At 58.7% G+C, this 54,655-nt stretch carries 59 protein-coding genes, 1 tRNA gene and 1 pseudogene (1 of these 61 cut by a window edge); 39 read left to right on the forward strand and 22 right to left on the reverse strand.

What is annotated here, in order from left to right:
• The first annotated feature begins 254 nt into the window (after positions 1-254).
• From ACR0JF_RS21325 to ACR0JF_RS21335, 3 genes are all read left to right on the forward strand, one after another.
• Positions 255-1,409 (forward strand): phosphoserine transaminase, encoded by a 1,155-nt coding sequence (locus tag ACR0JF_RS21325; protein WP_170662948.1) that lies wholly within the window; start codon positions 255-257, stop codon positions 1,407-1,409.
• Between the two features lie 57 nt (positions 1,410-1,466).
• A complete protein-coding gene (gene serA / locus ACR0JF_RS21330) occupies positions 1,467-3,062 on the forward strand; it encodes a phosphoglycerate dehydrogenase (protein ID WP_170482243.1) in 1,596 nt (531 codons plus the stop codon).
• A gap of 121 nt (positions 3,063-3,183) precedes the next feature.
• Positions 3,184-3,909, forward strand: a complete 726-nt coding sequence (locus ACR0JF_RS21335) for a metallophosphoesterase family protein (protein WP_170662950.1) — start codon at positions 3,184-3,186, stop codon at positions 3,907-3,909.
• On the opposite strand, the gene ACR0JF_RS21340 is transcribed toward ACR0JF_RS21335, so the two are convergent.
• Positions 3,896-5,413: a malonate--CoA ligase gene (locus ACR0JF_RS21340; RefSeq protein WP_170662952.1), complete on the reverse strand. Its 1,518-nt coding sequence runs from the start codon at positions 5,411-5,413 to the stop codon at positions 3,896-3,898. The two genes, ACR0JF_RS21335 and ACR0JF_RS21340, sit on opposite strands and share 14 nt — an antisense overlap.
• 144 nt (positions 5,414-5,557) lie before the next feature.
• Between ACR0JF_RS21340 and serB the strand changes: the two genes are divergently transcribed.
• Positions 5,558-6,433, forward strand: coding sequence for a phosphoserine phosphatase SerB (gene serB / locus ACR0JF_RS21345; protein WP_170662954.1), 876 nt, complete (start codon positions 5,558-5,560; stop codon positions 6,431-6,433).
• On the opposite strand, the gene ACR0JF_RS21350 is transcribed toward serB, so the two are convergent.
• Entirely contained in the window at positions 6,430-8,733 is a 2,304-nt protein-coding gene (locus tag ACR0JF_RS21350) for a caspase family protein (RefSeq protein ID WP_170662956.1), read from the reverse strand. The genes serB and ACR0JF_RS21350 overlap by 4 nt on opposite strands.
• Before the next feature lie 17 nt (positions 8,734-8,750).
• Positions 8,751-9,080 (reverse strand): hypothetical protein, encoded by a 330-nt coding sequence (locus ACR0JF_RS21355; protein ID WP_170662958.1) that lies wholly within the window; start codon positions 9,078-9,080, stop codon positions 8,751-8,753.
• 183 nt (positions 9,081-9,263) lie between these two features.
• Here ACR0JF_RS21355 and ACR0JF_RS21360 point away from each other — a divergent pair, with 183 nt between their 5' ends.
• Genes ACR0JF_RS21360 through ACR0JF_RS21370 form a run of 3 tightly spaced genes read left to right on the forward strand, consistent with a single transcriptional unit; the run spans position 9,264 to position 10,352 of the window.
• Positions 9,264-9,593 carry a metalloregulator ArsR/SmtB family transcription factor gene (locus ACR0JF_RS21360; RefSeq protein ID WP_170469519.1) on the forward strand — a complete coding sequence of 110 codons (330 nt, stop codon included), beginning with the start codon at positions 9,264-9,266 and terminating at the stop codon, positions 9,591-9,593.
• On the forward strand, positions 9,581-10,009 hold the full coding sequence (locus tag ACR0JF_RS21365) for an SRPBCC family protein (RefSeq protein ID WP_170662959.1): 429 nt from the start codon (positions 9,581-9,583) through the stop codon (positions 10,007-10,009). Before ACR0JF_RS21360 ends, ACR0JF_RS21365 begins: the two co-directional genes overlap by 13 nt.
• 22 nt (positions 10,010-10,031) lie before the next feature.
• Complete coding sequence (locus tag ACR0JF_RS21370; protein WP_170459773.1) at positions 10,032-10,352, forward strand: YciI family protein; 321 nt, start codon at positions 10,032-10,034, stop codon at positions 10,350-10,352.
• Positions 10,353-10,357: 5 nt separating this feature from the next.
• Here the strand turns inward: ACR0JF_RS21370 and ACR0JF_RS21375 are convergent, their stop codons facing one another.
• Positions 10,358-11,356, reverse strand: a complete 999-nt coding sequence (locus tag ACR0JF_RS21375; RefSeq protein WP_170662961.1) for an asparaginase — start codon at positions 11,354-11,356, stop codon at positions 10,358-10,360.
• Between the two features lie 181 nt (positions 11,357-11,537).
• Between ACR0JF_RS21375 and ACR0JF_RS21380 the strand changes: the two genes are divergently transcribed.
• From ACR0JF_RS21380 to ACR0JF_RS21395, 4 genes are all read left to right on the forward strand, one after another.
• Positions 11,538-12,071 carry an invasion associated locus B family protein gene (locus ACR0JF_RS21380; protein WP_170376002.1) on the forward strand — a complete coding sequence of 178 codons (534 nt, stop codon included), beginning with the start codon at positions 11,538-11,540 and terminating at the stop codon, positions 12,069-12,071.
• A gap of 147 nt (positions 12,072-12,218) precedes the next feature.
• The gene (locus ACR0JF_RS21385) at positions 12,219-12,386 is read left to right on the forward strand and encodes a hypothetical protein (protein WP_170469507.1); all 168 of its coding nucleotides are present in this window, start codon (positions 12,219-12,221) and stop codon (positions 12,384-12,386) included.
• A gap of 117 nt (positions 12,387-12,503) precedes the next feature.
• Positions 12,504-13,694: a dual-specificity RNA methyltransferase RlmN gene (gene rlmN / locus ACR0JF_RS21390; RefSeq protein ID WP_170662963.1), complete on the forward strand. Its 1,191-nt coding sequence runs from the start codon at positions 12,504-12,506 to the stop codon at positions 13,692-13,694.
• Positions 13,695-13,895: 201 nt separating this feature from the next.
• Positions 13,896-14,519 carry a cytochrome P460 family protein gene (locus ACR0JF_RS21395; protein ID WP_170662965.1) on the forward strand — a complete coding sequence of 208 codons (624 nt, stop codon included), beginning with the start codon at positions 13,896-13,898 and terminating at the stop codon, positions 14,517-14,519.
• A 2-nt stretch (positions 14,520-14,521) separates the two neighbouring features.
• Here the strand turns inward: ACR0JF_RS21395 and ACR0JF_RS21400 are convergent, their stop codons facing one another.
• Complete coding sequence (locus ACR0JF_RS21400; RefSeq protein WP_170662967.1) at positions 14,522-14,860, reverse strand: hypothetical protein; 339 nt, start codon at positions 14,858-14,860, stop codon at positions 14,522-14,524.
• Positions 14,857-15,777 carry a J domain-containing protein gene (locus ACR0JF_RS21405; RefSeq protein ID WP_170662969.1) on the reverse strand — a complete coding sequence of 307 codons (921 nt, stop codon included), beginning with the start codon at positions 15,775-15,777 and terminating at the stop codon, positions 14,857-14,859. The genes ACR0JF_RS21400 and ACR0JF_RS21405 overlap by 4 nt, the downstream gene beginning before the upstream one ends.
• Before the next feature lie 159 nt (positions 15,778-15,936).
• Here ACR0JF_RS21405 and ACR0JF_RS21410 point away from each other — a divergent pair, with 159 nt between their 5' ends.
• Complete coding sequence (locus ACR0JF_RS21410; RefSeq protein WP_170469494.1) at positions 15,937-16,320, forward strand: hypothetical protein; 384 nt, start codon at positions 15,937-15,939, stop codon at positions 16,318-16,320.
• On the opposite strand, the gene ACR0JF_RS21415 is transcribed toward ACR0JF_RS21410, so the two are convergent.
• Positions 16,321-17,418 carry a cystathionine gamma-lyase gene (locus ACR0JF_RS21415; protein ID WP_170662971.1) on the reverse strand — a complete coding sequence of 366 codons (1,098 nt, stop codon included), beginning with the start codon at positions 17,416-17,418 and terminating at the stop codon, positions 16,321-16,323.
• 3 nt (positions 17,419-17,421) lie between these two features.
• A complete protein-coding gene (locus ACR0JF_RS21420) occupies positions 17,422-18,264 on the reverse strand; it encodes an LOG family protein (RefSeq protein WP_170459791.1) in 843 nt (280 codons plus the stop codon).
• Between the two features lie 79 nt (positions 18,265-18,343).
• Between ACR0JF_RS21420 and ACR0JF_RS21425 the strand changes: the two genes are divergently transcribed.
• The 3 genes from ACR0JF_RS21425 to dapD all read left to right on the forward strand — a co-directional run bounded on the left by ACR0JF_RS21425 (position 18,344) and on the right by dapD (position 20,836).
• Positions 18,344-19,255, forward strand: coding sequence for a threonine/serine dehydratase (locus tag ACR0JF_RS21425; protein ID WP_170662973.1), 912 nt, complete (start codon positions 18,344-18,346; stop codon positions 19,253-19,255).
• Between the two features lie 44 nt (positions 19,256-19,299).
• A complete protein-coding gene (locus ACR0JF_RS21430; RefSeq protein ID WP_170662975.1) occupies positions 19,300-19,899 on the forward strand; it encodes a GntR family transcriptional regulator in 600 nt (199 codons plus the stop codon).
• Between the two features lie 109 nt (positions 19,900-20,008).
• Positions 20,009-20,836, forward strand: coding sequence for a 2,3,4,5-tetrahydropyridine-2,6-dicarboxylate N-succinyltransferase (gene dapD, locus ACR0JF_RS21435; protein ID WP_170662977.1), 828 nt, complete (start codon positions 20,009-20,011; stop codon positions 20,834-20,836).
• Positions 20,837-20,887: 51 nt separating this feature from the next.
• Here the strand turns inward: dapD and ACR0JF_RS21440 are convergent, their stop codons facing one another.
• Positions 20,888-21,223, reverse strand: coding sequence for a cupin domain-containing protein (locus tag ACR0JF_RS21440; protein ID WP_170637834.1), 336 nt, complete (start codon positions 21,221-21,223; stop codon positions 20,888-20,890).
• Positions 21,224-21,321: 98 nt separating this feature from the next.
• On the opposite strand from ACR0JF_RS21440, the gene ACR0JF_RS21445 reads away from it, so the two are divergent.
• The 11 genes from ACR0JF_RS21445 (at position 21,322) to ACR0JF_RS21495 (ending at position 32,569) form a co-directional block, all read left to right on the forward strand.
• Complete coding sequence (locus tag ACR0JF_RS21445; RefSeq protein ID WP_170662979.1) at positions 21,322-21,666, forward strand: hypothetical protein; 345 nt, start codon at positions 21,322-21,324, stop codon at positions 21,664-21,666.
• Positions 21,667-21,736: 70 nt separating this feature from the next.
• Entirely contained in the window at positions 21,737-23,122 is a 1,386-nt protein-coding gene (locus ACR0JF_RS21450; protein WP_170662981.1) for a trypsin-like peptidase domain-containing protein, read from the forward strand.
• Positions 23,123-23,125: 3 nt separating this feature from the next.
• The gene (locus tag ACR0JF_RS21455; RefSeq protein ID WP_170662983.1) at positions 23,126-24,439 is read left to right on the forward strand and encodes a replication-associated recombination protein A; all 1,314 of its coding nucleotides are present in this window, start codon (positions 23,126-23,128) and stop codon (positions 24,437-24,439) included.
• 94 nt (positions 24,440-24,533) lie between these two features.
• Positions 24,534-25,340 (forward strand): crotonase/enoyl-CoA hydratase family protein, encoded by an 807-nt coding sequence (locus ACR0JF_RS21460; protein WP_170662985.1) that lies wholly within the window; start codon positions 24,534-24,536, stop codon positions 25,338-25,340.
• Between the two features lie 117 nt (positions 25,341-25,457).
• Complete coding sequence (locus ACR0JF_RS21465) at positions 25,458-26,501, forward strand: RluA family pseudouridine synthase (RefSeq protein WP_170662987.1); 1,044 nt, start codon at positions 25,458-25,460, stop codon at positions 26,499-26,501.
• Positions 26,498-27,169: an HAD-IA family hydrolase gene (locus ACR0JF_RS21470; RefSeq protein WP_170662989.1), complete on the forward strand. Its 672-nt coding sequence runs from the start codon at positions 26,498-26,500 to the stop codon at positions 27,167-27,169. Before ACR0JF_RS21465 ends, ACR0JF_RS21470 begins: the two co-directional genes overlap by 4 nt.
• A gap of 4 nt (positions 27,170-27,173) precedes the next feature.
• Entirely contained in the window at positions 27,174-27,881 is a 708-nt protein-coding gene (locus tag ACR0JF_RS21475) for an ATP12 family protein (protein ID WP_170662991.1), read from the forward strand.
• Between the two features lie 207 nt (positions 27,882-28,088).
• A complete protein-coding gene (locus ACR0JF_RS21480) occupies positions 28,089-29,105 on the forward strand; it encodes an amino acid ABC transporter substrate-binding protein (protein WP_170375963.1) in 1,017 nt (338 codons plus the stop codon).
• A 125-nt stretch (positions 29,106-29,230) separates the two neighbouring features.
• On the forward strand, positions 29,231-30,463 hold the full coding sequence (locus tag ACR0JF_RS21485; RefSeq protein WP_170662993.1) for an ABC transporter permease subunit: 1,233 nt from the start codon (positions 29,231-29,233) through the stop codon (positions 30,461-30,463).
• A 3-nt stretch (positions 30,464-30,466) separates the two neighbouring features.
• The gene (locus ACR0JF_RS21490; RefSeq protein WP_170662995.1) at positions 30,467-31,765 is read left to right on the forward strand and encodes an amino acid ABC transporter permease; all 1,299 of its coding nucleotides are present in this window, start codon (positions 30,467-30,469) and stop codon (positions 31,763-31,765) included.
• A gap of 12 nt (positions 31,766-31,777) precedes the next feature.
• Positions 31,778-32,569, forward strand: a complete 792-nt coding sequence (locus ACR0JF_RS21495; protein ID WP_170528808.1) for an amino acid ABC transporter ATP-binding protein — start codon at positions 31,778-31,780, stop codon at positions 32,567-32,569.
• A 44-nt stretch (positions 32,570-32,613) separates the two neighbouring features.
• Here the strand turns inward: ACR0JF_RS21495 and ACR0JF_RS21500 are convergent, their stop codons facing one another.
• The 10 genes from ACR0JF_RS21500 to ttcA all read right to left on the reverse strand — a co-directional run bounded on the left by ACR0JF_RS21500 (position 32,614) and on the right by ttcA (position 42,453).
• Positions 32,614-33,111 (reverse strand): histidine phosphatase family protein, encoded by a 498-nt coding sequence (locus ACR0JF_RS21500; RefSeq protein WP_170662997.1) that lies wholly within the window; start codon positions 33,109-33,111, stop codon positions 32,614-32,616.
• Positions 33,108-33,782, reverse strand: a complete 675-nt coding sequence (locus tag ACR0JF_RS21505; protein ID WP_170662999.1) for a ferredoxin — start codon at positions 33,780-33,782, stop codon at positions 33,108-33,110. The genes ACR0JF_RS21500 and ACR0JF_RS21505 overlap by 4 nt, the downstream gene beginning before the upstream one ends.
• Before the next feature lie 18 nt (positions 33,783-33,800).
• The gene (gene argB, locus ACR0JF_RS21510) at positions 33,801-34,664 is read right to left on the reverse strand and encodes an acetylglutamate kinase (RefSeq protein WP_170663001.1); all 864 of its coding nucleotides are present in this window, start codon (positions 34,662-34,664) and stop codon (positions 33,801-33,803) included.
• 115 nt (positions 34,665-34,779) lie between these two features.
• Positions 34,780-36,183, reverse strand: coding sequence for a PepSY-associated TM helix domain-containing protein (locus ACR0JF_RS21515; RefSeq protein ID WP_170663003.1), 1,404 nt, complete (start codon positions 36,181-36,183; stop codon positions 34,780-34,782).
• A gap of 69 nt (positions 36,184-36,252) precedes the next feature.
• Positions 36,253-36,621, reverse strand: coding sequence for a DUF2946 domain-containing protein (locus tag ACR0JF_RS21520; RefSeq protein ID WP_480669861.1), 369 nt, complete (start codon positions 36,619-36,621; stop codon positions 36,253-36,255).
• Positions 36,618-37,271, reverse strand: coding sequence for a ribosome biogenesis GTP-binding protein YihA/YsxC (gene yihA / locus ACR0JF_RS21525; RefSeq protein ID WP_170663005.1), 654 nt, complete (start codon positions 37,269-37,271; stop codon positions 36,618-36,620). The genes ACR0JF_RS21520 and yihA overlap by 4 nt, the downstream gene beginning before the upstream one ends.
• Positions 37,268-38,005 (reverse strand): MOSC domain-containing protein, encoded by a 738-nt coding sequence (locus ACR0JF_RS21530; RefSeq protein ID WP_170663007.1) that lies wholly within the window; start codon positions 38,003-38,005, stop codon positions 37,268-37,270. Before ACR0JF_RS21530 ends, yihA begins: the two co-directional genes overlap by 4 nt.
• Positions 38,002-39,831, reverse strand: coding sequence for a membrane protein insertase YidC (yidC, locus tag ACR0JF_RS21535; RefSeq protein WP_170747470.1), 1,830 nt, complete (start codon positions 39,829-39,831; stop codon positions 38,002-38,004). The genes ACR0JF_RS21530 and yidC overlap by 4 nt, the downstream gene beginning before the upstream one ends.
• 126 nt (positions 39,832-39,957) lie before the next feature.
• On the reverse strand, positions 39,958-41,337 hold the full coding sequence (locus ACR0JF_RS21540; RefSeq protein WP_480669864.1) for a putative bifunctional diguanylate cyclase/phosphodiesterase: 1,380 nt from the start codon (positions 41,335-41,337) through the stop codon (positions 39,958-39,960).
• A 222-nt stretch (positions 41,338-41,559) separates the two neighbouring features.
• Complete coding sequence (ttcA, locus tag ACR0JF_RS21545; RefSeq protein ID WP_170663013.1) at positions 41,560-42,453, reverse strand: tRNA 2-thiocytidine(32) synthetase TtcA; 894 nt, start codon at positions 42,451-42,453, stop codon at positions 41,560-41,562.
• Between the two features lie 341 nt (positions 42,454-42,794).
• Between ttcA and ACR0JF_RS21550 the strand changes: the two are divergent.
• Positions 42,795-42,971, forward strand: a pseudogene (locus tag ACR0JF_RS21550) (alpha/beta hydrolase); the annotation flags it as partial.
• Between the two features lie 62 nt (positions 42,972-43,033).
• A complete protein-coding gene (locus tag ACR0JF_RS21555) occupies positions 43,034-43,501 on the forward strand; it encodes a hypothetical protein (RefSeq protein WP_480669873.1) in 468 nt (155 codons plus the stop codon).
• Here ACR0JF_RS21555 and yidD read toward each other — a convergent pair.
• Genes yidD through rpmH form a run of 3 tightly spaced genes read right to left on the reverse strand, consistent with a single transcriptional unit; the run spans position 43,498 to position 44,317 of the window.
• Positions 43,498-43,734 (reverse strand): membrane protein insertion efficiency factor YidD, encoded by a 237-nt coding sequence (yidD, locus tag ACR0JF_RS21560; protein WP_170663019.1) that lies wholly within the window; start codon positions 43,732-43,734, stop codon positions 43,498-43,500. The genes ACR0JF_RS21555 and yidD overlap by 4 nt on opposite strands.
• Positions 43,731-44,156, reverse strand: a complete 426-nt coding sequence (gene rnpA, locus ACR0JF_RS21565) for a ribonuclease P protein component (protein WP_170663021.1) — start codon at positions 44,154-44,156, stop codon at positions 43,731-43,733. Before rnpA ends, yidD begins: the two co-directional genes overlap by 4 nt.
• 26 nt (positions 44,157-44,182) lie before the next feature.
• Complete coding sequence (rpmH, locus tag ACR0JF_RS21570; protein ID WP_005980833.1) at positions 44,183-44,317, reverse strand: 50S ribosomal protein L34; 135 nt, start codon at positions 44,315-44,317, stop codon at positions 44,183-44,185.
• A gap of 269 nt (positions 44,318-44,586) precedes the next feature.
• Here rpmH and ACR0JF_RS21575 point away from each other — a divergent pair, with 269 nt between their 5' ends.
• From ACR0JF_RS21575 to ACR0JF_RS21625, 11 genes are all read left to right on the forward strand, one after another.
• The gene (locus tag ACR0JF_RS21575) at positions 44,587-45,345 is read left to right on the forward strand and encodes a TVP38/TMEM64 family protein (protein ID WP_480527889.1); all 759 of its coding nucleotides are present in this window, start codon (positions 44,587-44,589) and stop codon (positions 45,343-45,345) included.
• Positions 45,346-45,350: 5 nt separating this feature from the next.
• The gene (locus tag ACR0JF_RS21580) at positions 45,351-46,769 is read left to right on the forward strand and encodes an FAD-dependent oxidoreductase (protein ID WP_170663023.1); all 1,419 of its coding nucleotides are present in this window, start codon (positions 45,351-45,353) and stop codon (positions 46,767-46,769) included.
• Positions 46,770-46,787: 18 nt separating this feature from the next.
• A complete protein-coding gene (locus ACR0JF_RS21585) occupies positions 46,788-48,170 on the forward strand; it encodes an ATP-binding protein (protein WP_480669867.1) in 1,383 nt (460 codons plus the stop codon).
• Between the two features lie 64 nt (positions 48,171-48,234).
• Positions 48,235-48,311, forward strand: a tRNA-Arg gene (locus ACR0JF_RS21590).
• 148 nt (positions 48,312-48,459) lie between these two features.
• Positions 48,460-49,644 carry a site-specific integrase gene (locus tag ACR0JF_RS21595; protein ID WP_170663024.1) on the forward strand — a complete coding sequence of 395 codons (1,185 nt, stop codon included), beginning with the start codon at positions 48,460-48,462 and terminating at the stop codon, positions 49,642-49,644.
• Positions 49,641-50,672: a hypothetical protein gene (locus ACR0JF_RS21600; protein WP_170663026.1), complete on the forward strand. Its 1,032-nt coding sequence runs from the start codon at positions 49,641-49,643 to the stop codon at positions 50,670-50,672. The genes ACR0JF_RS21595 and ACR0JF_RS21600 overlap by 4 nt, the downstream gene beginning before the upstream one ends.
• 122 nt (positions 50,673-50,794) lie before the next feature.
• Positions 50,795-51,004, forward strand: coding sequence for a MerR family transcriptional regulator (locus ACR0JF_RS21605; protein WP_170663028.1), 210 nt, complete (start codon positions 50,795-50,797; stop codon positions 51,002-51,004).
• A 517-nt stretch (positions 51,005-51,521) separates the two neighbouring features.
• Positions 51,522-52,049 (forward strand): helix-turn-helix domain-containing protein, encoded by a 528-nt coding sequence (locus tag ACR0JF_RS21610; protein ID WP_170663030.1) that lies wholly within the window; start codon positions 51,522-51,524, stop codon positions 52,047-52,049.
• A 31-nt stretch (positions 52,050-52,080) separates the two neighbouring features.
• A complete protein-coding gene (locus tag ACR0JF_RS21615) occupies positions 52,081-52,272 on the forward strand; it encodes a hypothetical protein (protein ID WP_170663032.1) in 192 nt (63 codons plus the stop codon).
• An 18-nt stretch (positions 52,273-52,290) separates the two neighbouring features.
• Positions 52,291-52,716, forward strand: coding sequence for a hypothetical protein (locus ACR0JF_RS21620; protein ID WP_170663034.1), 426 nt, complete (start codon positions 52,291-52,293; stop codon positions 52,714-52,716).
• 659 nt (positions 52,717-53,375) lie between these two features.
• Positions 53,376-54,655: the 5' portion of a DUF1800 domain-containing protein gene (locus tag ACR0JF_RS21625; protein WP_170663036.1), read on the forward strand. 82 nt of this gene lie beyond the right edge of the window; only the first 1,280 of its 1,362 coding nucleotides appear in the window; the start codon lies at positions 53,376-53,378; its stop codon lies off the right edge, out of view.

A 54,655-nucleotide genomic window follows, 5' to 3' on the forward strand; every position in this document is an offset into this window, starting at 1 on the left:
GGAGACCGAAACCTTGTCTGCACATGCCCACCAATGGAAGCATACGAAGAAGCCGCAGAATAAAACTAAAAGACCCCGCCGAAAGGCGGGGTTTTCGCTTATCGGAAACCTCTGTTCTCATTTGCGCTCATCTTTGGCGTCGTTTTTTGCGATGAAAGCGTCTTTTTCGCTTGCTGCGTCTGCGAAGGCCTCATAGCTCTGTCCGTGGGACACCCCTCCCCAACGAGGGGCGTGTATCTGGAAGGGTAATACAGATGAGCATTGAACAACCGGCGACGCGGCCGGCGAATCCGCGTTTTTCCTCGGGCCCCTGCGCCAAACCCCCCACATTTGATCTGTCCAAACTGGCCGATGCCGCGCTGGGTCGTTCGCACCGTGCTACTGTCGGCAAGGACAAGCTGAAAGCGGCCATCGAAGGCACGCGTGAGATTCTGGGCATTCCAGCGGACTACAAGATCGGTATCGTTCCCGCCTCGGACACTGGCGCGGTTGAGATGGCGCTTTGGTCGCTGCTGGGAGAGCGCAAGGTTGAAATGCTGGCTTGGGAGAGCTTCGGCGCGGGCTGGGTGACTGACGTGGTCAAGCAGCTGGAGATCGACGCCGAGGTGAAGACCGCAGATTACGGTCAGATCGTTGATCTTGCTTCGGTCGATTTTTCCAATGACGTTGTGTTTACGTGGAACGGCACAACCTCGGGCGTTCGGGTGCCCAATGGCGACTGGATCGCCGATGATCGTCAGGGCCTGACGATTTGTGATGCGACCTCGGCCGCCTTTGCGATGGACTTGCCCTGGGACAAACTGGATGTGACCACTTTCAGCTGGCAGAAAGTGCTGGGTGGAGAAGCGGCCCACGGGATGCTGATCCTTTCGCCCAGTGCCGTTGAGCGGCTGGAAAGCTATAACCCCGCATGGCCAATGCCGAAGATTTTCCGCCTGACCAAAGGCGGCAAGCTGATCGAGGGTATCTTTACCGGGGCTACGATCAACACGCCCTCGATGCTGGCGGTCGAGGATTATCTGTTCGCTTTGGACTGGGCGCGCTCGGTTGGTGGGTTGCACGGGCTGATCGCTCGTGCCGATGCTAATGCCGGTGCGGTTCACGCCTTCTGCGACCAAAACGATTGGATCGCCAATCTGGCCGAAGATACGGCGACGCAGTCGAACACTTCGGTCTGCCTGAAATTCACAGATGGGCGCATTCAGGACGGTGCTGCATTCGCGAAAGCCGTGGCCAAACGGCTTGAGGCCGAGAATATCGCTTTGGACATCGGTGCCTATCGCGACGCGCCTGCGGGCCTGCGCATCTGGTGCGGTGGTACGGTCGAGACCTCGGACATCGAGGCGATGCTGCCATGGCTGGCATGGGCCTTTGAGGCCGAGATCGCGGCGCAGTCGGAGGCTGTCTGACTTTTCACCGGGCCGTCCAAGGCCCGGACCTTCCATACAATTCAAGGACCAGAGAATATGGCCCCCAAAGTACTCGTATCTGACAAGCTCAGCGAAACCGCCGTGCAGATTTTCCGTGATCGCGGCATCGATGTGGATTTCATGCCCGATCTAGGCAAGGACAAAGACAAACTGGCCGAGGTGATCGGACAGTATGATGGCCTTGCCATTCGTTCGGCCACCAAGGTCACACCGACCATTCTGGAGAAGGCCGACAAACTGAAAGTGATCGGTCGTGCCGGGATCGGGACCGACAATATCGACAAGGATGCGGCGTCGAAGAAGGGTGTGATCGTGATGAACACGCCCTTCGGCAACATGATCACCACCGCTGAGCACGCGATTGCGATGATGTTCGCAGTGGCGCGGCAGATCCCCGAGGCCAGCACCTCGACCCATGCGGGTAAGTGGGAAAAGTCCAAGTTCATGGGCATCGAGCTGACCAACAAAACCCTCGGCGTGATCGGGGCAGGCAATATCGGCGGTATCGTTTGCGAACGCGCGCTTGGCCTGAAGATGAAGGTTGTGGCCTATGACCCCTATCTGGGTGAAGAGAAAGCCGCGCAGATGGGCGTTGAAAAGGTCGAGCTGGACGAGCTGCTGGCCCGCGCTGACTTTATCACTCTGCATGTTCCGCTGACCGATCAGACCCGCAATATCCTGAGCCGAGAAAACCTTGCGAAGACCAAGAAGGGCGTACGGATCATCAACTGTGCCCGTGGTGGTCTGGTCGACGAAGACGCGCTGGCCGAGGCGCTGCAATCGGGTCATGTCGCAGGCGCAGCGTTTGACGTGTTCAGCGAAGAGCCGGCGAAAGAGAATGCCCTTTTCAACCTGCCCAACGTGGTCTGCACGCCTCACCTTGGCGCGGCAACGACCGAGGCGCAGGAGAACGTGGCGCTGCAAGTAGCCGAGCAGATCTCGAACTACTTGCTGACCGGTGCGGTGGAAAACGCGCTAAACATGCCCAGCGTGACGGCGGAAGAGGCGAAGGTCATGGGGCCGTGGATCAAGCTGGCCGGTCATCTGGGCAGTTTCATCGGCCAGATGACCGATGAGCCGGTGCAGGCGATCAACATTCTTTATGATGGTGTTGCTGCAGAGATGAACCTGGCCGCGCTGAACTGCGCTGTCGTTGCAGGGATCATGAAGAAGTTCAATCCCGAGGTGAACATGGTCTCGGCCCCGGTCGTCGCCAAAGAGCGCGGCATCAAAATCTCGACCACCAATCAGGACAAGTCCGGTGCGTTTGAGGGCTACATCAAGGTCACCGTCGTGACCACCAAGCGCGAACGCTCGATCGGTGGGACAGTGTTCAGCGATGGCAAGCCGCGCTTCATCCAGATCAAAGGCATCAATATCGACGCCGAGATCGGGGCGCATATGCTCTACACCACCAACGAGGATGTGCCGGGCATCATCGGTGCGCTGGGTCAGACCATGGGCGAGAACGACGTCAATATCGCGAACTTTACCCTCGGCAGGTCTGAGGCGGGGGGTGAGGCCATTGCGCTGCTTTACGTGGACGAACCTGTCCCGGCCGAGGCGCGCGCTAAGCTGGCGGAAACGGGCTTGTTCACGCAGATTAAACCGCTGGAGTTCGACGTCGCCTGATTGGCACCCTTTTTCATTTCAAACAATTTGACACCCGCGCCAAGGACCGGCGCGGGTGTTCCTGATTGCGCTATCAACGCATTCGCCTCTAAACTGCCGTGACAGCAGCCGAGACCTTTTCATGACTAAACCGATTTACGCCATTGGCGACCTGCACGGGCAGAGCGCCGAGTTCGACCGACTCCTTTCTCTGATTGACCGCGACGGCGGGCCTGAGGCTCAGGTGGTGTTTCTGGGCGACTATACCGACCGGGGACCAGATAGCCGGGGTGTTCTCGACCGCCTGATCGCGGGACGCGCCGAAGGGCGGGACTGGATCACTTTGCTGGGTAATCACGACCGTATGTTTGCATGGTTTCTAGAGGATTTCCCCCGCCATGATCCGCATCTTCTGGTCGGTTACCACTGGCTGCATGAGCGTCTGGGCGGGGTCGAAACACTTGCCAGCTATGGTATCGTGTTCGAGGGACAAACCCGGCTTGAGGATCTGCACGCCATGGCGTTGCAGGCCGTGCCCGAGGATCATCGTGCGTTCCTGCGTGGGCTGGCCTTGATGCACCAGACCTCCGATCTGGCTTTTGTTCATGCGGGCATCCGCCCCGGTATCGCGTTGGATCAGCAGGATGAAAACGATCTGGTCTGGATCCGGCAGGAGTTTTTGAAACATACCGCGCCGCATCCCAAGCTGATCGTCCATGGCCATACTCCGGTCGACCGGGTGACGTATTGCGGCAATCGCGTGAACCTGGATACCGGCGCGGGGTATGGACGCCCGGCCAGTGTCGTTGTCTTCGAAGGCCGCACCTGTTGGGAGTTGACTGAAAAGGGCCGGGTCAGCCTTGTATAAAGCTGTCTTTATAGGTCGCGCGCAGGGCGTTCTTTTGCACCTTGCCCATGGTGTTGCGGGGTAGCTCATCCAGCACGATCAGTTTGCGCGGATGTTTGAACCGGGCCAGTTGATCCTGAACGCGCGCTAGAATGGCATCCAGATCAAGGGCTTGTTCGGGCTGAGGCACCAGAATGCCTAGCACGGTTTCGCCAAAATCCGGGTGCGGTACGCCGATGACCGCGCTTTCCAGAACGCCGGGTTGGTCATCCAACAACAGCTCGATTTCCTTAGGGTAGATGTTGTAGCCGCCCGAGATGATCAGGTCTTTGCCACGGCCGACGATATGGAGATAGCCATCCTCGTCCACCCGACCCAGATCGCCAGTGATAAAGAACCCATCCTCGCGCAGCTCGGCCTCGGTTTTCTCGGGCATCTGCCAATAGCCCTTGAAGACGTTCGGACCGCGCACCTCAATCATGCCGATCTCGCCGTGTGGCAGCAGCGCGCCGGTTTCGGGGTCCGTGACTTTCAGCTCGACGTCCGGCAGAGGGAACCCGACGGTCCCGGCGCGGCGTTCGCCGTCATAGGGGTTTGAGGTGTTCATGTTGGTCTCGGTCATGCCGTAGCGTTCGAGGATACGATGCCCGGTGCGGGCCTCGAACTGCTCATGAGTTTCCGCCAGCATCGGGGCCGAGCCCGAAATGAACAGCCGCATATGGTGCGCCAGATCGCCGGTAAACCGGTCATCGCCCAGCAGGCGGGTGTAGAAGGTCGGCACACCCATCATCGAAGTGGCCTCCGGCATCAGACGCAGGATGTCGTCCAGATCGAACTTGGGCAGAAAGATCATCGACCCGCTAGAGGCCAGCACCACGTTGGTCGCTACGAACAGCCCATGTGTGTGAAAGATCGGCAGCGCATGCAGCAGCACATCGTCCTTGGTGAAGCGCCATTCCTGCACCAGCGTTTCGGCATTGGACAGCAGGTTGGCCTGCGTCAGCATCGCACCTTTCGACCGCCCCGTGGTGCCCGAGGTATAAAGGAACGCGGCCAGATCATCCTCGGACCGACTGACAGGTTCATACGCAGGCAGCATTCCCAGCGCCCGGCGCATCAGGCTGCCACTGCCATCGGCGTTCAGAGTTGCAATATGGGCGTTCTGCGCTTGGGCAATCGGGGTCAGGCCAGCCTCGTTCGCGATATCGCAGACCACTAGCTTCGCGCCGCTGTTTTCGATGAAATACTGCAGCTCGGTGGTCGTATAGGCGGTGTTGAGCGGCAAGAAAATCAGCCCGGTCTGCGCGCATGCTGCGTAGAGGGCAAGCGCCTCGGGCGATTTTTCGACCTGAACGGCGACGCGGTCACCGGGCTCAAGCTCCAGCCCTGTCAGCGCGTTGGCCAGCCGCGCGGCCATGTCGAGAAAGGCGGCATGAGTCAGAACCTGACCTTCGGGCAGATGCAGGAACGGCGTGGTTTTCCCGGCGTGAATGCCAAACAGACGATCAAAAAGCGGGTTGGCCATTCGGTGTTCCTTTCCGTGCGTCGCGGGCTGAATCTGGCGGGGAAAACCGGGACCGTAAAGCCCCGTTTGCCAGATATTTCCAACCAACTCTGGCGAAAATGCTGCACCTGCGATATGCGCTATGAAGATTGCCGGAGACCTGCCATGTACGTTGCCACCTTGCTCACAAATCCCACCACGCCCTCGCTTGAAGTCCCGATGGTGGATGCGCTGCGAAATGCGTGGGGCGGGGGCGAAGTCACGTGGCTAAACCCCGGTGAGGCGGCCGAGTTCACGCTGCCCGAGATGCCAGACAATCGTTGGGATGTCTGGGCCGATCTGCAAGAGATGGGCGTTGATCTGGTCGTTCAGCCATCCGAGGGGCGGCGCAAGAAAATGCTTCTGGCGGATATGGACAGCACCATGATCCAGCAGGAATGCATTGATGAGTTGGCGGATGAGGCGGGCGTGGGTGAGCGCGTCAAAGACATCACCGCCCGCGCGATGAATGGTGAGCTGGACTTCGAAGGCGCGCTGATCGAACGGGTCGGCCTGTTGAAAGGGCTGGACGAGGCGGTCATTGACCATGTTCTGAACACACGGATCACCCTCATGCCCGGCGGGCGCGAATTAGTGGCGACCATGCGCACCGCTGGCGGCTATGCGGCCTTAGTCTCGGGCGGGTTCACAGCGTTTACAGCTCGTGTGGCGGCGCAGTTAGGGTTCGATGAGAACCGGGCGAACACACTGTTGACCGAGAATGGGCAGCTGACGGGTGATGTGCAGCGCCCGATCCTCGGGCGGCAGGCCAAGGTTGAATCGCTGGAGCGGATCACCGCAACGCTTGGATTGTCCGAGGGCGACGTGATCGCGGTTGGTGACGGAGCTAACGACCTGGGCATGCTGGGGCGGGCCGGAACCGGCGTTGCACTGCACGCAAAGCCCTCGGTTGCGGCTGAATGCGACGTGCGGATCAATCACGGAGACCTGAAGGCCCTGCTTTACATTCAAGGCTACAGCAAGGCTGACTTCAGCGTCTAGAACAAGTCAAAGCGCACCGGATTCTGCGCCCAGTACACACGCGCGGCCAGCAACAACCGGGCCTTTGGATCGCTGGCGGCGGCATAAGGAACAGGAACACCGAACTTGGCGCTGATATTCTCGAGCGCTGACAAAGTCGCCGGGCCGACTTGGCCATCGACGGTGACATTTTCCCCAAGTTCATTCAGCGCCAGCTGTAAAGCCCGATCCAGATCCCCGCGCGAGAGGCTGTCGAGTTGCGACTGAGCTTGAGCGGCAGGTTTCTCATTCGGCAGTAGGGCTGCTTTGGCCGCCCTGAGCGCCGCGTCAGCGGGACCTTTTCCCGGCACTTGACCATCCAGAATGATATAGGCTCCGTTCGCACCGCCCCAGGCGTCACCGCGTTCCAGTGAGGTGTCGTACCAGGCCAAAGCCTCGGTACGGGGCCGGCCCTGTAGCTGGTCCCGCATGATCATGCGGGCGATACTGGCCGGAGCGGTAGGATGCCCGCCTTGGGCTGCCGCCAGAAAGTAGGCTTCGGCTTTGTCGAAATCGACCGGATTGCCGCCCAGCCCGTTCAGCGAGACATAGGCCAGATTGTCGTACCCATAGATATCCTGCCGCAGTTCGGACGCCCGCAGATAGCGCAACCCACGCTCGGGGATATAGCGTTCCGAGTTTTCACGCAGGAAATACATGCCAAGTTCATTCATCGAATAGGTATGTCCAAGCTCGACCGAGCGTTCCAACAGCTCAAAGCCGCGGTTTTTCTCTTCGGTCGTTTCACCTTTGCGCAGCAGTTGTTGGCCCAGCCGGTGCATGGCATAGGGGTCTTGCTGGGCGATGGCTTCTTCTAACAGCGCGCGCGCTTTATCCGGGTCATAAGGGGTCTTGGTGACCGCGCGGTCGATGCGCTGTGTATCCAACAAAGTTGCCAGAGCGTATTTGGCGCGAATATGCCCGCCGTCGACAGCGGTCGTGAAACTCTCAAAGGCGCCTGGCACATTTCCTGCGGCTTGTTGCAAACGGCCCAGTTGATACTGGAACCGCGCGTTTTCCGGATAGTCCTCGACCGCTTGCGAACAGGCGGCCAGACCTTTGGTGATATCCAGCTCATTCGGCAGGCGAAACACGCCAACGCCATTAAGATCCAGCGCATCCCCCGCTTCGAGATCGCAGGCGTTCATCCCTAATTCCAGAGAGACCTCAACCGTCTGTCGCGTCTGATCAGCGGTTACGACCTCGACCGCAAATGTATCGGCAAAATCGCTTTTGGGCAGGTCAACGGCACGTGTGTCCGTGATCTCGGGCGTATAGGTCAGAGATGTTTCGCTTGCGTTGACAGCACCCCGGTCAGGGGTTTCCGTCACCCGTACATCTACGATGTCCCTTCCCAGCGCTTGGCTCAGGCTTTGGGACAATGGGACGGATTTATCAAACTGATAGCTGAGCGATAGGGATTGGGGGGCGCCATCCTGCAGCGCCTTAGGTTCAATCTCGATCTTTTGCTGCGCCAGATAGAACGGGCGCACCAGTGTCGAGCTTTCCCAGGGGATCTGCCGCCCCGATGTTTTGGTGTGAACCCTCTCGCGAATGACCGGAAAGAGCTGTTGGATATTCTCAAACGGAGAGGATTGGGCGGTTTCCAGAACGGCCGCCGTATAGGGGCTGTTGTGGCCGATCTCGCCATCACTGGCCACCGCACCGGGGGAGGTGGAATAGGCTACCAAGGAATTCAGCGGAGTTTTGAAGACGTCGAACCCTTCGCGAGTTTCGAAAAGATTGGCGTCCAGATCGGCCGCCAGTCTGAGGTCTTGAAACGGATTGTCCCTGCACGAGTCCAGAATGGCCACATGGGCCGCGCTGCGGGCGGATAGGGTGTCAATCACACGATCCAGCGTCATCGTTGCCAGCGGCACATCATAGACGCTTTCAAACTTGGCATCCACGGGCAGCAAATAGTTTCGCCGCCCGATCTGAATGCCGTGACCCGCATAGTAGAACAGAACATCTGCGGAATCTGGGATGTTCAGAACCGCTGTGCGGATCAGCTCTTCAAACTCGCGTTTAGTCAGGTCATAGCCGTCGAAGACTTGGAAATCGAAGTCTCGCAGCATGTCCGCAATGTCTTCGGCGTCTTTTCTGGCATTGGTCAGGTCGCCAACGCTCGTGTAGTCCTGATTGCCGATGACGATCGCAACCCTGCTGTTCGCGCTGGTTGCCGACGAGGACTGCGCGCTGAGGCCGCTTGCGCAAATCGTCAGGATAGACGCAGCTGCTAGTAAATGGCGCCGACCAGTTTTAGACCCAAGCTTAAGCATGTGGTGTCGTCTCCGGCTTAACCGCCCCAGCCGCCACCGCCGCCGCCACCGTCTCCACCACCGCCGCCACCGCCGCCGCCGCCACCACCATCTCCGCCGTCGCGGTCATACGCATTTTGAGGCGCTGTCGATGAAACGGCCGTCGGGGTCACCGCGGGGGCTGCTGCAGGGGCTACTGCCGCCGTCGTTGTGGCGGCAGGCGCGGGAGTTGTCGCTACCGTCGCCGCAGGGGTTGGTTGAGGGGCGGTTGCAGTCGGCGTGACAGTCTCAGTCTGTGACCAAGGGGACGCACAGCCTGCAACAGCAAGGGTACAGGCGATAAACAATGAAGTGGACGCGAAGCGCATCTCAAGCCTCCTAAAATAAAACAACTTATTAAACTCACACATAACACCGTAACTTGTGTCTTTGGAGCAGGTCTATGAACCTTTTCACATATACACGAAAAGAAGAGGATCGGCCAATTATCCTGATTGGCGCTGACAAAAGGCAGGCTTTCCTTAATTTAACATTTGTGTTAAATAAGAATCATGACCGATCTTATTGCCGCCTTTTCCGCACTATCTGACCGCACTCGGTTCGCCATTGTTGAGCAGCTGATGGACGGCGGCGAACTGCCCGCCGGAGACCTGGTCGAAGGCAAAGGCATGTCAGGTGCCGCAATCTCGCGCCACCTGAAGGTGCTGCGCGAGGCAGGATTGGTGCAACAACGCGTGCTGGGCACCCAGAGGTTGTATTCCGTCCACTCCGAAGGCCTTCGTGCGATTGCCGAGTGGACGATCTCGAAACGGCAGTTCTGGGAAAGCAGTCTGGATCGTTTGGGTGACATTTTGGAAAGGGAAAATTCATGGCCGACCTGAAATTGGAGCGGGATTTTCCCGTCAGCCCAGAAGACCTTTTTGTTTGGGTGACAGATGGCTCAAAACTGCTGCAGTGGTGGGGGCCGGAAGGCATGCATGTGCCGGATCACAATCTGGATTTTTCAAGAACCGGCCCCTGGTTTTCAGTGATGGAAAACAGCGATGGGCAGCAATTCAAGGTTTCGGGGCATGTCACGCATGTTGATCCACCGAACTCGGTCGGCTTCACTTGGGGTTGGCATGGCGACCAAGATCAACGCGGGCCGGAAAGCCACGTGACTTTTACAATAACGGTAACCGAAACCGGCGCCCGACTTGTTATCGATCACCGTGAGCTCGCCGACGCCGAGGCAGCTGAGAACCACAACACAGGCTGGACATCCTCGCTGCGCAAGCTCGAAGCGCAGTGCCAATAGATTTCATTCAGGGAGGACCGAAATGCCCCAATATCTATTTGTTTATCACGGGGGCCACACCCCAACTGACCCCGCAGAAATCGAAGCAACCATGGCCGCATGGGGCGCGTGGTTTCAAAACATGGGCGAGGCTTTGGATATCCCGGGAAACCCGGTAGGCCAATCCTATACCGTCAGCAACGGCGGCGTTGTCGACAATGGCGGGGCAAACCCGGCCTCTGGCTTCACGGTGATCAAAGCCGACAGCATGGATGCCGCGACCGAGATGGCCAAAGGCTGCCCGATGGTCATCAACGGATCTGGCTCGGTCGAAGTGGCGGAAATCCACGAAATCGAAATGTAGCTGCCTTAGTTCGCAAAGCCCGGCGCGGGTCGGATGACACCGCATTCCAGTCCTCGGCGGCTGTATTGCGTGGCATTCATGAATTTGCGCGTCGCCGGGTGATCAGCCTCCAACACCCCGAGACTGACGAGAATGGCCGCGATGGCGCATTCGCTGGCGCGGGTGGTGCCATCGGTGATCTTCAGCGCAATACCCATGCGTTTTTCCGGCAGGATCGCGACGAAGACGGCCTCGGCCCCGGTCTTGATCGCAGCGCGACCGTTCATTGCGCGCATCAATTCGGTACAGGCACGGGTTTCGCCCGCGACAAGCTCTGGGTGCTTGATCATCGCGGCGGTCAACTGCTGCGCCGCATCGCTCGACCGGTCCGACCGATTAGCGGCCGAGGCAAACCAAGCCATCGAGCGCGCAAGCCCCACCAGCGAGGTCGCGAAATTCGGGGCCGAGCATCCGTCAATGCCGTAGCCGGGGCTAGTCTCGCCGGTTGTTTCCTCAATGGCAGACAAGCAGGCCTGTTGAACAGGGTGGTCGATCTCAAGGTATTCCGGTCCGGCCCCCATATGCTGAGACAGGGTCAGAAACCCGCAGTGTTTACCCGAGCAATTGTTGTGGATCTGGCACGGCGTATCGTCGGCCAGAATAAGCCGGTCGCGCGCGGCGATGTCGGCGGGCTCTTGCGGGCCGCAGCGCAGATCATGCTCGGTGAGACCGAGATGATCCAGCCAGGCCGAAACGCGATCCGTGTGAATGTCGGCCCCGTTATGGGAGGCGCAGGCCAGCGCAAGATGTTCTGAGTTCAGCCCGTATTTGGCCGCAGCGCCAGACGTAACCAAAGGCAAAGCCTGGATCATCTTGGCTGAGGATCGCGGGTAGATCACTGCGTTCGGATCGCCCCAGCTTTGCACGATCTGCCCGGTGTCGTCGCAGACCACCGCATGGCCCAGATGCAGGCTTTCCAACAGATCGCCGCGCCACAGTTCTGTCATTGGGATGGGCTGCGTCATCTGGACCTCCGGATTTATGCGCAAAATTCTGCCAATCGCCCTTTCGCCTGTGGCGAAACCTGCGTTAGTGTGTGTATGTCGACAATCATCGGAATGCGCAACGTTTCCAAGACGAACTGGCAGGGTTCGCATGGCTTTCCGATGGGTATGAGGTAGAAGGTCGAGCTAGGAGGCTGGACAAATGGGATCAATGCTTACCCGCGTGCTTGCGGGTCTGTGTGTGGCGGGTATGGCCACAACTGCAATCGCACAGCAGGGGACAAGTACGAACCGCGTCGCGGCAAAAACCGATTGGAGCGTTTTTGTCGAAGATGATCCTACCGAATGCTGGAGCGTTTCGGCCCCCAAGGAAACTGTTAATACCCGTGGTGGACGTGTCGTTTCCGTGCGCCGCAGCGATATCTTGTTGTTTGTCTTCTATCGCCCCAATGCCGAGGTCAAAGGGCAAGTGACATTTACCGGCGGTTACCCATTTGCGGCCGGTTCCACGGTGAACTTGGTTGTAGACGGGTCTGAATTCGAACTCTTTACCGAGGGCGAGTGGGCCTGGCCGGCGACTGCTCAGGACGATGCCAAGATCGTCACAGCGATGAAGCGCGGGACCGAGGCTGTGCTGACCGCACGCTCGGAACGCGGGACGCAGACCAAGGACACGTTCTCTCTGCTCGGGTTTACAGCCGCGATTGAAGACGCCGAGACCCGCTGCACCAACTGATCTGTCGGGTCGCGATCAAAAGCGGCCCGTCTATTTTGCGGCTTCTCGCATAATTCCACCAAATATTCAGAAAGCTTGATCCGTATCAAAGCGCATCCTTTTGGCATCTGAACTAATTTGTTCAGTAATAATAAAGGATGTCTGAATATGTTCGACAAAACTCTGATCGCTCTGATGTTGGCTTCTTCACTGGTTCTGGCGGCTTGTGAAAAAGAGCCTGAAACCTACCCAATTACAGGTGAGGAATGCGGGCCTGAAGATCCGGTGAAAACGCTGGATGCCGAGGATTGCTTTATCCCGCCTGCAGGAGTCTGATCCGGCGACAAAAGCGCGTAGAGGTCAATACGATTCCTTTTGATCTTTGCGCGCGATCCTATATAGAGGCGCATCCCAATCCGGAATCCACCTGAGATACGCCCAGTAGGTACCCAAATGTCGCCCAAAGTGCCGATCACTCAAGACGTCATGACCATCCCCCGCAAACTGCCTGAGGGGAAGGTGAACCTTGTCGGTCTGACTCGCGATCAGCTCCGCGCGACTCTGATCGAACATGGCACGCCGGAAAAGCAGGCCAAGATGCGGACCGGTCAGATCTGGCAGTGGATCTACCAGTGGGGCGTGCGTGATTTTGCGCTGATGACTAACCTGGCCAAAGCCTATCGCGCGCAACTGGCCGAGAGCTTTGTGATCGAAATTCCCGAAGTGGTCACCCGTCAGGTGTCCGAAGACGGCACGCGCAAATACCTGTGTCGTATTGCGGGCGGGCATGAGGTCGAGGTCGTTTATATCCCTGAAGAGGATCGCGGCACGCTGTGTATCTCGTCTCAAGTGGGTTGTACGCTGACCTGCTCTTTCTGCCATACCGGCACGCAGAAACTGGTGCGCAACCTGACCGCGGCCGAGATTGTGGGCCAGGTGATGATGGCCCGCGATGATCTTGAGGAATGGCCCACCCCTGGCGCGCCCAAGGATGAGACGCGCCTGCTGTCGAATATCGTTCTGATGGGCATGGGTGAGCCGCTCTACAATTTCGAAAATGTCCGCGACGCGATGAAGATCGCCATGGACCCCGAAGGGATTTCTCTGTCTCGTCGGCGGATCACTCTGTCGACGAGCGGCGTGGTGCCGGAAATCGCGCGCACGGCCGAAGAGATCGGCTGCCTGCTGGCGATCTCGTTCCACGCCACCACGGATGAGACCCGCGACGTGCTGGTGCCGATCAACAAGCGCTGGAATATCGAAGAACTGCTGCAAGCGCTGGCCAGCTATCCCAATGCGTCGAATTCCGAACGGATCACGTTCGAATATGTGATGCTGGATGGCGTCAATGACAGCGACGAGGATGCGCATCGTCTGATCGACCACATCAAGCGTCATAGAATCCCGGCCAAGATCAACCTGATTCCGTTCAACGAATGGCCCGGCGCGCCGTACAAGCGCAGCTCGAACAATCGTATCCGGGCCTTTGCGAATATCATCTATCAGGCCGGTTATGCCTCACCCATCCGCAAAACGCGCGGTGAAGATATTATGGCGGCTTGCGGTCAGTTGAAATCGGCAACCGAGCGCGCACGCAAATCGCGTAGACAGATCGAGGCCGAGGCCGGGTTGAGCGGTAACTAAGCCACTTCTGCCAAGGGTTGTAGCGGTAAACTTAATGTTTCCGGTGCTGATTTTGTCTTCAATATTTGCTATGTGTTAGGGCGTCCGTTCCTGTTTCGGACGCTCGGCTTTCCCTTGAAACGCCGGGACTTTTTTGGCCGCGAGCTTATTTCTTCGCTACGCGCGGCATATAGGCAAACTGATATTTCAGGTGAGCCCCAAATGATTGAACGACCTCGAAGTAAATTGAAAACCATTGCATTTGCAGTCCTATTTGTACCGCTTTCTGCGGCGGGCGCTTTTGCGGAAGACCCTGACGCTCATCTGGCCATCGAAAATCCGGCTGAGTTGGGCAAGGACGAAGCCAACGCGCATTATCGCGCGTTGTCGAAACGTATGGCCCGTGGCTATGCGACGTCGCAGTTGGATCTCATTTTGAACTACCAAAGCTGGCCGCTGTTCAATGATGCGCCGTATATCTCGGCAACACACGGGCAGCGGTTCGTGAACAGCTACGCTAACCGCATGGCGCTGAACTACGCGACCCTGCAACCGGGTGAGCTTTTGCCCATGGGCTCGGTTCTGGCCAAGGACAGCATGACGGTGACCGATGAGGGTAAAATCTACCCCGGTGCGATGTTCGTGATGGAGAAAATGGCCCAAGGTGCCAACCCCGAGACGGCAGACTGGCGGTACATTATGGTACTGCCCGATGGGTCTTTGTTTGGCGACACTCTGGGCGATCGGGCCGGGGCCGTGGCATATTGCCATGACTGCCACGTGCAGGTGGCCGACAGGGACTACACCTTCTACGTGCCCGAGGACTACCAGATCAAAGGTGAGTAGACCTATCCGCGACGAAAGCGGGCGGTTCCAATAACCTCAATCAGTTGCTGCCGCACGGGATCGGGTTGTGCCTCGACCGCATTCAGAACCTCACGCAGTTCAGCGCGTAGCCCGTGCATCTGGTCGATCAGAGAGATCATCATCGACAAAGCATCGGCCTCCATATCGTATTGCTCGTGCAATTCGCACGCCAATTCCAGCCGGGCGACGTCGATGCTGTGGTAGACCACGCCTTGATCTGACTGCTCGGGGATCACGATCTCTGCCGCGAGATACTCGGTCAGGCGGTCCGAGGTCAGGCGAGAGATGGCTTGGATCAGTTCCTCTTCGGTCAGGGTCATGACGGCATTCCTTTCCGAGGATCATAGTGATGGGCGTCGCGCCATGTCTCCATGAATTGCTTGAGGTCGTCGTCGATCTGGTCAGGCAGGGCGACGGTAAGTTCGATCAGTTGATCCCCCCGTTCGGACGAGCCGCGTTTTTTGACGCCCTTGCCCCGCAGGCGCAGGGTTTTGCCGCTGCTGGTGCCTGCCGGGACGGTGACATTGACGCCACCGTCGATTGTGGGGGCAGGGACTTTGCCACCCAAGACAGCCTCATCAATGGTGATCGGCAATGTGATGTGAATGTCATCCCCCTGCCGGTCGAACAACGGATGGTCCGCGACCGAGATCGTGACCAGCGCATCCCCAGGAGGCCCCTCACCATAGCCCGGAGCGCCTTTGCCTCGCAGCCGGATGGTTTGACCCGTGGTGATACCCGCCGGGATTTTAACCTCGATCCGGTTGCCATCGGGCAGGGTAAGCTTTTGGCTGGCCCCAAACACGGCATCCAGAAAGCTGATCTGTAGCGAGTAATTCAGATTGTGACCCGGCGCATGGAATTCCTGCGTGCGCTGGTCGCCAAACCCACCGCGGCCGCGCATGAATTCGGCGAAGATGTCTGACATGTCATCCGGGTCCGCCTGCCGTCCGCGATAGGGGTTTCCGGCGGCCTCGGCATAGTCGCGATAATATTGCTGTTGAGGGCGCTCCTGACCCGAAGCGTCAATCTCGCCATTGTCATAGCGGGCACGGGTTTCAGGGTCTTTCAGCAGATCGTAAGCAGCGGCGGCGGCTTTAAACTTGGCCTCGGCCTCGGCATCACCGGGTTTGAGGTCCGGGTGGCATTCCTTGGCGATGCGCCGATAGGCTTTCTTGATCTCGGCGGCACTGGCGTCTTTGGCGACGCCGAGGACGGAATAGGGATCGTCGCTCATCTCACCTCTCGCGGATGTGGGTCGGTCTGATCTTTATGAATGTGTTTTATCATGCGATTTCAACCGACCAAAAGGAAGAGGCAATTGAATTGGCTCGAAAAATCCTACAGGTCTGATAATATCTGCATGTCTGTACCTGTTCATACACGGAGAGCTTGAATGTCGCGCAGAATCAAATCCGCTCTGGCCCTGCTGGCCGGGAATGCCATCGGCCTGTTGCTGGCGTCGCTCATTTTGACCGGCTTTGCCATCAAGCCGATCTCATTCATCGTTGTGGTGCTTGTGTTCACCGTCGTTCAGGTGATTGCCGAGCCGCTGATCCTGAAGCTGGGGGAAAAGAAGGCTCCGGCGCTCAAGGGTGGGATCGCGTTGATCGTGACATTTGTGGGTCTGCTGGTCACCGACCTGATTGCCTCGGGGCTGACGGTTGGAGGTGTTTCCAACCTGCTGGCCGCAACGCTGTTGGTCTGGCTGGGGGCGCTGATCGCCAGCGTGGTGCTGCCGATCTACGTGTTCAAGGAACTGCGCGAAGCCAAGAAGTAGTCACAGCGCGTTCAGGCTGGCCTCGAACGCCTGCCAAAGCTCTTCAACCGGCTCACACCCGACCGACAGGCGGATAAAGGCGGGGTCGACAGCGTCCCCCCACCGCGCGCGGCGCTCGGCCGAGCTATGAACGCCGCCGAAGGACGTGGCGGGCCGCAGCAAAGGGCAGGTGTTGATGAAGGCCTCGGCCTTGTCCTCGCTTTCCAGCGTCAGCGAGAGCAGGAACCCGAACCGCGTGGTCTGAGCTTGCGCCAGCGCATGGGACGGATCGTTCGGCAGGCCGGGATAGCGGATGTGCTTGACAGCCGGATGCGCTGCCAGACGCTCGGCCAGCACCTGGGCCGAGGCGCACATGCGATCAAAACGCACGTCCATCGTTTCGAGCCCGCGATGCAAAAGCCATGCTTCGTGCGGTCCGGGGATCGCGCCTGAGACGCGGCGCCATTCTTCAACCCGCTCCATGATCTGCGCGTCGCGGCTGGCGACGTGGCCCATCAGCATGTCCGAGTGCCCACCCATCGCCTTGGTGTCCGAGGACACGATCACGTCGATGCCCAAATCCAGCGGGCGCTGGCCCAGCGGTGTCAGGGTTGTGTTGTCGGCAATGGTGATGCCTCCGGCGGCGCGAACCTGTTTGGCCACATCCGCAAGGTCAATCATGTCGAGGCCGGGGTTAGAAGGGCTTTCCACGAAGACCACGTCGAAGCCCTCAAACCCTCCGTCGGCGAAGCCTGTGGTTGGCCGTTCTTCGACCACAACGCCCAGTCGGGACAGGAACCTGTCCGCCAGCAGGCGCGTCACGTAATAGCCATCCGAGGGGATCAACAGGCGAGACCCGGCCTGAACGGTTGCAAACAAAGCCGCCGAGATGGCCGCCATGCCCGACGGGAAGCAAAGGCAGGGCGCGGCCTCAAGATGGGACAGCACATGTTCCAGATGCACCCAGGTCGGGTTGTCGACGCGGCCATAGGTGGCATGCCCATCCGGCAGGCCGGGCAGGTGATACATGCTGCTTTGGGTTAGTGGCAGGGCGACCGGGTCACCCTTGTCCAACGCGTTGCCGCGCAGATGAAGCATTTCGCCGGGTTTGTGGGCCATGGCTCAGCGTCCCGGAATGGCGTCGCGAGGCGGGGCGGGTTCCCAGTTTTCGATGATCTCAACCGCTTCTTGCGCGGTGTCGACAAAGCGGAACAGGTCGAGGTCTTCGTCCGAGATCGTGCCCGCATCGGCCAGTGCCGACCAATTGATGACCTTTTCCCAGAATTCACGGCCAAATAGCAGGAAGGGCACACGCTCCATCCGCCCCGTTTGGATCAGGGTGAGAGACTCGAAAAGCTCATCCATCGTGCCAAAGCCGCCGGGGAAGATGGTGATGGCACGGGCGCGCATCAGGAAGTGCATCTTGCGGATGGCGAAATAGTGGAAGTTGAAGCTGAGGTCCGGCGTCACATAAAGGTTCGGCGCTTGTTCATGTGGTAGAACAATGTTCAGACCGATGGAGCAACCACCCGCATCCTGCGCGCCGCGGTTTCCGGCCTCCATTACGCCGGGGCCACCACCCGTGACGATGACGTTTTCGCGGCAGCCCGTTTCGTTCGACTTCTCGGTCATCAGCCGCGCGAACTCACGCGCCTCGTCATAATACTGGGACAGACCGGCTAGCGTTTCGGTGCGCGCCGTGTGTTTCTGCGACGGTTCTGGAATGCGCGCGCCGCCAAACATGACAATGGTCGAGGTGATCTCTCGTTCACTCATGATCATCTCGGGCTTCAGCAGTTCCAACTGCAAACGCACCGGGCGCAGCTCATCGCGGCACAGGAATTCCTCATCTGCGAAGGCAAGACGGTAGGCCGGGGACCGCGTCTGTGGTGTGTCCGGCACCTCGCTCGCGGTCGAGCGGTCGGTCTGCGCGTCGCGGAAAGGGCTGTGGCGGTCTTCTCTCATTGGTGAACGATCCCTGCTTGCGTGTTTGACAAACAGCTATAGGGTTCGCGGGCAGAGTGCCAGTCACGGAAAGACAAGAATGGATTGGAAGACGGAAATTCAGGCGGCAGCAGAACGCATTGCCGGTCACGCGCAGATAACCCCGGTGATGGAGAGCCATATTCCCGGCTATCCGATCGAGCTGAAGCTTGAGCATATGCAGCACACCGGAAGCTTCAAGGCGCGCGGGGCGTTCAACACGTTGCTGAGCATGGAGGTGCCGCAGGCGGGCGTCGTGGCGGCCTCGGGCGGCAATCACGGGGCGGCGGCGGCCTATGCGGCGCGTGCGTTGGGACATCCGGCCAAGATTTTTGTGCCAGAGATTGCGGGCCCGTCCAAGATTGCCCTGATCGAACAGATCGGCGCGGATCTCAGCGTGGTGCCCGGTGAATATGCCAACGCGCTGGCGTTGGCGCAGGCGCATGAGGACAAGACCGACGCAATGCAGATCCACGCCTATGATGCAGCTGCTACGGTCGCCGGGCAGGGCACTTGCTTCGCCGAATGGGAGGCGCAGGGCTTGCAGGCCGATACCGTCCTGATCGCCGTCGGCGGCGGCGGTCTGATCGCGGGCGCTCTGGCCTGGTTTCAAGGCGCACGCAAGGTCGTGGCGGTCGAGCCTGAGACCTCTTGCGCTTTGAACGCCGCCCTGCAAGCCAATGAGCCGGTCGATGTTTCGGTTTCCGGCGTTGCGGCCAACGCGCTGGGCGCGCAGCGGATCGGGTCGATCTGTTTTGAACTGGCGCAAGGGATGGAGTCGGTGCTGGTATCCGATCAAGCCATATCTGAGGCGCAGCGCGTGTTGTGGCAAGCGCATCGCATCCTTGTCGAACCCGCCGGAGCCGCCGCCTTGGCGGCGTTGATGTCGGGGGCCTACACGCCAGAGCCGGGCGAACGCGTCGCCGTTCTGATCTGCGGTGGGAACATTGCTCCGGACCCTTTTGCAGGCTGAATTACCGCCTTGTGAAAACAGGTTGAGGATTTTATCTATAATTCATGAGCGCCACGATTGCCGATAAAATCTACGAAAATCTCAGGCAGCAGATCATCACCGGTGATCTGAACGCCGGTGAGAAGCTGCGCCAGGATCACATCGCCAAGGCCTTTGAGACCAGCCACGTCCCCGTGCGCGAGGCTCTGCTGCGGCTCGAGGGGCACGGCCTTGCCAAAAGCGAACCGCGGCGCGGTATGCGTGTCGCTGTTCTCGACCCGGCCGAGGTGCGCGAAGTTGTCGAAATGCGCATGGTGCTTGAGCCTTTGGCCTTGCAGCATTCCGTGCAGAACATGACACCCAGTGATGTGAAGCGCATGGATGAGGCGCGGATTGCCTGTGATGAGGCGCAGACCATGCCCAACTGGGAAACACGTAACCGGGTCTTTCACCGGGCGCTCCTGACGCCCTGCGGCATGCCGCGCCTGCTGCACACGATTGATGACCTTCATATCGCCAGCGCGCGTCATCTGTTTGCCCATTGGAGACCCAAGTGGAAACAGCGTGTAGACAAGGATCATCTGGCGATTGTCCAGGCTCTGAAACACAAGGATCTTGGCACCGCAACGACCATCTTGATCCGGCATATCCGTCGCGCCAGCTGAGGCTCCGACGATTCCGCCGCAAAAGAGCCCCTGTTCGTCGCATTGCGCAGTGGGCTTGGCTTTCGTATAGGCCACACCGACACGAACAGATTCTGTAGGGAGACGCCCAATGTCCAATGCGCAACTCGAAGCCGCCATCGAATCCGCCTGGGAAGCGCGCGATTCGATCACGCCCGCAACCACAGGCGAGCAGCGCGACGCCATTGAAGACACGCTGAACGCGCTGGACAGCGGCGCACTACGCGTTGCCGAAAAGCTGGACAGCGGTGACTGGCATGTAAACCAGTGGGCCAAGAAAGCAGTTCTGCTGGGCTTCCGTATCAAGGACATGGAAATTCAGACCGGCGGCCCTCAGGCCGGGGGCTGGTGGGACAAGGTGGACAGCAAGTTCGCCGGTTGGAGCGAAGACAACTGGAAGGCCGCCGGTTTCCGTGCCGTGCCCAACTGCGTTGTCCGTAAATCGGCCTATATCGCGCCGGGCGCAGTGCTGATGCCTTCCTTCGTGAACCTTGGCGCCTATGTCGACGAAGGCACCATGGTGGATACGTGGGCGACCGTCGGATCCTGCGCGCAGATCGGCAAGAACGTGCACCTGTCGGGCGGCGTCGGGATCGGCGGCGTGCTAGAGCCGATGCAGGCAGGCCCTACCATCATCGAAGACAATTGCTTTATCGGCGCGCGCTCTGAGGTGGTCGAAGGCTGCATCGTGCGCGAAGGCTCAGTTCTGGGCATGGGTGTGTTCATCGGCAAATCGACCAAGATCGTCGACCGTGAGACCGGCGAAGTCACCTATGGTGAGGTTCCGCCCTATTCGGTGGTCGTTGCAGGCTCAATGCCATCGAAGAACAACATCAGTCTCTATTGCGCGGTGATCGTGAAGCGCGTGGATGAAAAGACCCGCTCGAAAACCGGGATCAACGAATTGCTGCGAGACTAAGCGCGCTTCATCGAAACGATTGGCCGCAGCCCTGTGCTGCGGCCTTTTTTGTTAGGCTTTGACAGGATAGCGGTCCGGCTCTTCAAACACGTCGATCACGCGTGAGCCTGCCTTGATCTTACCGCCATGCTCGACCCCGTCCGGGATGGAGTAGCTGTCGCCAGGGCGATAGATTCGGGTCTCAGCCCCTATCGTCAGCTCTACTTCGCCTTCGATGACAGTACCCCATTGGGCCTTGTGGGCATGCGTCGGTAGTTCAAAATCCTTCAGGAAAGTGAAAAACGCCACCAGCCCGGCATCAGAGCGGATCACGGCTGTTTGCACGACGTCCTCGGGGAAGGGAACGTCAAGGCTGGGAAAGTCGGTAATGAAATCTGGAAAGGTCATCAAACATCCCTAGTGGTTTGCGAAAATACCACTATGCAGAGTTGTCAGCCCCATGCAAATGCTTGACCGTGCAAAGGTGCAGAGCTATGGCCCCCTGCATGGAAAAGCAAAAGAAACCCTCTCGTCAGCAAGTCTACACCCTGCTCGTGCAGATTGGCCGCAAGGAGGGCGATGGCCTGCCAGACGGCGCGACCGGAGCGGCCCTGATGTGCTTTGCCAGTGGTGTGGACGAGGCCGAGGCCGTGCGTGAGACGGTTGCGATTTTGAAACAGGCCGACACGGCCCCTCTGGACGTGACCGGCTATGGCACATTGGCCGAGCGAGAGGCGCAGGGGCATGACATCGACTCCGATGAACGCGCCCTTATGCAGCGGGCACTGGACGAGAACGCCGTCATTGTCGCGCAGATGACACCGTTTTTTGACGAAGGTGCAAAAGGCTGACGACTGGCCTTCTTGCATTGACGATCCGCTCGGCGCATATCCAGAGGGCTTTACTGGATTGAGGTTCCTCATGCGTCGCTGGATTTTCATCTCTGTTTCGGTTGCCATAGCATCGGTTGCCCATGCCGAGACGCGGGTCCCTCAATCCCAAGCCGAAATCTCGCTTGGTTTTGCCCCCGTGGTGAAAGAGGCCGCGCCTGCGGTTGTTAACATATATGCCAAGATCGTGCGGCAGGGGCGGTCGCGGCCGTTATTCTCGGACCCATTCTTTCAGGATTTCTTTGGGCGTGGATTTGGAGAACCACAGCAGCGGGTCCAAAACTCGCTCGGCTCGGGCGTGATCCTGTCCGAGGATGGCTATGTGGTGTCGAATTACCACGTGGTCGGCTCGGCCACTGAAATCCGTGTGGTCACGACCGACCGGCGCGAATTCACGGCTGAGGTGGTTTTGGGCCACGAAGAAAGCGATATCGCAATCCTGCGGCTGGAAGAGGCTCAGGACCTGCCCTTCCTGACCATGCGCGATTCGGATCACGTTGAGGTGGGCGAATTGGCTTTGGCGATCGGTAACCCGTTCGGGATCGGGCAGACGGTGTCCTCGGGCATTATATCGGGATTGGCGCGCACTGGCACGGCGACCGGGAACGCGCGCGGCTATTTTCTTCAGACTGATGCGGCGATCAACCCGGGCAATTCGGGCGGCGCCCTGATTGACGTGAATGGTGACCTGATCGGGATCAACACCTCGATCCTGACGCAGTCTGGTGGTTCAAACGGGATCGGTTTCGCCATCCCAGCCAATCTGGTGGCCGAATTCCTGCGGCAGGCGCAAGCTGGCAATGACACGTTTGTCAGCCCCTGGGCGGGTATGAGTGGCCAGCACATGAGCGCCGACATTGCCGAGTCTCTGGGTCTGGTGATCCCTATGGGCGTTGTGATCTCAGATTTGCACGACCTCAGCCCTCTGGCCGAAGCCGGGCTGCGGGTTGGCGATGTGGTCACTCATGTGGACGGAGATGAGGTGAACTCTCCGGCCGAGATGAAATTCCGCATGTCCGTGGCGGGCGTCGGAGGTACATCCGTTCTGACCCGGTTGCGTGGTGAGGAAAGCGACGACGTTGAAGTGGCGCTGATCCGTGCGCCTGATACGCCAGATGCCGAAAAGACGACCTTGGATGAAAGCACCGTACTGCCCGAACTGACCGTCTCGGGCGTCAACCCGGCTGTGATCATTGATCTGGGGCTTAAACTGTCCCAGTCCGGCGTCGTTGTTGTTGACCCCGGCCCATACGGCGCCCGCGCGGGTCTACGAGCCGGCGACGTTCTGGAGGCGATCAATGGTACGGACGTCGCGCGTCCGCAGGACGTCGTTCGAACGCTGACCGATCCGGGGCGCAGGATCAACATCGTAATTCAGCGAGGCGGCCGTAGTCTGTCCCTGCGATTCCGGCTGTAGCGCATGAGCGATCTGTTCGACACCGGCGCAGCCGAGCCTGCAGCGAATCCGCACCGCCCCTTGGCGGATCGCCTGCGTCCGCAAACGCTGGCCGAGGTGATCGGGCAAGAGCAGGTTCTGGGCCCCGACGCGCCATTGGGGGTCATGTTGGCCTCAGGCAGCTTGTCCAGCCTGATTTTCTGGGGGCCTCCGGGCGTTGGAAAAACGACCATCGCGCGGTTGCTGGCGCAGGAAACCGATCTGCATTTCGTTCAGATCAGCGCGATCTTTACTGGTGTGCCGGACCTGAAGAAGGTGTTTGAGGCCGCGAAAATCCGGCGCCAGAACGGGCAGGGGACGTTGCTGTTCGTGGATGAGATCCACCGCTTCAACAAAGCGCAGCAGGACGGGTTTTTGCCCCATATGGAGGACGGGACGATCCTGCTGGTCGGGGCCACGACCGAAAACCCGTCGTTCGAGTTGAACGCCGCGGTTTTGAGCCGATCGCAAGTTCTGGTACTGGAGCGGTTGAGCCTTGCCGATCTGGAACGTCTGACACAACGCGCTGAGAAAGAGCTAGGCAAAGCGCTCCCCCTGACGCCTGCCGCACGTGATGCACTGCACGAAATGGCAGATGGCGACGGGCGGGCCTTGTTGAACCTGATCGAACAGGTTGCGGCATGGAAGGTTGACGCACCGCTTGACCCGGATGCGTTGTCGACGCGTTTGATGCGGCGCGCGGCGAAATACGACAAATCCGGCGATGAGCATTACAACCTGATCTCGGCCTTGCACAAATCGGTGCGTGGTTCGGACCCAGACGCGGCGCTCTATTGGTTTGCGCGGATGCTGACCGGGGGCGAAGACCCGCGCTATCTGGCCCGTCGGATCACCCGCATGGCGGTTGAGGATATCGGTCTGGCCGACCCGCAGGCGCAGGCGATCTGTCTGCAATCGTGGGAGACCTACGAACGGCTCGGCTCCCCCGAGGGAGAGTTGGCGCTAGCGCAGGCGCTGGTCTATCTGGCGCTGGCCCCGAAATCGAACGGGGCCTATGTGGGCTACAAGGCCGCGATGCGCCTGGCGAAGCAATCGGGCAGTGAGCCGCCGCCGAAGCATATCCTGAACGCGCCTACCTCGTTGATGAAGGATCAGGGCTATGGCGACGGTTACGCCTATGACCACGATGCAGAAGATGGGTTCTCGGGTCAGAACTACTTCCCCGAGACGATAAAGCGGCCTGTGCTGTATCAACCGGTCGAACGTGGGTTCGAGCGTGAGTTGAAAAAACGGCTGGACTATTTCGCCAAACTGCGTACGCAGCGCAACAGCGGGTAACGCAGGGTCAATTTCGCGCTGCCGTAGCGTCACAGGCGACAGGTTGCAAACATCCGGTTTCCCTTCGGTCAATGACCATGAGGGAGGACATGTCATGCCCGTTTCCATTGACAAAACCGAAGACGTTTGGACCATCATCCATGACCGGCCCGAGGCGCGGAACGCTGTTGACCCGGATCATGCTAAGGCTCTGGTGGATGCGTTTCTTGAGTTCGAACACGGCCCCGCAAAGGTTGCCGTTTTCTGGGGGAAGGGGGGCAATTTCTGTGCCGGGTGGGACCTGAAGCTGGCCGCCAGTCTGGCTGACCCTGAATTGGGTGAGGCATATTACGAGAAACACAGCTTTCCTATTGGATCCGCTACCTCGACGCTTGGGCCAATGGGGCCGTCTCGGCTGGAATTGTCAAAGCCAGTTATCGGAGCCATTGACGGTGCAGCCGTCGCCGGCGGGATGGAGTTGGCCTTGTGGTGCGACATACGGGTGATGGCTGAGACGGCTTACCTTGGGGTATTTTGTCGCCGTTGGGGAATTGTTCTGATGGACGGCGGCACAGTTCGCTTGCCGCGCTTGGTTGGGCAGGGCAAAGCACTTGAGATCGCTCTGACCGGGCGCAAGGTCGCGGCTGAGGAGTGCTATCGGATCGGGTTGGCAGAGAAAGTCGTGCCCCACGGAGAAGCGCGGGCCGCTGCCGAGGCCATGGCCTACGACATCGCCCGTTTCCCACAGGAAGCTGTGCGGGCCGACCGACGATCGATCATCGAATCGCGTGGGATGTCAGTGCGTGATGGGCTAAAGGTTGAATGGGCCAACGGTCTGGAAGCGATCCGGCGGGAGGGTACCGCAGGCGCAGGGCGGTTTCGAGATGGGGCCGGGCGACATGGGGATTTCTTGAACATCTGAAACGCCTACGATTGCTTGACTCTCGACCCGTTGCAGGCCACAGACGCGCATGTTTTCTAAGGCAGTGGTAGCAGGATACTCCGGGCGGATCGGCCGCGCGGGACAAGGGGCGATGGCATGAGTGGCGTGCAGATGATTACGGTCGCAGAAGGTGACGGAGACCAGCGTGTGGATCGCTGGCTGCGCCGCCTGTTTCCGCATGTCAGCCAAGGACGGATCGAAAAGATGTGCCGCAAGGGAGAGCTGCGCGTAGATGGCAGTCGCGCCAAGGCCTCGACCCGGCTGGAGGTCGGGCAGGTCGTCCGCGTGCCCCCGCTGCCGGATGCCGATCACAAACCGGCCGAGATAAAGCGCAGCGTGTCTGAGGCGGATGCGAAGATGATCCAGTCCTGCGTGATCTATCGCGACGATCACGTTTTGGCACTGAACAAACCGCACGGCCTTGCGGTGCAAGGCGGCAGCGGCCAGACCCGCCACGTCGACAGCCTGTCTGAGGCTCTACGCTTTGGCTATGATGAGAACCCGCGGCTGGTCCATCGGCTGGATAAGGACACCTCGGGTGTTCTGCTGCTGGCCCGCACGCGAGAGGCCGCCAAGGGGCTGACTGCTGCCTTCCGCCACCGCGATACACGCAAGATCTATTGGGCGCTGGTCGCCGGTGTGCCGACGCCCTATCTCGGCGAGATCAAGACTGGTCTGGTCAAAGCCTCTGGCCATGGCAAACAGGGCGAGGGCGAAAAGATGATCCCCGTCCATATGGGTGACATCGACAGCACGCCCGGTGCGAAACGGGCACATACCCATTACGCGACGCTCTATCGTGTCGCGGGCCGCGCCGCCTGGGTCGCGATGGAGCCGATTACGGGCCGTACCCATCAGCTGCGCGCGCATATGGCCGCGATCGGCCATCCGATCATAGGCGACGGCAAATATGGTGGCTCGGGTCAGGAAAACCTCGGCGATGGCTGGGGCGCGCAATTGGGCGGGATCATCAGTAAAAAGCTGCACCTGCACGCACGGCGCTTGTCTTTCCAGCACCCGATGACCCGCAAACCGATCACGGTCGAGGCCCCTCTGCCCGAGCACATGAAGCACAGCTGGGATACGTTTGGCTGGACCGAAGACCTTGCCGCCGACGACCCCTTCGAGGAGCTGCAATGAGCGCACCCCTGCGTTTGGTCCTGTTCGATGTCGATGGCACGCTGGTCGACAGTCAGGGCAGTATCGTTCATTCGATGACGGCCAGTTTTCAGGCGGCCTCGGTCGAGGTGCCAAGCCGCGAGGCCATTCTGTCGATAGTCGGTCTGTCGTTGCCTTTGGCCATTGCACAGCTTGTGCCACAGCAGTCGACGACGGTTCAAGCGCAATTGGTTGAAGGGTACAAACAGGCCTATCACGCGCACCGGCTGGATCTTGGCGCGGCGAGTTCCCCCCTTTATCCCGGCGCGCGCGACGCGATTGAAGCCCTGCATGCGGTGCCCGAGATTCTTCTGGGCGTCGCCACAGGCAAATCGCAACGCGGTCTGGATGCGCTGATCGAAGCGCATGGGTTGGAGCGCTATTTCGTGACCCGGCAGGTGGCGGATCATCACCCCTCAAAACCTCATCCCTCGATGGTTCAGACCGCGCTGGCGGAAACCGGCGTTAATGCCGCGCATGCGGTCATGATCGGGGATACCAGCTATGACATGGACATGGCCGCCGCTGCAGGCGTGACCGGGATCGGGGTGTCGTGGGGGTACCATGACACTGCAGCGCTAAGTGCGGCCGCTTGTGTGATTGAAACATTCGACCAGCTGCCGGATGCGCTGGCCACTCTTTGGAAGTGAAGACATGAGCGACTGGAAACCGAAACGCTTTTGGACAAACTGCACCGCGGTCGAGGCCGAGGACGGCTATACTGTCGAGCTGGATGGCCGCCGGGTCAAAACGCCGGCCAAGGCCGCATTGATTCTGCCGACCAAAGCGATGGCCGAAGCCGTTGCCGCTGAATGGGATGCGCAAGACAAAGAGGTCGACCCGACCACCATGCCCTTCACCCGATCAGCCAATGCGGCGATCGACAAGGTGCGCATCCAGCACAGCGAAGTGGCGGATATGTTGGCGGACTACGGTGACTCCGATCTGCTGTGCTATCGCGCCACCCATCCTCAGGAACTGCAAGAGCGTCAGGCCGCAGACTGGGATCCTGCGTTGGACTGGGCGGCCGAGACCCTCCAGGCCCGACTGATTCCCGTGGCGGGGGTTCTGCACCAGCCCCAATCGGCTGAGGCTTTGACGCAGTTGCGTCAGCGGGTCCATACGTTGGATGCGTTTCAGTTGGCGGCCTTCCACGATCTGGTCAGCTTGTCTGGTTCGTTGATTCTGGGATTTGCGGCGGCGCAGAATTGGCGCGAACCGGACGAAATATGGCGCATTTCGCGACTTGATGAGAACTGGCAGATCGAACAATGGGGCCACGATGACGAAGCCCATGCCATTGCGGAAACAAAGAAAGCCGCGTTTTTGCACGCCAAGACCTTCTTCGATCTCTCTGTTTGATCCTTCCAACGTTGGTTTTTTTACGCATCTGCCTAATCCAGAGGCGGAGACCCATCGTTTTCCCTGATCCGACCCTTGACGTTTGTTTATGAATGCGACCAAACTCAAGCCCACTAAAGGGGAGACACCTTTGGGGTAACCTTTCCGGCATCCACTATGCCGGGCAGAGCCGCCCTTACCGGGGCGGAAAATCAGGAAGAGGTAAAAATGAAAAAATCCGTAATCTTGGGCGCGGCAACAGTGGCCGGTCTGGCCGCAGGTGCTGCCGCGGCGGGAACTGTAGACGACGTCAAGGCGCGCGGCACTCTGAACTGTGGTGTGACCACCGGTCTGGTTGGCTTCGCTGCACCTGACGCGAATGGCGAATGGAAAGGCTTCGACGTATCGCTGTGCCGTGCCGTTGCCGCCGCTGTTCTGGGTGACGCAAACGCAGTTGAATTCGTTCCGACCACCGGCAAGACGCGCTTCACCGCTCTGGCCTCGGGCGAGATCGACATGCTGGCCCGTAACACCACATGGACCTTCAGCCGCGACGTCGACCTGAAGTTCGAATTCACCGGCGTGAACTACTATGACGGTCAGGGCTTCATGGTTCCCAAGGCGCTGGGCGTAAGCTCGGCCAAAGAACTGGACGGCGCAACCGTCTGCATCCAGACCGGCACTACCACCGAGCTGAACCTGGCCGATTTCTTCCGTGCCAACAACATCAGCTACGAGCCGGTTCCAATCGAAACCAACGCCGAAGCGCAGCAGCAGTACCTGGCTGGCGCATGTGACGTTTACACCACCGACGCTTCGGGCCTGGCCGCAACCCGCGCCACGTTCGAAAACCCTGGTGACCACGTCCTGCTGCCCGAAATCATCTCGAAAGAGCCGCTGGGCCCACTGGTCCGTCACGGCGACCACGAGTGGGGCGATGTTGTCCGCTGGACCCTGAACGCGCTGGTTTCGGCTGAAGAGCTGGGCGTGACCTCGGCGAACATCGACGAGCTGGCAGCTGGCACCGACAACCCGGAAGTCAACCGTCTGCTGGGCACCGAAGGTACCTTGGGCGAGATGCTGGGTCTGGACGCACAGTGGGCTATGCGCGCCATCAAGGCGGACGGCAACTATGGTGAAGTGTTTGCCAAGAACATCGGTGAAGAAACTCCGATCGGTCTGGCACGCGGCCTGAACGCTCAGTGGACCGAAGGCGGCCTGCTGTACTCGCCGCCTTTCCGCTAAGACATCCACGGAAAAGGGCGCAGGACATCCTGCGCCCTTTTTCACTAATACTTACGCGAACGGACGCAGAGCGGGGACAACCTCGCCATAAAAACAAAGTCCGCTAGCTACGGGGATTCCAAAATATGTCGACTATGACTGACCCGCCGAAAGCTGATTTTCGGCTGTCGATGCTCATAAACGATACCCGCTACAGATCGCTGACTTTTCAGGTGATCGCGGCTATCGCTATTGCGCTATCCATTTGGTATCTGGGCAACAACCTGATCCAGAACCTTCGGGCCGCCGGCCTGAACATATCCTACACATTCCTCGGCGATTCCGCCGGGTACGACATCAACCAGCGTCTGATCGAATATGACAGCCAGTCCTCGCATGGGCGGGCTGCGGTTGTGGGGCTTTTGAACACGCTTCTCGTGGCGTTTCTGGCCTGTATCACCGCAACGATATTCGGAGTGATCGCCGGGGTTCTGCGGCTCTCAAACAACTGGCTCGTCTCAAAGCTGATGGCGGTCTATGTCGAGATCTTCCGCAACATTCCGGTTCTGATCTGGATCATCATCATCTTCACGATCATGACGGCCGTTCTGCCGGGGCCGCGGGCGTTCCGCGGTGACAACCCGACGTCGAGCATGCTGTTTGATGCCTTCGCCTTCACCAACCGTGGGGTCTATATCCCCCGTCCGGAATTCGCGCATGGCCTGTTCAGTGCAACCATTCTGAACTGGCTGCTGGTGATTGCCGGTCTGGTCGCATCATGGTTCGCCTCGCGCGAGATCGAAAAGCGGGCGACCAAGAAGCAGGAAGAGACCGGTGAACGCCCCAGAACGCTGCTGGTGAAGCTGGGCGTCTGGCTGGTGCCGTTTGCGTTGCTGATGGTTCTGATGGGCCTGACTTGGGACATTCCCGCGCTGAAGGGCTTTAACTTCAGCGGAGGTATCAAGGTTGGTGGTCCTCTGATCGCTTTGTGGTTCGCTTTGTCGATCTACACTGGGGCCTTCATCGCGGAAAACGTGCGGGCCGGTATTCAGGCGATCTCAAAAGGTCAGACCGAGGCTGCGGCCGCTCTGGGTCTGCGTCAGGGTCGGATCATGAATCTGGTCATCCTGCCGCAAGCGCTGCGGGTGATTATTCCGCCGCTGATTTCGCAGTATCTCAACATCACCAAAAACTCGTCTCTGGCGATTGCCGTGGGCTACGCGGATATCACCGCGACGCTGGGCGGTATCACCCTGAACCAGACCGGTCGTGCGATCGAATGTGTTCTGCTCTTGATGCTGTTCTACCTCACCGCCTCGCTGGTAATCTCGATGGTGATGAACGTCTACAACGCATCCGTCAAGTTGAAGGAGCGCTGAGCCATGGCCGATCAAACAACCAATCCGATCGCTTTCGTGGCCGAAGGTACCATCCCTCCCTCTCCGCCCCCGGCGAATGAGACGGGCGTGGTCAAATGGCTGCGTGAGAACCTGTTCTCTGGCGTTGCCAACACCATCCTGACGGTTCTGTCGCTGATCCTGATCTACATCCTTCTGAAGAACACGTTGCCGTGGATTCTGAACGGGGTGTGGAATGCGAACTCGCTGGCAGAGTGTCGTGAGATTCTGGGTGGCAAGACAGGCGCGTGTTTCGCGGTTCTGACCGAACGCTGGCCACAGCTGATCTACGGCTTCAAATACCCGGTTGACGCGTACTGGCGCCCCAACCTGGCCTTTGTGCTGATGCTGGTGGCCTTTGCGCCGGTGCTGTTCTTCGACTTGCCGCGCAAGATGCTGATCTTCACAGCGCTCTACCCGTTCATTGCGTTCTGGCTGATCTGGGGTGGCACCATTCTGGTCCCGCTTGTGGCTCTGCTGGGTTGCGTCGCGGGCGGCGCCGTTTTCCAGAAATTCGGCAAGAACAGCTTTGCGGCCGGCTTCTTCGGGGCCATCGTTGTGGCTCTTGTCGTTTGGAATGTTGGCGGAGCGCTGATACCGGAAGGTGCTTCTGAAGACGCGATGCTTACAGCTGTTCCCAGCCGTGATCTCGGAGGCTTCATGCTGAACATGATGCTGGGTGTCACTTGTGTGTCGCTGTCGGTTCCGTTGGGCATAGCCCTTGCACTGGGCCGTCAGTCCGACATGCCGCTGATCAAGTGGGTGAGCGTCATCTTCATCGAATTCATCCGTGGCGTGCCTCTGATCACGCTGCTGTTCGTGGCTTCGGTGATGCTGGCCTACTTCTTCCCGCCTGACAGCACGGTCGATCTGTTCCTGCGCGTTGTGATCATGATCACCATGTTCTCAGCCGCCTACATCGCCGAGGTGATCCGCGGCGGTCTGGCAGCGCTTCCACGTGGACAATATGAAGCAGCAGACAGCCTTGGTCTGGATTACCCTCAGGCGATGCGTCTGATCATCCTGCCGCAGGCTCTGAAGATCTCGATCCCTGGTATCGTGAACGTGGCCGTTGGCCTGTTCAAGGACACCACACTGGTTTCGGTCATTTCGATGTTCGATCTGGTGGGCATGATCCGAGGCCCCATCCTGGCGTCAACCGAATGGAACGGCGTCTATTGGGAGCTTCTGGGCTTTGCCGCGCTTCTGTTCTTCGTCGTCTGCTACGGCATCTCTCAATATTCTCAGTGGCTCGAGCGTCGCCTTGCCACCGATCATCACTAAGGAGTTCAACACATGTCTGAACTTGCAATTGACCGCGAAATCGACCGCTCGAAGATGCAGGTGAGCGACGAGGTCGCCATCGACATTAGCGGAATGAACAAGTGGTACGGCTCGTTCCACGTGCTGCGTGACATCAATCTGACCGTCAACCAAGGCGAGCGGATTGTTATCGCGGGCCCGTCGGGCTCGGGCAAATCTACCCTGATCCGTTGCCTGAACGCGCTGGAAGAGCACCAGCAGGGCAAGATCGTGGTGGACGGGATCGAACTGTCGAATGACCTAAAGAACATCGACAAGATCCGGTCCGAGGTTGGCATGGTGTTCCAGCACTTCAACCTGTTCCCGCATCTGACGATTCTCGAGAACTGCACGCTGGCCCCGATCTGGGTGCGCAAGACGCCCAAGAAAGAGGCCGAAGAGCGCGCGATGCACTTCCTTGAGAAGGTAAAAATCCCCGATCAGGCGTTGAAGTACCCGGGTCAGCTGTCCGGTGGTCAGCAGCAGCGTGTGGCGATTGCCCGCTCGCTCTGCATGATGCCGCGGATCATGCTGTTCGATGAACCGACATCTGCGCTGGACCCCGAGATGATCAAAGAGGTGCTCGACACCATGATTGAGCTGGCCGAAGAAGGCATGACCATGCTCTGTGTGACCCACGAGATGGGCTTTGCCCGTCAGGTCGCGAACCGCGTGATCTTCATGGATGCCGGCCAGATCGTGGAGCAGAACGAACCGGAAGAGTTCTTCAACAACCCGAAGAGCGAACGCACCAAGCTGTTCCTCAGCCAGATCCTCGGGCACTGATCGAGATTACATCAAAGGAAAGGCGGGGTTTTGCCCCGCCTTTTTCATTTCAGAAGCTCGCGCGGGATCGCGAAGCCCAAGACCTTGCCGCTGTGCTTCTGGATGTCGGACCACTTGTCGATCTCAAACTGTATCACCGTTGTGGCGCAGGTCGGGTAGTCGTGGAACCGAGCGTGCTCAGGCGCGGTTTCGACAAGCTGAGCCGCGAATTGGGCAATCCCGGGATTGTGGCCCAGCATCATCATGGTTCGGCCTGTTGCCGTTTTCAACTCAGCCAGCATCGCATCCGGCCCCGCCAGATAGAGGTCATAGGCGTAATAGGCGTTTTCTGCATGCAGACCCATGTGGTCCCAGGTCTCACGCGTTCGGACCGAGTTCGAGCTCAGAAGCTCATCCGGGACCCAGCCGTTTTTCTTGAGCCAAGACCCGATCGCCGGCGCTGACGCTCGCCCACGTTTGTTCAGTGGTCGCTCATGATCACTGAGGTTGGAATCATCCCAGCTGGACTTGGCATGGCGGGTCAGGATCAGGGTGTGTGTCATGACGGATGAAAAGCCCTCATATGATGTGCGGATTGGTCCGGGTCTCGGCCTGCGCGGGCGCTGACAGGGCAGGAGAGGCGCGCGAGGCACCCTCCGGTCATGCAGATCTGCCCCTCGGGCGTGGCAAGGTGAGCGTGGCAGGCGTCGACATTGTAAAAGCTCTGATCATTCAGCGCACCCACCGGGCAGGTCTGCGTGCAAGGCGCTGCGCATGAGGTACATGGCGAAGGAGTGGTTGCCAGGGAGATTGGGAATTCATCGGCGAAATGAAGCGCGCCGCGCAATGAGATCATCATGCCCATCTGGTCGTGTACCAGCGCGCCCACCGGGCTGCTGAAGGTCCGCCCTGATTTCAACGCCCAGTCGATGAATGGCGCGTAGGGAGGGCCGCCAAAGGGAAAATGTGCCTCGGCACCCAAGTCCTGTGCCAGTTGGCCGACCACACGTAGTGACCAGCGATCGACCGGGTCCTTGCCCTGCCATTCCGGCGCGGCTTTCAACTGGGGCCAGAACTCGGGCCCTGCGCCCAAAAGGATCAGCGTTCCGCCATCCAGTTGTTTCGCTTGCACCTGACGCGGGTGCAGCGCGCCCATGACAATCAGCCCAACCCGCTGAGCTGCGTGTTCGACACGATCATAACTGTGGTGAGAGGAGGCGGGCTGTTGGGTCATATCTCCTCCGGTTTGGTATTAGTCGGGGCGTATCAGCGACCCGGCGCCGTGTTCGGTGAACAGCTCCAGCAGGACCGCGTTTGGCGCGCGTCCGTCCAGAATAACCACCGCGCGCACTCCACTATGCAGCGCATCCAGCGCGGTTTCGGTCTTTGGGATCATACCACCGGCAATGGTGCCTTCCAGAGTCATTTCACGAATCTGGCCAGCCTTCAGCTCAGTCACCACGTCGCCAGCAGCATTCTTGACGCCCGAGACATCCGTCAGCAGCAGCAGGCGATCTGCTCTCAGCGCCGAGGCGATAGCCCCCGCAGCCGTATCGCCGTTGACGTTAAAGGTCTCTCCTTCGGTGCCCGCGCCTAGCGGCGCGATGACCGGGATGACGTCATGCGAGAACAGGTCGTGCAGGACCTTGGGGTCCATCTTCGATGGAGACCCCACAAAGCCCAGCGAAGGATCGGTCTGTTCGCAAGTCATCAGGTTGGCGTCCTTGCCCGACAGTCCCACAGCGGTGCCGCCCTGACGGTTGATCGCCTGTACGATCCGCTTGTTCACAAGGCCAGAGAGGACCATCTCGACCACTTCGACCGTCGCTTTGTCAGTGACGCGTTTGCCGCCCACAAACTCGGACTGGATGTCCAGCTGTTTGAGCATCGCGTTGATCATCGGTCCACCGCCATGCACGATCACCGGGTTCACCCCGACCTGCCGCATTAGCACCACGTCGCGGGCAAAGCTGTCCATCGCCTCATCGCTGCCCATGGCGTGGCCGCCCAGCTTGATGACAACAATCGCGCCATCATAGCGCTGCAAATAGGGCAACGCGCTGTTCAGGGTTGCGGCGGTGGCGATCCAATCCCGGTTCATGTCTCGTGTCTTCATGGCTGTCAGTCCTCTGATCCACCCTGTTAGGGCGTTTGGACCGGACTGCCAAGACCATACCTAGGCAAATACGGTCAACGATGGCCGCGCCGGGTTGGCGCGGCCCCTGTTCAGATCAGCTCATCGCACGTTTCATTGCCGGAATATTGCTGAGGATCAGCAAGTCGAAGGCCAGTACAATCAGCAAGGTCAGCCCTACCAGCGGGAAAGCCATAGCTATGAACAGCCCGATCAGGACCGCGCCTTTCCACAGTGGCAATTCCGCGGGCATCGGTGGCGCCGCCAGTCGACGCGCCTTTTGCGGACGGCGCATGACCCACATCACCACGCCCGAGATGCAGACGAAGATCACCGACAGGCAGAACACCACGTTGAGGATGAAGTTCCACGTGCCCATCAACCCCATATGGAATGGGATTCCAACGGCCATGGATTTGCCCATCAGAGAATAGTCCTCATACTGGACATCGGCCAAGATTTTGCCGGTGTACTGGTCGACATGGACAGTTCGGTCGTTCACCGGATCGGTCGAGTCGCTGCTCATGCTGTCGCGGTTGAGTGTCCAGACGCCATCCTCTCCGCCCGGATAGGCCACGCGGAATCGCCCGATCATCTCCAATGCGGTCCCCAATGCGACTATGGCGTCGATGTCGATTACAGTGCCCTCTGGCACGCCCTCTATGCCGGCGTCAGAGCCGGAGGCAGGCATGGGCGTTTGCTCCAGCGCCCACGGGACGTCGTTCTGATGACCGTGATTCATGCTGGCATGGGTTTCATCCGACAGAGGCACGCTGTCCCACTTCTCGGCTGGGAAGCTGCTCCAGGGTTGAACGATCATACCGCCCCAGACCCCGGCCCAAGACAGGCCCGAGATAAGGAAGACGACCAGCAATAGCGACATCCAGAAGCCGACCACCGCGTGCAGGGACTTCCACAACGCGCGCCCTCGCGCCTTGAGATCGGGCACAAAACCCGCCATCGCATTGCGGCGCGGCCACCATAGATAGAGGCCGGTGAACACCAGAACGAGGCTCAGGCCTGCCGCGATTTCAAGGATGCGGTCGCCAGTGGTGCCGATCAGAAGGGTCGAGTGAATACTGTCCGCCAGATCATACCATCCGGCGCGGCGATCCCAGATTTCCAGAACCTGACCGGCGTAGGGGTCAACCGCGACCATGCGTTGACCTGCATCAGTTTTGATACGGAAGACGGTGGCCAGACCTTCGGCCTTGGGACCGATCCATTCGACGACCTGCCCGGGAACCTCGGCCAAAGTGACCTCGGCCTGTTGCGAGACGGGTAGCGCTTTGCCTTCGACCGAGACAGCGATCTTCTCGCCATCGCGCCCGTCAAACTGAGTGATAAACATCATCATCAAACCGGTGACGGCGAGGATGATTAGAAACGGGATCACGAAAATCCCGGCGTAGAAATGCCACCGCCACGCGGCGAAGTAGAATTTTTGCGTAGCTGTATTCTGCATCGGGACCGTGCCCGAAGTTTGGCTATCCATTGCCATTGTTAATCTCCATATACAGACATCCCTCGCGCGCAGGTGCGCGCAGAGTAAAAACAAGGTTTCGCTGTTTCAGGAGGAGTGGGGTGGTCCCCGCGCATCATAGCGGGCGTAAAACCCCGCACTGCGATGGGTGAAATCGGAATGATCCCAGCGCGGCTGCAGTTGGAAATCCGCCGGAATGATCAACTCAAACCCGGGCAAATTGGCATCCGCAGTGAGCCCCGCAAAAGGGCACATGGAGCGCGTGTCATGCTCATCATGGATTGGATCGTCCGGGTTCAGATCGACCCATTGCTCGACCGTTCCCTCTCCGGTGCAAAGCACCAGTAGGATCTTGCCGTCATTGCCTTGCGCTGGCATCCATCCCTGCGGAATTGCACTGGTCGCGAGCAGTGCAAGCAGGGTCAGAACACCAAAGACGCGCAGGATCAGGGTCATTCTAGATGGGCGATGATCGAGCGAAGCGTCGACACCCCATCCCCTTTTTCCGAGGATGTCAGAACGATCTCAGGGTATGCGGCAGGGTGTTTGGACAGGGCTGTACGCACTTGGTTCAGCACTTTCTCGCGGTCGTTGGCCTTCACCTTGTCGGCCTTGGTCATGACGCATTGAAAGGTCACGGCGCTGGTGTCCAGCAGCTTCATGATCTCGTCATCCACAGGCTTCACCCCGTGGCGCGCATCAATCAGAACAAAGGCCCGACGCAGGGTTTGCCGGCCGCTGAGATACTGTTTCAGCAGTCGCTGCCATTTCTCAACCACCTTGACCGGAGCATTGGCGTAGCCATAGCCGGGCAGGTCCACCAGATACAGCTCAGGACCTTGGGTGAAAAAGTTGATCTCTTGCGTGCGGCCCGGTGTGTTTGAGGCGCGCGCGAGGCCCTTGGTGCCGGTCAGCGCGTTGATCAGGCTGGACTTTCCGACATTCGAGCGTCCAGCAAAACAGACCTCAAGCCGGTCGGGGGCGGGTAGGCCGTTCATCGCGACGACGCCTTTGACGAACTCGGATTCACCTGCAAACAGCTTGCGCCCACGCTCCAGCGCGAACTCGTCAGGATCTTCGGCCAGAGGGAAGGGCAGGGTAGTCATAGCAGTTGAACCTTATCGTCAATGCGGATTTCACCGCCTCGGATCACCTCGGCATAAACGCCGAAATCCTGATGGTCCCAACTGTTCAGGGCACCAAGCGTGTCCGCATCCCGCTCGCCCGTGTCGGGGTTGGCAGTGGTTGCCAGACAGCGCGTTATCCGTTCGCGGACATGGAACACGGCCTGCCCAATCTGAACTTCACGACCGAGCCAATCGAACTCCTCCCACGAGGGCAGGCCATTGAACCAGATATTGCCGCGCCAGCGGATAGGCGACAGGTCACGACCCAGCTTCTGTTCGACCGCGCGGTGGCTGGCCATGTTGCACAGGCTGATTGAGGGGAAATCACTGTCGGTCATTCCCCGACCGGGCACGCGCACGATTCGCGCCGATGCTGCGCGATCCAAAGGCATCAGCGGTTTGACCCACTCCAAAAACACGTCCTGCTGGGTATCGGGTGCAAAGCTCAGATCCGGACGATCAGGGTGGCGAAGGGTCACGCTGTCGCCGTGGGATTCGGCCGAGATTGCCATCAGCTTGGGCGCCTTCGCGCCGCGGCTGAAATTTACGCAGGGTGCCCATTCCGAGCCGTCGGTCTTGGCAGCCTCATGCGCGACGGCCCAAACACGATCCCCGGGCATGGTCTGCCCGGGGAGTACAGTGATCTCGGTCAGGGCTTCTCGCCCATGGCTCTTGATCGGGTGCCGCCAGAGGGCTGAGACCTGCCCGCTCATTTGCCGTCCGTCTTCGGCGTGCGCTTGAAGCCGGATTTGATGTTGCCGAACACGTCCGGCTTATACCCTTGGCTGCGCATGATCAGATACTGCTGGGTGAAGGTGATGGTGTTGTTGGCAATCCAGTAAACCACCAGTCCGCTGGCAAACCCGCCCAGCATGAACATGAAGACCCACGGCATCCAGGCAAAGATCATCGCCTGTGTCGGATCGGTTGGTGCCGGGTTCAGCTTTTGCTGCAGCCACATCGAGATACCTAGCAGCAGGGGCAGGATTCCGATAAAGATCAGCGCAAGGAAGCTTTCAGGCGCGGGTGCGGCCCAGGGCAACAAGCCAAACAAGTTGTAGATCGAGGTCGGGTCCGGCGCGCTGAGGTCCTGGAACGGACCAAACCACGGTGCCTGACGCAGTTCGATGGTGACGAAAATCACCTTATACAGAGAGAAGAAGATCGGGATCTGCATCAGGATCGGCAAACAGCCCGCGGCGGGGTTTACCTTTTCCTTCTTGTACAGCTCCATCATGCCCTGCTGCATCTTCTGACGGTCGTCGCCCGCAGCCTCTTTCAAGGCCTCCATCTGCGGTTGGAGCTCTTTCATCTTCGCCATCGAGACGTATGATTTGAACGCCAGCGGGAACAGGATTGCCTTGATGATCAGCGTCAGGCCGATGATGGACCACCCCATGTTGCCGATCAGCAGGTTGATGTTGTGCAGCAGCCAGAAAATCGGTTTCGTCAGGAAGAAGAACCAACCCCAGTCGATGCTGTCGATGAATTTCTGAACGCCCTCGGATTGGTATTCCCGAATGGCTTCCCATTCCTTCGCGCCCGCGAACAGGCGGGTGCTAACCTCTTCCGCCGCACCCGGAGCTACTGTCAGGGTCGGAAGCACGGTTTCGGTCTGATAGATTTTGCGGCGCGAGTCGTATTTTGCGGCGGCTTTGAAGGCCGATCCGGGCTCGGGGATCAGTGTTGTCATCCAGTAGTGATCGGTGAACCCAATCCAGCCGTCCTCTTTGACCTGATAAACCTCGGCCTGAGCGCGTTCGTTCGGATCGATGTCGAAGTCGCGGACATCGCCATAGTCGACCTCGGTCAAGGTTCCGTCGGCCATGCCGATCACGCCTTCATGTAGGATGAAGAAGTTTTTGAGGCCCGGCAGATCGCCGTCTTCGCCAATGCCATGGCGGGCCAGAATGCCGTAGGGGGCCATGCTGACCTCGGCGCCGGTGGCGTTTTCGACCGACTGGGTCACCGAGAACATGTAGTTTTCATCCACCGAGACCGTGCGGCGGAAGGTCAGGCCGTTTCCGTTGTCCCACGCCAGTGTGATGGGGGTGTCTACGCCCAATGTCTCGCCCTGCTCAAGGGTCCAAAGGGTGTTGGGGCCGGGAACGTCCGTGTCGCTTACGCCGGATCCGGGGGCCCAGCCATAGAGGGCGTAGTAGGCCGAGTCCGACCCGACAGGGGCCAAAAGTTCGACGATCGGTGCGTCTTCCTCAAGCGAGACTTTGTAGTCCTTCAGAAACAGCTCATCAATGCGGCCGCCCGACAGCGACAGGCTGCCTTTCAGACGGGGCGTATCAATCGCAACGCGCGGTGCTTGCTCTTCGGGCTGAGCCTCTTCCGCGGTCGCGGTTGCCTCGCCAACTGTTCCGGTGCCGGCTGCGCTGGGCGTTTGAATCTCGGACCCTTCGGTTGCTGCGATCTCGGTCTGTTCCGTTCCGGGCGTGGGTTCCGGCGGAGGGAACAACACGAACCAGACCAGGATCACGAGAAAGCTGAGCGCGGTTGCAAGGATGAGATTCTTGTTCTGATCGTCCATCTGGGACAGCCACCTTGAGCAGTGAAAGACACCCGCAGGGTTCAATAGAGTGCAGGCCCAAAGGTCAAGCGGAATCGGCTGTAAATTCGTCGCGGCGTGGCATTCCAGGCCACTCTTTCATGGAATTCAGCCGGTTTGACGTCCGATTTTCGGAACCCCGTTCATCTTGCCGTTATGCGCAGCCATCCAGTCCAGCGTCTTTTCGAACGGCATTGGCTTGCCAATACCAAAGCCCTGCGCGTGATCACATCCAAGCTGGGCCATCAGGGCATGTTCCCCTGGTGTCTCGACCCCTTCTGCCAGCGTCTCCAGATTCAAGCGTTCGGCCATGGTCAAGATGGCGTTGGCCATCTGTTGTTGACCGGGGTCCTGATCGGACTTGGCCACGAATGAGCGGTCGATCTTGATCCGCGTGACGTTGAACCGCTTGATCGACACGATTGATGCATGTCCGATGCCGAAATCATCCAGATTAATACAGCACCCTAAAGTTGCAAGGCCGGTGACATTGCGGGTGATCACGTCGTCGGGGAGGCGCGAAAAGACGGTCTCTAACACTTCGACGGTCAGCCTGTCGGGGGTCAGGTCGAATCGATCAAGCTCCCATTTCAGGCGGTCGATCAAACCCGGTGCGCGCAGCTCATCCGAGGAGAAATTGACACCCATGCGTGGCACAATAACGCCCGCCCTTTCCCAGGCCCGCATGGCGGTGAAGGCGTGGTGCCGGATGGCCTGACCCAAACGCTCCATCAAGTCGGCTTGTTCGGCGAAGGGCAGGAAGACTTGTGGGCTCAGCACGCCTTTCTGCGGATGTTCCCACCGAGCCAGCGCCTCAAAACCCGTAACGCGGCCGGTATCCGTGGACACCTGTGGTTGGAACCATGGGCGGATATCACCATGATCCAGCGCTGCCTCGAACTCCTTGCGCAGATTGCTGCGTACCAGTGACCTGCGCCGTGTCTCAGAAGAATAGGCCCGAATCGTCGAAGGCCCACTGCGCTGTGCCTCGGTCAGCGCATCGGTGCTGGCGGCTTTCCATTTGGAGACCGTATCGCCGGCAATTGTTTTGTTCATGCTGAACCCAATCGAACAGGTCAGGTAGAGACCGACTGCATTGAGCATGATCGGCTCTTCCACCGCAGACTGGATGCGCCCGGACATCTGGATACAGGCCTCGAGGTCCAGCTGCTGCGACGGATGCAGACCGATCATCAGGCCGTCGTCTCCTACCAACATCGCAATGTCATTGTCGCGGATCATCGAAAGAACGCGGCTGCAGAATTGCTGGTGGATGTGATCGGCGGCGGCCTGACCGTGAATATCCGCAACCTCGGGAAAACCGTCGATCGCAATGGCGATGCAAGCTGTCCCAGCCTCTTGCCTTTGCGCGATTTCGAGCTTTTTTGCCAAGGCCAGATTGAACTGGTCGTTCGGCAGCACACCACCGATTGCCTGCCCTGCGCGTGCTTTCGACTGATTGTTCACAATCCCAGCTACTGCGAACATCAAAGGTACCCCAAGCGTCACACTGACAAGCGCACGTTCGCCGCCCAACCAAAAAGCCCCAAGGCTGAGCGCTGGCAGAAAGGCCAGCGCAGATGGCCCGCTGAGGGCAGAGATTACAGGACGGAGAAAACGGTCAAAATCAGGAAATTTCCGCATAGCTATTCAGGGCCTTGGGCATCAAACGCTCAAGGTGAACGGTAGGAAACCAGTCTGAGTCAGACGTTAACGCAACTGCGGAATTTCAGCAGAATTTTCGTCTTTTTTGCTGGAATCCAAGGAAAGACCTGAAAAGTCGAACAATTTTGGGTCCAGCAAATGGGAGGGGCGGGCGTTGGTCAGGGCGCGGAACATGACCTGACGGCGGCCGGGGCTGTTCTTTTCCCACTGATCGAGAATGTGTTTGACCTGCTGGCGCTGCAACCCATCCTGACTGCCACACAGATCGCAGGGAATGATCGGGTAATTCATCGCCTTGGCGAATTTCTCGCAATCGGCCTCGGCTACGTGGGCCAGCGGGCGGAAGACGAACAGGTCGCCCTCTTCATTGACCAGTTTGGGCGGCATGGTTGCCAGACGCCCGCCGTGGAACAGGTTCATGAAGAAGGTTTCCAGAATGTCATCGCGGTGATGGCCCAGCACCACGGCCGAGCATCCCTCTTCCCGCGCGATGCGATACAGGTTGCCCCGGCGCAGGCGCGAACACAGGGCGCAATAGGTCCGGCCTTGGGGAACCTTGTCCATCACAACGGAATAGGTGTCCTGATACTCGATCCGGTGGGGAACGCCCATCCGCTCCAGAAACTCGGGCAGGACGGTGGCGGGAAAGCCCGGCTGTCCCTGATCCAGATTGCAGGCCAGCAAATCGACCGGCAGCAACCCACGCCATCTCAGCTCATAGAGAATGGCAAGCAGGGTGTAGCTGTCCTTGCCGCCCGACAGGCAGACCAGCCAGCGTGGCGGCTTGCCATCCTTGTCATGGGCGGACGGGTCGATCATCCCGTACTGCTCGATCGCCTCACGGGTCTGGCGCACGATGCGTTTGCGCAGTTTCTTGAACTCGGTTGTCGAGGGCGCGCCAGCAAACAGCGGATGGATATCGTCGGCTTCATCAAACATGGACCGTGATTACAGCGCAGGATGCGCGCGGGCAAGGTGTCGTGAACCCGGGCCAGTTTTTGGGGAAAGCGCTGCCTGTGTTGTGCTCTCCGGATTTATCGACGGAGTTTAAAATGGACTATTTCTTTACCGTCCGCGGACGCAACGGCAATCATTATTCAAACAAACTGGGCAAGGCGCGCTACCTAGCAATACCGTCCAACGTAAAGACACCGGCGCGCAAACATGAAATCCGAATCCCGGACTGGCTGGACAAGGTGCAGCAGGCCGCCGGGGCGACGGATCACGAAAAAGGCCATATCGTATTCTTCGTGCATGGTTTCAACACCGAGCAGTTCGAGATGTTGGAACGCCACCGCAAGATCCGCAAAGGGCTTGAGGCCCATGGGTTCAAAGGCGTGGTCGTCAGCTTTGACTGGCCAAGCGATGGATCCGTCTTGGGTTATAGCTCGGACAGGGCCGATGCGCGGCGCTCGGCGGATAAGCTGTTCAATGACGGGATCAGACGCCTGTCCAAAATGCAGACCCCAGATTGCCCCCATAATGTTCACGTTCTGGCGCATTCGATGGGACGTTTCTGGTGCGCGAGGCCATGGACTATGCCGATGACGACCATGAGATCGCACAGCACAGCTGGACCACCAGTCAGATCGCCTTTGTCGCGGCGGATGTCTCGGCCAAGTCTTTCCTGGAGGGCAGCGCCAAGACCTCATCCCTGATGCGGCGGTGTACGAGGCTGACCTGCTACTACAGCCCGTTTGATGAGGTTCTTTCGATCTCTGAGGTCAAGCGCGTGGGTGTTTCGCGCCGGTTGGGTCGTGTGGGTATGCCCTCGGACCATCCTGAAAAGGCGGTAAACCTGTATTGCGGAAAGTTCTTCAATGACAATCGCGCGGATTACCCGGATGGGCCATCCGCCAGCCACAGCTGGTATTTCGACTCGCCACGATTCTACGAGGATTTGCTCCACACTCTGCTGGGTAAATTGGATCGTGAAGTTATCCCGACCCGAAGGTCTACGGACCGAGGGAATCTGGCGCTGGTCTAATCGTCTTTGGATTTCTCCGGCACCGGGTCATACCCCGTACCGCCGAATGGGTGGCAGCGCCCGATTCTACGGGCGGCCAGCCACGCGCCCTTGATCGCGCCGTGTTTCTCAAGTGCTTCCAGTGCATAGGCCGAACACGTCGGTTGGTAGCGACAATTGAATCCGACCCAGGGGCTGAAAACCAACCGGTATGCGCGCACGGGCAGGGCGAATATGCGCGCCAGCAGGGTCATTTGCGAGGGGAGTGAATCTTGCGCAGCGCATAGCGCAGATCGTCGAGCATGGCGTCAAACGCTCGCCCGGCGGTGACCTCGGCGCGGCCAATCAGGACATAGTCCCAGCCCTCATGCCCCTGTGTGGGCAGTACGGCGCGGGCTGCTTCGCGCAGGCGGCGCTTGGCGCGGTTGCGGGCCACCGCATTGCCGACCTTTTTGGAACACGTAAACCCGACGCGAATGCCTGCGCCCTCATCCGGCGCGCGCCTGCGCGCCTGCACCATCATCGAGGATGTGCCTTGCCGACGCGCCCGTGCCGCTTTCAGGAAATCAGAACGATTCTTGAGAACGGTCAGAGGTTTGGGCGCGCAAACGGACGCCGCCGGGGGCTTGACCCTCGGTTGGCTGATGCCATCCTCAGGGGCCTCCGGCGGCGTCATGTTCATAACCTGATCGGTGAGGCGGTTTACGCGCTCAGCGATTTGCGGCCGCGTGCACGGCGTGCGTTCAGGATTTTGCGGCCGGCTTTGGTGGCCATGCGCGCGCGGAAACCGTGGCGGCGTTTGCGAACCAGGTTCGAAGGCTGATAGGTGCGTTTCATCGCTCCGTCTCCAATCTATAGCGGTGGGTGCGGCGCGGATTCGCCTGGCCCGAGTGTTCGAAGCCCGTCCTCTACTGCCAAGCGGGGGGTAAGTCAAACCCCAAGGCACGGGTTTTCGCGCCTTTTGCAACAATTCTGTAACCTGGCCGGTCAAAAGATTTCAGAATCCGGTTTTTTGCGCCCCGAACCCTCACATTCCCGGCCACAGAGTTCAAGGCCGCGTGAGGGGCCTGTTGCAGGACAACGAGGCAGCGCATGTTGAGGTCAGAATGAAACAATCAAAGCCGGACAGTCAGATGAGCGAAACGACCCAAGCACCGCGCAGCGGGTTTGCGCGCCATATTCCATTGCTTGTGATCCTGACCGTTGCCGCGGTGGGGTTCTTCACCCTTGGGGACTACCTGAGTTTTGAAACCCTGCGCGACAATCGCGAGGCTTTGTTGGCTTGGCGGGATGAATATTATTGGGCCATGGCCGCAGCTTTCGTTGGGATCTATATCGTGATCGTGGCGTTTTCCCTGCCGGGAGCCGCCGTCGCCTCGATGACCGGTGGTTTCCTGTTCGGCCTGTTCGCAGGCACCGCGTTCAATGTGTTCGCGGCCACGATCGGCGCATCCGCCATCTTTCTGGCCGCGCGCTGGGGCTTGGGTGAATCACTGACGGCGCGCCTCGAATCCTCGGAAGGGACCATCAAGAAACTCAAGGACGGCCTGCGCGAGAATGAGATCTCGGTCCTGTTCCTGCTGCGTCTTGTGCCCGTGGTTCCGTTCTTTGTGGCCAATCTGGTCCCCGCACTGGTGGGCGTGAAGTTCCGCAACTTCCTGTTCACGACGGCGCTGGGCATCATTCCGGGCGGGATTGTCTACACCTGGATCGGCGTCGGCCTAGGCGGTGTCTTTGATCGCGGCGAAACGCCTGATGTTTCGCTGCTTTGGGAACCCTTTGTTATCGGTCCGATCATAGGCTTGTGCGTATTGGCCGCTCTGCCCATTCTGATCAAAGCCCTGCGCGGTAAAAAGGACGCCTGAATTCCATGAAAGAGCTGAAAACAGATATCCTGGTCATCGGCGCCGGGTCGGGCGGTTTGTCGGTTGCGGCAGGGGCCGCGCAGATGGGGGCCGATGTGATCCTGCTGGAAGGCCACAAGATGGGCGGGGATTGCCTGAACTTTGGCTGTGTCCCTTCCAAGGCCCTGATCGCCAGTGGCAAGATGGCCTATGGGCAGGCCCATTCAGCGCGTTTTGGCGTGGCCGATGTTGTGCCGCAGGTGGACTATGCGGCAGCCAAGGATCACGTGCACAGCGTCATCGCGCAGATAGAGCCGATGGACAGTCAGGAACGGTTCGAAGGTTTCGGCGTCAAGGTGATCCGCGAATTTGGCACCTTCCTGTCTTCGACACAGGTGCAGGCCGGTGAGAACGTGATCACCGCGAGGCGGGTTGTCATCGCCACCGGGTCTTCGCCGCTTGTGCCGCCGATCCCGGGGCTGGACTCGGTGCCGTTCTACACGAATGAAACTATCTTTGATCTGAAGGAGAAGCCCGACCACCTGTTGATTATCGGCGGTGGCCCCATCGGGATGGAGATGGCGCAGGCCCATATTCGGCTGGGTTGCAAAGTTACCGTGATCGAAGGCGCAAAAGCGCTGGGCAAGGATGACCCCGAGGCTGCAGCCCTTGTTCTCGAAACCCTGCGAGCCGAAGGCGTCGACATTCAGGAACAAGCCATGGTCGCGCAAATCCGAGCCTCGGCTGGCGCGGTCGAAGTTGTCACCCAGAACGGAGACATCTTTGCCGGTACCCACCTTCTGATGGCGGCCGGACGCAAGGCAAATGTCGAACGTTTGAACCTTGAGGCGGCCGGGATCGATCGTACACGCACAGGGATCAGGGTGGATGACGCTTTGCGCACGACCAATCGCAAGGTCTATGCTATCGGCGATGTGGCGGGTGGTCTGCAATTCACCCATGTGGCGGGGTACCATGCGGGCATCATCATCCGCTCGGCCCTGTTTGGTCTGCCGTCAAAGGCCAAGACCGCTCATATCCCCTGGGCCACCTATACGGACCCAGAACTGGCTCAGGTCGGCCTGACCGAGGCGCAGGCCCGTGAACAGCATGGTGACGCGACGGAGGTCGCCCGGTTCGACTACCATCACAATGACCGCGCCATTTCCGAGCGTAAGACAAAAGGGTTCATCAAGGTCATGGTCGTGAAGGGGCGCCCCGTGGGCGTGACAATCGTCGGCCATCAGGCCGGAGAGCTGATCAACTTGTGGTCCCTTGCTCTGGCCAATAATCTCAAGATGGGGCAGATCGCCGCGATGGTTTCGCCCTATCCGACGATCGGAGAGCTTAACAAACGTGTGGCGGGGGCTTATTTCTCGCCAAGGCTGTTTGAGAATCAGACGGTTAAACGCGTGGTCAGGTTCGTGCAACGCTGGATCCCCTGACCGGAAGAGGAGCGCCAATTGAACTCGCTGTCCGGCCGATTTCTGATCCTGACGACGGTCTTCGTGATGTTGGCCGAGGTCCTGATCTTTGTGCCGTCCATCGCACGTTTCCGAGAAGACTTCCTGCTGAACCGGCTGGAACGCGCGCAGATTGCGTCTTTGGCGCTGCTGGCCGATGACATGCTCGCCGACGATCTCGAGGCCGAGCTGCTGGCAAATGCGGGTGTCTACAACGTTGTCCTGCGGCGCGATGAGGTGCGGCAGCTGATGCTGTCTTCGCCGATCCCTGAACAGATCACCAACACCTATGACCTGCGCGACGCGGGCCCGTGGATCCTGATCCGCGATGCGATGACCCGTATTTTTACCACTGAAAATGAGGTCATCCGTGTGATCGGTGAGCCGGTCAAAGGGGCAGGTCTGTTAATCGAGGTAACCATAGACAGCATGCCCTTGCGCATGGCGATGGTGGATTACGGGCTGCGCATTCTGGGTCTGTCCTTCGTTATTTCGATAATCACGGCTTTCTTCCTGTTCCTTGCCGTGCGCGTTGTGCTGGTACGCCCGATCAAAAGCGTTGTCGGCTATATGCAGCGCTATGCCAGCGCGCCCGAGGATGCTCGCGGCATCATCACTCCCAACTCCAAGGTTACCGAATTGCGTGAGGCGGAGGAGGCCTTGAAGATGTTGCAGACCGACCTGACGCAGGCGCTAAAACAGCGTGAGCGCCTGGCGCAACTGGGTGGTGCGGTGGCCAAGGTCAGCCATGACCTGCGCAATATCCTGACCTCGGCGCAGCTGTTTACGGATCGGATCGAAGCCAGCGATGACCCCCTTGTCCGCCGGATGGCCCCCAAGCTGGTCAACTCGATCACGCGTGCGGTTTCGCTTTGTGAAAGCACCCTTGCCTTCGGTCGCGCGGAAGAGCCTGCGCCGACCCTGACCATGGTGCGCGTCCGCGACATCGCCGAAGATGTTGCCGCCAGCGAGCAGTTGGCCGTTGCCGATGCCTGCGTCGAAATCGTGAACGAGGTGCCCAAGGATCTGGTCGTGCGCGCAGATCCAGAGCAGCTCTTCCGCGTGATCATGAACCTTGTGCGCAATGCCCGGCAGGCTCTGGTCTCCTCAGGCAATCCCGGGCGCGTCACTGTCACCGGCTGCGCCATGGAGGCCAGCTGGTGCATCGAAATCCGCGATACCGGCCCCGGCCTACCGCCCAAAGCCCGCGAGAATCTGTTCACGCCATTCCAAGGCGGCGTACGCAAGGGCGGCTCGGGCCTTGGGCTTGCGATTTCACAGGAACTGGTGCGCGGACATGGTGGAGATCTTGTGTTGAAAGAGACCGGACCCACCGGTACAACCTTTGAAATAAGCCTCCCACGCGGGGATCTAACTTTTTGAAGATTTTTTGCAGAATCGGCTTGCACGTCTCCCGCACCGGGTCTAAACACCGCTTCACCAACGCGGACCGATAGCTCAGCTGGATAGAGTACTTGACTACGAATCAAGGGGTCGGGGGTTCGAATCCTCCTCGGTCCGCCACTTGGTGATTTCCCCAAATCTCAATGAGATACACTAGGTTTCTCAAACCTCTGTGTTTTATGGCTGTAGCTGCGTTGGCTGGTTTCGTTGGATTTTATCCGATCATACCCGTTTACTTTCATTGAGTGGTATATTTTGTGGTATTTTCATGGCTGCGCCCATCGGGAAGCTGACAAAAAAGCTGGTAGAGAATCTAGGCCCGGGTCGGCATGGCGACGGTTCTGGTCTGTATCTTGTTGTTGATCCATCAGGCGCACGGCGCTGGATCGTGCGCGTAACGGTCAAAGGACAGAAGAACCGCAAGGGCGCTCCGCTGCGCACGGATTTTGGGTTGGGTGGCGCTGATGTTGTCACTCTGAATCAAGCCCGCGAAAGAGCTCTCGAGTATCGACGAATGGCAAAGTCAGGGCTGAACCCTCGGTTCAATTCCCAGCGCGAAATCCCAACCTTCGAGGAGCTCAGCCGACAGGTCCACATCGACCGCCTGCCAACATGGAGGAATGCCAAGCATGGGCAGCAGTGGCTCAACACCTTGCGCGACTATGCGTTCCCAAAGATCGGGCGCATGCCAGTCGACAGCATTGATCAGCCTGAAGTGTTAATGTGCCTGTCCCCGATCTGGACCGATAAACATGAAACCGCAAAGCGGCTGTCGCAGCGGATCAAGACGGTACTCGATGTGGCAAAGTCCAAAGGCTTCCGATCGGGCGAGAACCCGGTGACCGCTATCCGCGAAGGCAAAGTGCTGCCCACCGTCAAAGCCAAGGTCCAACACCACGACGCGATGCCGTGGCAGGAGGTCCCCGCGTTCTATGCCGAGTTGCAGACCCGCTCAGCTATGGCCGCCAAGGCGCTGCAATTCACCATTCTGACCGCCTGCCGGACCTCAGAGGTCTTGGAGATGAAATGGCCCGAGGTCGATGTTGATGCGCGCCTGTGGACCATACCTGCGGAGCGCATGAAAGGCGGGCAGGTCCATCGTGTACCTCTCACCGACGAAATGCTGGCTATTCTGGAGCCGCTGCGCGCGCTGGCCTCTGACTATGTGTTCGAGGGGCAAAAACGGCACCAGCCGTTGTCGAACATGTCCATGCTGATGCTGTTGCGCCGGATGCGGCAGGATGGCGTCACCGTGCATGGCTTCCGCAGTTCGTTTCGGGATTGGGCGGCCGAAGCTGCAAACGCGCCGCGCGAGCTGGCTGAGGCGGCTTTGGCACATCAGGTTGGATCGGATGTGGAGCGGGCCTATGCGCGGTCGGATTTGTTAGAACGGCGACGAAAGCTTGGCGAGAAATGGAGTAGATTTACATCAAGCCAAGGAGCGTCTCTGTGAGATTTTTTTGTGCAGTTGAACTGCCGGAGTGGTGTTATCTGTCGGAAGCCGTGCACTTCCTAGCTTTCGGGAAGGTTCCAGAGGTTATTTGGTATGACACGCCGATACCTGACGAGCGTGGTTCGCCCGTTGGTATAGACGCAAGATTTTATTGGAAGGAGATGCCTGACAATTTCGAGAATAACTTGATTAGTTTTGATTTCTACGAACCAGAAGACTTCGCTGCTGCGGGCCTGGATATGCCCAAGGGCTACGGAGAAGCGGCTAGTTCAATACTTTGGGGACAAATTTGGGATGCGTACCATACTCTGAAATTCCATGAGGAGTATTTCGATCGGATAGACTGGGAACCCTTAGAAAGAACTACTCAGCTGAATAAATATAAGGCGGCAAAGAAGGTAGTCAGTGAAGCTGGTCCAAAAGAAATTCTCTTTGAAGAGACCAACGCCCTATTTGAAATCCACTTAGAGAAGGTTTGGGGTCAGCTTTTCTCGGGAATTCATTCGGGGGATTTGGTTATTGAAGCTGTGCATCTTGAGCGGTGGGATGCACTGTCCGCAGCCGATGAATACGAGAAGGCAGGCGAGTTCGAAAAAGTGCCGGCGGAGGCATTTAGGCTTGCTCACGATTTCAAGCAAGATGAATTGACATTTGGGCAAAGAACTTTCGTAGCCACACGAGTGAATACGCAACAGCTAATCACGTTTTGGGGCAGTCGCTTCCAGATGGGCGAGTCTCTGACTGCTAGATCGTTTGGACACGCATTGGTTCTGGAGGATGGGACCTTAGACAGCGTAGGGAGTACTCCTAGCAAACGATCTAGAGGCGCACCATTCGCCTTGGACTGGAAAAAAATGGAAGCAAGATTGGAGGAAATGCACCAACTCGGCTCACTACCATCGAAGAAAGATGCTTGCATTCAAGAACTGATAGAACATGCACAAAAGGTACTTGGTAGGAGAGTTGGTAGAACGACCGTGCAAACACGTTTGAAGCATTCGCTAGACAGGCACTATGCCCGAAATTAAGTCCTTTGGGCGCCTGAATACAGGCTTTTGGGGCGGGCTTTTCGGGCCTGAACTGGTATCGTCACAGCCATTGGTCGAAAGTTAACAATAGCCATCGCAACTGATCCAAGAGGATTTCAACGATGGCAAACGTCTTCAATGACGACCGGGTCTATTTCCCAGAAGACCCTGAGATGAAATTGCTGGGAAACCGTGAAAAGCTGGCTCAATGGCGTCACCGCATGTGCGGTCCGGCCTTCATTCGCATCGGTCGGCGGATCGCCTATCACGGCGCTGATCTGAACTCCTGGCTGGAAGCGCGGCGCACCGATCCCAACAACGAGGCTGCATAATGAAAAACCCCAAGCCCAAGCGCGGAGATGGGGCTTTTCCTGTGACATCAACTGCCACCCTAGCAAGTCCAGTTGATGCCACAGGATGCCCTGTGCCGACAAGACAAAACGAGCGCCGGTACTACTGGTCACCTCAGAGCCATTCGGTCGAACGGGTGATCATTCGGAAAGGACGGATCGAACATGGCTGAGACGTCCTTTTCCAAATCAAACAGTACCAGTCAAGAAAAGGGGCCGGACACTGGCCCACTAACCCGAACCGATCATCGGGAAACCGCTGAGAACTACAGCGGTGAGCTCTTTCGCCACGGTATTTACCGCGTTTCTGTCTGCCGGGATGGTATCCAATTGCTGTTTCAGCGCCAGAGACCCCAATTTCCCGCCGGGGGAGCGGCGTGGGACACGATCGGATACTGTGTGTCCAAATCCGGCCTAGCCCGGCTCGTCCGGGCGCATATCGGCTGCGACGTTCCGGAGTTGGATGCCCTTCCCGAGCGTTTCCAGCGGAGGTGTCGCGATGAGTAGGCGGCGGTCTCCCAAGGGCAAACGGTCGGATGAGGGCCAATATGTCCTTATGCCCTATGCCATGATCAAATCTCCTGCGTGGAGGGCCTTATCCGGACCTGCGGTGAAGCTCTGGTTGGAGCTTCACACCCGCTACAACGGTGGCAACAATGGCAAGCTGTTTCTGTCGATGAACGAGGCGGCAGAAATCCTAGGATTGGGTAAGGCCACTGTTCAGCGGGCTTTCGAAGAACTTCAGGACAAAGGCTTCCTTGTTCTTGAGCGTGAAGGCAACTGGTACCACCGTCGGGCCCACGAATGGCGGTTGACGACCAAGACGACGCAGACCCGGTCCGGCAAGAAAGCAGCCACCAACGACTGGCGGTTCTGGCAGCCCGAAAAAACAAAACGCGGTTCTGAGACGGACCCGTCAGCATCCTCCGTGGTTCCGTTTGAGAACCCAAAGACCTTCCAAGGTTCCAATTCAGAACCCGTCAGACCGGTTTCTCGCCGGTCCGTCGGTTCTGAAACGGAACACTAATACTAACCACTCCCTGTTACGCGAGGCGAACATGAGCAAGGCACAGAAAGACAAAAGCAACGATCTTCAGACAACGAACTTCGAGCTTACCGAAGCGGAAACCAATGCAATTGCCGATCTGAGGGAACGGAAGAAATCACGCGTTCGGGCGCCGAACATCAAGTTGGACTTCGATGAAGACACACGCAGGCTCACGGTTGGGCACAAGGGAAAAGACCCATAGTCGGGCTGCGCGTTGGCGATGCATGAGCTAGGCACAGTCGATTATCGGTTTTTCGAAGGCGTGATGGATCAAGTCGCGACGCTTGGGCAACAGGACAGCTCTGTTTCTGAGACAGCATCAAACTTCGTGATGTCTGTTGTTGCCGGGGTTGGGCCGCAAGACGAGATCGAAGCCATGCTGGCGGTGCAGATAGGGGCGATCCACCAGGCGACGATGATGATGGCGCGGCGCCTGAACCATGTAAAAACTCTCACGCAGCAAGACTCGGCGGAACGGGCGCTCAATAAGCTGGCGCGGACCTTCACTAACCAGGTTGAAACCCTGAAACGGTATCGCTCCAAGGCAGATCAAACCGTTCGTGTTGAACGCGTTGAAGTCAAAGAAGGCGGGCAGGCTATCGTAGGCAATGTCCAAAACGGGGGGCGGTCGGATGACAAAAAGTGACGACAACCTCATGGACCCTACGAAAAGACTCAATGATGCGCCCAGGTGCACAGCAACGGCAAAGTCCACCGGCAAGCGGTGTGGAGCACCCGCCGTTCAAGGCTGGAGTGTTTGTCGCATGCATGGGGCTGGAGGTGGGCAAGCCGCTGGGCCAAGCCATCCGTCATAGAAGCACGGAGAACGATCCAGAGAATCCGAGGAAGCGCGCAAAGCGATCAGTGAACTTATCCGCGCCATAGGGAATTGCAGAAAATGGTCCACTGACTCGGCACTGCCTCGCAAGCAAGGCAAAACAGACGTTCAAGCGAAGTGTTTGGATGGCTGCTTCGAGCCCAAAGCCGCACTAGCTACGCTTCCTGACTATGCGCGCGCAGCGAGGCGCGAACGGTGCAGTCCGGACATTCAGTTCCGTTCAGTGAAGGGCGAAGACGCGGACAATTCTGCCTTTGATCAGGGCAGTCCAAGTCTGTTTCGGGGCGTGCGAAAAAATAAGTTCATTTGCAAATTTGCGAACAATTTTTTGCTTCTGTCGCAGCACGAGTCTGTTGCACACTAATAGGAGGCTCAACAGCGCCCCGCGCCAAAGGAACCTTCGGTGCGATGGAAACGGGATGAACAAATGTATATAATTCCATAGAACTGGAAAAGGTCAGCTAGCCTTGGCAGAAACCGATATTGCTCAAATTCGCTTCGGATATGGATTTGGACCACGTGTTGCACCTGCCAAACGCGCCATTCTACTCGAACAGTTCTTTGAGCCTGACTTGGGTGCCACTCGATATCCGGGTCTGCAACTTGCAGAAGCGCTGACGTTGGGGCGCGAGTTCAGAAAAGCAAGGAAAGCAAATCAGCGTAATGAACCGGGTTCCGGGGATCGTTTTAAGAATGCTCGTCAAGATCTACGCCAAGCCGCAATAGACGGGTTAGCAACATCAATTGCCCGTGTAGTCAGTGCAAGTTCGCCACTCCGCGAACGGCTAACTTGGTTTTGGGCGGACCACTTTACCGTTGCACCCCGAAACATTGTCGCGCGCGCAATGTCGCCAAGCTTTGTTGATGACGCTATTCGACCACATTTGTCGGGCACTTTTGCAGAGATGCTCAAGGCTGTGGTCCGCCATCCCGCAATGCTCTTCTATCTCGATCAGGCGCAGTCCATCGGTCCGGATTCGCCTGTCGGCTTACGCACCGGAAAAGGGCTGAATGAAAATTTGGCGCGCGAATTGCTGGAGCTTCACACAATGGGTGTTGGCAGCGGCTATACCCAAAGAGAGGTTCGGGCGGCGGCAGAGCTTTTAACCGGACTCTCTTTTGATCGAAGGCGGGGCTTTGTCTTTCGTCGCCGCGCGGCCCAACCGGGTGCTGAAACTGTGTTGGGTAATACATACGGGTCGACGCCGGCGGCAGATGTTGAGGACATTGATTCATTTCTCGAAGATCTGGCAGCGCGACCTGAAACGGCGCATCACCTTTCGCGAAAACTTGCTGTTCACTTTCTGGTAGAAAAACCTCCGGAAGCGTTGGTAAGTGATTTGAAGCTGATTTATCAGGAGACTGGTGGTGACTTAGGCACGGTTACAAAAGTGCTGATGGAACATCCGGAAACCGCTCGGCTGCCGCTTCAAAAGATAAAAACACCATTTGAATTCATTTCCTCATCGCTGATTGCATTTGGAGTGCGCGGCGATGAAATTATGCAGATCAAAGCAGGCCGACTTCGTACGCTGGTTGAGCGTCCTATGGCGGCCATGGGTCAACCTTTCATGCGCCCCTCGGGGCCGGATGGTTGGCCCGAAGACGCGGCGTATTGGATCAGCCCCCAAGGCCTCGCGGCCCGTATATCATGGGCCGTTTCCGTTGCGGATCATTTAGGCAGACGGGCAGGAGACCCGCGCAACTTTCTTGAGCAAACTCTCAGAGCGCATAGCGGTGATCATCT

This window comes from Ruegeria sp. BG11 (assembly GCF_056538565.1).

What these genes read in the sequence shown, in the direction of transcription:
- argB (WP_170663001.1), bottom strand. Translation starts at nt 34,664, where the DNA reads ATGAAGACACGAGACATGAACCGGGATTGGATCGCCACCGCCGCAACC.
- rlmN (WP_170662963.1), top strand. Translation starts at nt 12,504, where the DNA reads ATGTCGCCCAAAGTGCCGATCACTCAAGACGTCATGACCATCCCCCGC.
- ACR0JF_RS21475 (WP_170662991.1), top strand. Translation starts at nt 27,174, where the DNA reads ATGAGCGACTGGAAACCGAAACGCTTTTGGACAAACTGCACCGCGGTC.
- ACR0JF_RS21350 (WP_170662956.1), bottom strand. Translation starts at nt 8,733, where the DNA reads ATGCTTAAGCTTGGGTCTAAAACTGGTCGGCGCCATTTACTAGCAGCT.
- ACR0JF_RS21380 (WP_170376002.1), top strand. Translation starts at nt 11,538, where the DNA reads ATGGGATCAATGCTTACCCGCGTGCTTGCGGGTCTGTGTGTGGCGGGT.
- ACR0JF_RS21480 (WP_170375963.1), top strand. Translation starts at nt 28,089, where the DNA reads ATGAAAAAATCCGTAATCTTGGGCGCGGCAACAGTGGCCGGTCTGGCC.
- ACR0JF_RS21425 (WP_170662973.1), top strand. Translation starts at nt 18,344, where the DNA reads ATGGATTGGAAGACGGAAATTCAGGCGGCAGCAGAACGCATTGCCGGT.
- ACR0JF_RS21540 (WP_480669864.1), bottom strand. Translation starts at nt 41,337, where the DNA reads ATGTTCGCAGTAGCTGGGATTGTGAACAATCAGTCGAAAGCACGCGCA.
- ACR0JF_RS21465 (WP_170662987.1), top strand. Translation starts at nt 25,458, where the DNA reads ATGAGTGGCGTGCAGATGATTACGGTCGCAGAAGGTGACGGAGACCAG.
- ACR0JF_RS21385 (WP_170469507.1), top strand. Translation starts at nt 12,219, where the DNA reads ATGTTCGACAAAACTCTGATCGCTCTGATGTTGGCTTCTTCACTGGTT.
- ACR0JF_RS21495 (WP_170528808.1), top strand. Translation starts at nt 31,778, where the DNA reads ATGTCTGAACTTGCAATTGACCGCGAAATCGACCGCTCGAAGATGCAG.
- ACR0JF_RS21420 (WP_170459791.1), bottom strand. Translation starts at nt 18,264, where the DNA reads ATGAGAGAAGACCGCCACAGCCCTTTCCGCGACGCGCAGACCGACCGC.
- ACR0JF_RS21610 (WP_170663030.1), top strand. Translation starts at nt 51,522, where the DNA reads ATGAGTAGGCGGCGGTCTCCCAAGGGCAAACGGTCGGATGAGGGCCAA.
- ACR0JF_RS21530 (WP_170663007.1), bottom strand. Translation starts at nt 38,005, where the DNA reads ATGAGCGGGCAGGTCTCAGCCCTCTGGCGGCACCCGATCAAGAGCCAT.
- rnpA (WP_170663021.1), bottom strand. Translation starts at nt 44,156, where the DNA reads ATGACGCCGCCGGAGGCCCCTGAGGATGGCATCAGCCAACCGAGGGTC.
- ACR0JF_RS21415 (WP_170662971.1), bottom strand. Translation starts at nt 17,418, where the DNA reads ATGGCCCACAAACCCGGCGAAATGCTTCATCTGCGCGGCAACGCGTTG.
- ACR0JF_RS21575 (WP_480527889.1), top strand. Translation starts at nt 44,587, where the DNA reads ATGAAACAATCAAAGCCGGACAGTCAGATGAGCGAAACGACCCAAGCA.
- ACR0JF_RS21595 (WP_170663024.1), top strand. Translation starts at nt 48,460, where the DNA reads ATGGCTGCGCCCATCGGGAAGCTGACAAAAAAGCTGGTAGAGAATCTA.
- ACR0JF_RS21405 (WP_170662969.1), bottom strand. Translation starts at nt 15,777, where the DNA reads ATGAGCGACGATCCCTATTCCGTCCTCGGCGTCGCCAAAGACGCCAGT.
- ACR0JF_RS21355 (WP_170662958.1), bottom strand. Translation starts at nt 9,080, where the DNA reads ATGCGCTTCGCGTCCACTTCATTGTTTATCGCCTGTACCCTTGCTGTT.
- ACR0JF_RS21375 (WP_170662961.1), bottom strand. Translation starts at nt 11,356, where the DNA reads ATGACGCAGCCCATCCCAATGACAGAACTGTGGCGCGGCGATCTGTTG.
- serB (WP_170662954.1), top strand. Translation starts at nt 5,558, where the DNA reads ATGTACGTTGCCACCTTGCTCACAAATCCCACCACGCCCTCGCTTGAA.
- ACR0JF_RS21615 (WP_170663032.1), top strand. Translation starts at nt 52,081, where the DNA reads ATGAGCAAGGCACAGAAAGACAAAAGCAACGATCTTCAGACAACGAAC.
- ACR0JF_RS21395 (WP_170662965.1), top strand. Translation starts at nt 13,896, where the DNA reads ATGATTGAACGACCTCGAAGTAAATTGAAAACCATTGCATTTGCAGTC.
- ACR0JF_RS21335 (WP_170662950.1), top strand. Translation starts at nt 3,184, where the DNA reads ATGACTAAACCGATTTACGCCATTGGCGACCTGCACGGGCAGAGCGCC.
- ACR0JF_RS21445 (WP_170662979.1), top strand. Translation starts at nt 21,322, where the DNA reads ATGGAAAAGCAAAAGAAACCCTCTCGTCAGCAAGTCTACACCCTGCTC.
- ACR0JF_RS21410 (WP_170469494.1), top strand. Translation starts at nt 15,937, where the DNA reads ATGTCGCGCAGAATCAAATCCGCTCTGGCCCTGCTGGCCGGGAATGCC.
- ACR0JF_RS21430 (WP_170662975.1), top strand. Translation starts at nt 19,300, where the DNA reads ATGAGCGCCACGATTGCCGATAAAATCTACGAAAATCTCAGGCAGCAG.
- rpmH (WP_005980833.1), bottom strand. Translation starts at nt 44,317, where the DNA reads ATGAAACGCACCTATCAGCCTTCGAACCTGGTTCGCAAACGCCGCCAC.
- ttcA (WP_170663013.1), bottom strand. Translation starts at nt 42,453, where the DNA reads ATGTTTGATGAAGCCGACGATATCCATCCGCTGTTTGCTGGCGCGCCC.
- ACR0JF_RS21485 (WP_170662993.1), top strand. Translation starts at nt 29,231, where the DNA reads ATGTCGACTATGACTGACCCGCCGAAAGCTGATTTTCGGCTGTCGATG.
- yihA (WP_170663005.1), bottom strand. Translation starts at nt 37,271, where the DNA reads ATGACTACCCTGCCCTTCCCTCTGGCCGAAGATCCTGACGAGTTCGCG.
- ACR0JF_RS21450 (WP_170662981.1), top strand. Translation starts at nt 21,737, where the DNA reads ATGCGTCGCTGGATTTTCATCTCTGTTTCGGTTGCCATAGCATCGGTT.
- ACR0JF_RS21365 (WP_170662959.1), top strand. Translation starts at nt 9,581, where the DNA reads ATGGCCGACCTGAAATTGGAGCGGGATTTTCCCGTCAGCCCAGAAGAC.
- yidD (WP_170663019.1), bottom strand. Translation starts at nt 43,734, where the DNA reads ATGACCCTGCTGGCGCGCATATTCGCCCTGCCCGTGCGCGCATACCGG.
- ACR0JF_RS21460 (WP_170662985.1), top strand. Translation starts at nt 24,534, where the DNA reads ATGCCCGTTTCCATTGACAAAACCGAAGACGTTTGGACCATCATCCAT.
- ACR0JF_RS21515 (WP_170663003.1), bottom strand. Translation starts at nt 36,183, where the DNA reads ATGGCAATGGATAGCCAAACTTCGGGCACGGTCCCGATGCAGAATACA.
- ACR0JF_RS21505 (WP_170662999.1), bottom strand. Translation starts at nt 33,782, where the DNA reads ATGACCCAACAGCCCGCCTCCTCTCACCACAGTTATGATCGTGTCGAA.
- ACR0JF_RS21605 (WP_170663028.1), top strand. Translation starts at nt 50,795, where the DNA reads ATGGCAAACGTCTTCAATGACGACCGGGTCTATTTCCCAGAAGACCCT.
- ACR0JF_RS21470 (WP_170662989.1), top strand. Translation starts at nt 26,498, where the DNA reads ATGAGCGCACCCCTGCGTTTGGTCCTGTTCGATGTCGATGGCACGCTG.
- ACR0JF_RS21340 (WP_170662952.1), bottom strand. Translation starts at nt 5,413, where the DNA reads ATGGCCAACCCGCTTTTTGATCGTCTGTTTGGCATTCACGCCGGGAAA.
- serA (WP_170482243.1), top strand. Translation starts at nt 1,467, where the DNA reads ATGGCCCCCAAAGTACTCGTATCTGACAAGCTCAGCGAAACCGCCGTG.
- ACR0JF_RS21400 (WP_170662967.1), bottom strand. Translation starts at nt 14,860, where the DNA reads ATGACCCTGACCGAAGAGGAACTGATCCAAGCCATCTCTCGCCTGACC.
- ACR0JF_RS21620 (WP_170663034.1), top strand. Translation starts at nt 52,291, where the DNA reads ATGCATGAGCTAGGCACAGTCGATTATCGGTTTTTCGAAGGCGTGATG.
- yidC (WP_170747470.1), bottom strand. Translation starts at nt 39,831, where the DNA reads ATGGACGATCAGAACAAGAATCTCATCCTTGCAACCGCGCTCAGCTTT.
- ACR0JF_RS21490 (WP_170662995.1), top strand. Translation starts at nt 30,467, where the DNA reads ATGGCCGATCAAACAACCAATCCGATCGCTTTCGTGGCCGAAGGTACC.
- ACR0JF_RS21440 (WP_170637834.1), bottom strand. Translation starts at nt 21,223, where the DNA reads ATGACCTTTCCAGATTTCATTACCGACTTTCCCAGCCTTGACGTTCCC.
- ACR0JF_RS21520 (WP_480669861.1), bottom strand. Translation starts at nt 36,621, where the DNA reads ATGACCCTGATCCTGCGCGTCTTTGGTGTTCTGACCCTGCTTGCACTG.
- ACR0JF_RS21500 (WP_170662997.1), bottom strand. Translation starts at nt 33,111, where the DNA reads ATGACACACACCCTGATCCTGACCCGCCATGCCAAGTCCAGCTGGGAT.
- dapD (WP_170662977.1), top strand. Translation starts at nt 20,009, where the DNA reads ATGTCCAATGCGCAACTCGAAGCCGCCATCGAATCCGCCTGGGAAGCG.
- ACR0JF_RS21325 (WP_170662948.1), top strand. Translation starts at nt 255, where the DNA reads ATGAGCATTGAACAACCGGCGACGCGGCCGGCGAATCCGCGTTTTTCC.
- ACR0JF_RS21455 (WP_170662983.1), top strand. Translation starts at nt 23,126, where the DNA reads ATGAGCGATCTGTTCGACACCGGCGCAGCCGAGCCTGCAGCGAATCCG.
- ACR0JF_RS21370 (WP_170459773.1), top strand. Translation starts at nt 10,032, where the DNA reads ATGCCCCAATATCTATTTGTTTATCACGGGGGCCACACCCCAACTGAC.
- ACR0JF_RS21360 (WP_170469519.1), top strand. Translation starts at nt 9,264, where the DNA reads ATGACCGATCTTATTGCCGCCTTTTCCGCACTATCTGACCGCACTCGG.
- ACR0JF_RS21580 (WP_170663023.1), top strand. Translation starts at nt 45,351, where the DNA reads ATGAAAGAGCTGAAAACAGATATCCTGGTCATCGGCGCCGGGTCGGGC.